The sequence below is a fragment of the Acetomicrobium thermoterrenum DSM 13490 genome (genome assembly GCF_900107215.1).
GTDB classification, from domain to species: domain Bacteria; phylum Synergistota; class Synergistia; order Synergistales; family Acetomicrobiaceae; genus Acetomicrobium; species Acetomicrobium thermoterrenum.
Genome location: NZ_FNPD01000001.1, coordinates 230,687 through 288,357, shown reverse-complemented (window position 1 = coordinate 288,357; position 57,671 = coordinate 230,687). Strand labels below are relative to the sequence as shown.

The window sequence follows — 57,671 nt, the reverse complement described above, 5'->3', positions numbered from 1 at the left end:
AACCACACCTTATCTATCCCGCTTCTACATAGCTTTTCCGATAAAGATGCGCTAAAGCCGAACTTGGGCTCACCTTCATTTCCGCGAACTACCCAAGCATTTTTCAGCCCCAAATCCCATAAGCCCACGGTAAGAGCCTTAGAAAGAGCTTCTTTGGCGGCGAAACAGCCAGCCAAATGCTGTTCTGGGCGAGCCTTCGAGAGGGCATACTCTATCTCAACGTCGGTAAAAGCCCTTTTTAAAAAATGGCCCGACTTTATGCTTTCCTTTATTCTACCTATATCGCATACATCTACCCCGATACCCTTGATCAAGACAGAACCAAACCTCTTTTCCACCTTTGCTTATTCGATATATTCGTCATAACTATATTAAGGGCTATAAAAAAAGGAGTCCAGTACCTCGACCAGACTCCTTGCGAAAACCTTTGGTGGGTGGTGCAGGACTCGAACCTGCGACCTCTTCCGCGTCAAGGAAGCGTTCTCCCTCTGAACTAACCACCCAACAAAACCTTCTTGATGTATGTATAACACGCATCGAAAACGGCTAGACACACATCGCATTCCCTTCTCTCGCTGCAGTAAACTTTATCAAACCTAAAGGCTGTTGTCAACAGAAATTGGGCTCTATAATCTTTAGTGTGGAATTTAGCTTTGAAAATACAATGGTGGTAAGAACCAACCAAACCAATTAAAATAAGGAGGCTCTTACCACCATGGCCAAGGCGAAGATCATTTACTTAACTGAGAAGCCAACCTAAAGACAAACGCCTTAGTGCACCCTCCATAGGATTGCCATTGCTTGGATCCCATTGAGCTACTTTGTAAAACATTTCGAGCGCACTTTTAAATTCCTCCCTGTCTAAATGCACTCCATCGCTGGGTCCGCCTGAGAGGGGGATAAAAACCTTTTCAGGCAAAGTGTCGTTATCCTTTGTAAAACCTTCACGAGAATTGAAAAAGCGCATCATATTGACCTGTCGTTCACCGATGAGCATTAGTTCATACACAGAAGTATCCCAACCAATTCCGCTTTGGCAAAGTTCTACGACTTCGCTGGGTCCGATGATTTGCCAGCCAGGCCCGGCAATAAACTGACACAAACATAGAGTGTTCATCAAATAGTAAAAACAATGAGTATTGAAAGCAAATCTTACTTTTTCCTCGTCAAGAGATCTAAATTCTTTAGACCCCTTCCAAACGCCAATCTTGGCTAACCTATTTCGCTCACTAGATGTGGGATCAGCGGCTAGAATATGATCGTGTTCGCTCGATTGGTGATCTGCGCTATAAGAATTAATCGCGTAAACCAATCCTAGGGCAGCTTTCCATTGAGGCATATGGGCCGGAAATTCCTGTCCCTTCACCGTTACCAAAAGCTTTTCCGATCCTCTGCCTATTACCTTTGCGGCTCTCGCGCTTCCTTCGGCAAGTATGCCGCCAAATCCTTCTTTCTTAGCTATTTTTTCTACCATTTTCACTAGCGCACTGCCATTTCCGAAGTTCAATTCTATGCCATCTGTGTCAACGGTATCTATGATTCCACTTTCAAAGCATTCCATGGCAAAGGCTATTGTTGCGCCACAGCTTATTGTATCCATACCATACATATTGCATAACTGGTTAGCGTATGCTACTGCCTCGAGATCAGTAACGCCACAGTACGATCCCAAAGCAGCACATGACTCATACTCGGGGCCTCCGTATATGCTGTCAATCTTGCCCGGGACTTCCACTACTCTTTTGCATTTGACCACACACCCAAAGCATGTGTCCTCTCTTTTCAGTATGGTTTTTGTCATAGCCTGCCCTGATATATTGAAACCATCGTGAAGGTATCCACTTGTCCAATTCTTTGATGGAAGGTATCCCGCATTGTTAAAACTAGCAAGTACACCGGCTGTGCCGTATTTATGTAGCGATCGATGAGCTTCGCTGTCTTGCAAGGCATCGGTGACCCTTTTTACCAACGACTTAAAACCATCGCCATCGAAGGGCCTTTGAGAAGCCTTGCGCTTAACCACAATGGCTTTTAAATTCTTCGAGCCCATTACAGCACCTGTTCCGTTTCTGCCATTAGCCCTATTGGCCATGTTTATAACACAGGCAAACCGCACCTTTTTCTCACCCGCAGGCCCAATTTGGGCTATTTCAACGTGATTATCGCGAAGTTCATCTTTGATTGCCCGCTCAACCTCAGCCGTAACCTTCCCCCATAATGAAGTGGCATCTTTCAACTCAACGTGATCTCCATCAACATAAAGATAAACCGGCTTTGGCGAACACCCCTTCACAACTATTGAGTCCCAGCCGTTGCTTTTTAAATGGGCAGCAAAGAAACCACCAGATTGACTATCCGCTATTCCTCCCGTCAAGGGGCTTTTGGTGTTAATGGAAAGCCTGTTTGCACCGCTTATCGGCAAACCAACCAGAGGCGACACAGAAAAGGTGATGACATTATCTTCGGATAAGGGATCTACCTTGCTTTTCATTGTTCTAAGCAACAGATAGGTTCCTAAAGCAGAACCACCCGGATATAGCCTATAGATCTCGCCCGGCAAAACTTGCGATTTAATCGTCCCTTTTGAGAGATCAACCTCCAGCACCTTAGCATCGGGAAACCATTTTTGCTCCATCCCCAAATCTCCCCCTTTTTAAAAATTACCATAGATCTCTTTTATTATACTATTACATTAGATGTTATCTTGTACCCGGTTTACACCGCTTGCTAAAAGACCTGGCAAAGGTACTCCCAAGAAAATGCAGGGCGAAAGACAATATTAATACTTTGTCACTTCGCCCTGCATTTTCCATTTGTCATTACGTGTATTCCAGCTAAATTTTAGAGGAGGCATTAAAGTAAGCGTTGCTAATCCCTAACAAACAGCCTCCTCCATTTCGGTTTGATATTCACATGGTTACAAATTCTCTTCCAAGCTCTTTAATCCCCTTAGAACGGTATCGTCAATAGCCTTTAACAAGGATTCAACCTCGGATTTTAATTGATTGGCGAAGCCCTCGTCTTTAATGCTTTTCAAGTTAATTAATACGTTGTAGGAGGCGGCTTTGGCAGAACTTGAAGCAAGAAGCAACGCTGTTCCTGCATCCGTTACGGCATTGACATTACCCCTTTCGACGGCTATTTCCGCCTTTTTTGCAAGATCAAGGCACCTCCTGAGCGTTTCCATTGGAACCAAGGCTGCTTTTTTAAGGGCCTCCTGCATGGCAAAAGTCCTTTCCTTTTTTTCTTCTTCAGTGTTTTTGGGAAGGCGCATGGCCTTCATAAAATCGTTAAATGCATTTGAATCTTTGTCCATTAGATCCAAAAACTCGTCTCGCATTTTATCGCAATCTTTCATCAGTTCTTCCATTATGGCCTGATGTTCCTTGTATTTTTCTTTACCAACAGTCAATCTGGCCACCATGGACACCAAAGAAGCTCCCATGGCACCGTCAAAAGCGGCCACGCTCCCCCCTCCAGGCGCTGGAGAATCCGAGGCAAGTTCCACCAAAAAAGATCTCAGAGACATTTCCTTCATTGACATCTTCTACACCTCCGATGAAAATCTTTGGCCCATTTTGTATACCTCTTTTATGTTTCGCCATCCCAAATGGTAGGCCATGATACCTGGCGTTTCTCCGTCTAGAACGACAAAATCGGCCTTTTTCCCCCTTTCCAAACTGCCTACATGACTTGCCATGCCTATGGCATAGGCAGCGTTAAGCGTCGAAGCCACAAGCGATTCTTCCATCGATAAGCCCATGCCCAACAGGGCAAGTCTAAATACCATCTCCATCGATTCGCAATAGCAGGAACCGGGATTGCAGTCCGTTGCCAATGCAACAGGAACTCCCATTTCTATCATCTTCCTTGCGGGGGCATAGGATTTCCTGAGGCTGAAGGCCGTCGCCGGCAGCAACACAGCGAGCACACCACTTTCAGCCATTGCTTTTAAGCCTTCCTCGCTTGCCGCAAGTAGGTGTTCAGCTGAATCAACCTTAAGCTCGGCGGCTAATTTTGCTCCGCCTAAATCATACACTTCGTCAGCGTGAATTTTTAAGCCCAGACCGCATTTCCTTGCCGCCAACAAGATCCTCTTGGCATCGTCAACGGAAAAGACGCCTTCTTCGCAAAATACGTCACAATATCTGGCCAATCCCTTAGCAGCAATGTGGGGTATCATTTCCTCCACTACGAGATCAACATAGGCTTTCGGATTGTCTTTGTACTCCCGCGGCACCGCATGGGCACCCATAAAAGTTGCGACTATATCGACAGGTTTGCCCTTTAACGCATCTATGACCTCGAGCATTTTGACTTCGTGCTCTAAGGAAAGGCCGTACCCGCTTTTTATTTCCATGGCAGTGGTGCCATTCTTCAAAGCTCTATTTATTACTTCTTCAGTGCTTGCATAAAGCTCATCGCGACTTGCCGACCTGACTCTATCGACGGTGGAAAGAATGCCTCCGCCCATTTTGAGTATTTCAAGATATGAGGCTCCTTGGAGGCGCATTATAAATTCCCTTTCCCTGGTTCCGACAAAACACGCATGTGTATGGGGATCTACGAAGCCGGGAATAACGCATCGACCGCCCAGGTCGATCTCCAAGGCATCTTCCGTGACAGATTTTAGTACTTCTAATTCTTGACCAATTGATTCGATATAGCCATCCCTTACGAGGATTGCTCCCTTTTCCTCAGAATAAATTTGATTCATTTCGCTCCCCTTCAAGGGCCTTCCCTTATCCAAGGGGGTGTATATTCTGGCGTTTCTGAAAAGCTTTAAGGTCATCTTCAATCCCTGCCCAAAAGATCAAGAAGCCTTAGCTCAATTACTTGGTTGGGGTCGAAATGGGAGATCTGCATGTAGTAAGAAGTGCTTTGAAGCAATGCCTCAGCAGGAACCATGCCATAGACTTCGGTCTCCGCTACTGAAACCCCCCAACGTTTCGCCTCGCATTTTATCAGCTCCAAGACGCGATATAGAGCGTTCTTTTCGTAATCCACGATGTTCATGCTCACCTGAGCCATGTTCTTCTCCTTAAGCTCCAATCCAATGGCCTTTACGGCCGAAAAGCCGCCGCTTGAGGACCTTATGGCCCTGGCGATCGCTTTGGCTATATTGACATCATTTGTATGTAAATTAACGTTGAAGGCGACTAAAAACTTTCTGGCCCCAATAACGGTAGCCCCTGCTGTGGGGTGCATCTCGGGCGAACCGATATCGGGATGTCTCTCCGGCTTGGAGATTTCTTCTTTCAACACTTCAAATTGGCCCTTCCTTATGACTTCCAAATTTCGCCTTTCCGGCCTCAAAGCCGATTCTTCGTAGAAATATACCGGCACGGAAGTTCTGCGATGAAAATCTTCTGCAAACTTTCTCGAGAATTCCACGCATTCCTCCATAGTGATGTTTCTTAAGGGGACAAAGGGAATGACGTCGACGGCACCTATCCTCGGATGAGCACCCTCATGTTTGTTAAGATCTATATGCTTTATGGCAACCTCTGCCGACTCTACCAGCGCCTTTCCCAGTGCATCTGGTTCTCCGACGAGGCTTACCACCAAGCGATTGTGATCTTTATCCGCCCTATAGTCCAATAGATAGCAATCTTTGGTTTCTTTGAAGGGTTTTACTATAGCTTCTATGACATCTTCTCGTCTGCCCTCGCTGTAATTTGGGACACATTCGATTAATTTGACCACAATTTACACCTCCAGTACTTTATCCGTTATCCAGCTCCAAATTATTTATACTCAACAGTCAATCGGCAATTTAGCTTCGGTCAATCGAGTTCTCCTACTTCTTCTTCAACCTCTCTAACTATTTCGCCGCTTTTGACGAGGCTCAACACCTCTTCGATCAAAGGGGCCATAAGGATATCTTCGTCTAAAAAGGGAGTCCTCTCTCTGATGGCTTGAAATGCCCTGTAAACCCCTTTGCCAGGTTTAAGGGGAGCGCTGAACTCCAAGGCCTGTGCTGCAGCCAACATCTCTATGGCAATTACCTTCTGGGCATTGGACAATATGGTTTGAGCCTTTCTGGCGGCATAGGCTCCCATGGAGACGTGATCTTCCTGATTTGCAGAAGTGGGTATGGAATCCACAGAAGATGGATGGGCAAGCACTTTATTCTCGGAGACCAGTGCGGCGCAGACGTATTGAGGTATCATGAAGCCGCTGTTGACTCCGCTATTTTTCATCAAAAAGGCCGGCAGGCCGGAAAGTTTGCTGTCGACCAGCCTTGCAACGCGCCTTTCCGAGATGTTTGTAAATTCCGCCACGGCTATTCCCAAGAAGTCCATGGCCAAAGCTATGGGTTGGGCGTGGAAGTTGCCCCCGCTTAGAGCTTCGCCGTCGGCGGGAAAGATCAAGGGATTATCGGTGACGGAGTTGATTTCTATGTCTATCTTTTGACGAACGAAGTCCAGCGCATCCCTGCTTGCTCCGTGAACTTGCGGGATGCATCTGAGCGAATAGGCATCTTGAACTCTTGCGCCCTTGAATGCTTCGATTATTTCGCTCCCCTCTATCAATCGTCTTACGTTCGAAGCAACCGTCCTCTGTCCGAAGTGAGGTCTAAGTTCGTGAGTTCTGGAGTCAAAGGCATAGGGAACTCCGTGCAGGGCTTCCAATGACATCGCTCCCGCTATATCGGCTGCTTTTGCTAAATTTAAAGCATCATAGATGACCAGCGAAGCAATGCCTGTCGTCGCCGCGGTGCCGTTATTTAAAGCAAGCCCCTCTTTGGGCTTTAATTTTATGGGCTTCAACCCTGCTTTTTCCAAAGCCAATGTTGCCTGCATTCTTTCGCCCTTATAAAAAACATCGCCCAATCCCAAAAGGGCGATGGCCAGATGAGACAGCGGACACAGATCTCCGCTGGCCCCCACCGAACCTTGGGAGGGTATTAGGGGATGAATTCCTTTGTTCAAAAGGTCAACCAAAAGTGAAAGCGTCTCAAGGCTAATTCCCGAAAAACCCCGTATCAACGTGTTGATTCGAAGCAACATAATAGCCCTTACTATGTCTTCCGGGAGAGGTTCCCCAACTCCCGATGCATGGCTCTTGAGCAGATTCTCCTGCAAAATTTCGCTTTGTTCTGAGGGAATGGTAACTGAAGCAAGATCTCCGAAGCCTGTTGTTATCCCATATACGACTCTTTCTTCCTGAACCCACTTTTCAACAATTGCAGCACCCCGCTTGACAAAGGCCTTTGCAGCGGGATCCAAGTTTACCTTGCAGCCACATCGGGCAACCTTGACGACGTCTTCTAACGTCAAAGAATGACCATTAAGGTGAATCGTATCCATGCATGCCCCTCCCTGAAGTCTAAAGTTTTGAATTCGCTATTTAAAGTATGCCATAAATTTACAAAAGTACAATACCCAAATCGAAACCGCAGGCAGAACATCTTCCGTCGCTAGTTACCGACAAAAGCTGAAGTTTATAGCCTCTTCTCTTAATGACCAACTTCCCGCAGCTGGGGCAGAAGGTATCAGAAAATTTTGATACATTTCCTAAATAGGCGAATTCTAAATATCTCCTGGCAATTTCTAGCGCCCTTTCTAACAATGAAATGTCGGTAGGGGGTTTCGTCCATTTATGCGAAGGAAAATATCTGGAAATATGAAGGGGCAATCTATCTCCCAATTCTCCTGCAATCCAGGAACAGAGGGCCTCGAATTCACCGAGATCATCGTTTATTCCCGTAACCAGAAGATGGGTTATCTCTACATGGACATTGAAGCTCTTTAAAATTTGAAGCGTCTTCAATACAGTCTCAAGATCGCCGCCCAATTTTTTATATGTTTCCTCATTGAAAGTTTTTAAATCTACATTGGCCGCATCTATGCGGTGCGCTATTTCTTTCAAAGGAAGGGGGTTTATGAGACCATTTGTCACTAAGACGACTTTCACGTTTTCCTTTTTTAAAAGGGGTATCACTTCCAAAAGATACTCGTAGGAAATCAAAGGTTCATTATAGGTGAAGGCTACAGCCGTTACGCTATATTTCTTAACCAGGGATAGCAACTCCGGAGGATCAATCCTTGACAGTTTAATTTGGGGACTCCAGGTGGATATATGCCAGTTTTGGCAAAAGGGACACCTCATATTGCAACCGACAGAACCCAGGGATAGAACGTCCCTTCCGGGCAGGAAATGATAAAGAGGTTTTTTCTCCATGGGATCAAGGGCAATGCTAGAAAAAAGCCCGTATGTGCTTGCTATTAATCCCTCCCCGGGGACGTTTTCGCGAACAAGACAAAGCCCCTTTTTCCCCTCGGGAACGAGACAAGCATGGGGGCAAAGCTCGCATCTTACATTTCCGTTTTCCCAATGCCAATAGAGAGCCTTCATTTATCTTCTATCACTTCCTCGTATCTATCCACGGTAAATTTATATATGACACAACCGTCTAAAGAAAGTATACCAGCCTTCCTGGCGGCTATTTCTAACTGCTCGGCGACGGTGTTCACGCCATCGAGATTGGGAAGCAAAACCCCCTTCCTGAAACCCTTCTCCACCACCACGCCATATATCTTGGGGTCCAATTTTTCTGTCGAATCGACTATATCCAACTCGCTTAAGACATCCACCGAAAATTTGACCTTTTCAAGTTCCTCTTCCCTTAGCGGCATAAATCTTGGATCTTCAAAGGCAGCTGCGAGGGCATTGTAAACGATCTCTGAAGATAAATCTTCCCTCACGGGACGAATGGTTCCTATACATCCCCTCAAGCTTCCGTCTAAATTTTTAATTGAAACGAAGCATCCACGCCTTTTGTTCCACATCTCCGGGTTGGGACATATAGTCACGGCCTCGCCAGGATTTAATATCTTTTTTGTCTGGAAATAATATTTAACTGCACGCCGTGCCAGTTCCACGTAGGGATGCGAATTGCCACTTTTCAATTAATATCACCCCTTCCTTTGGCAGGCTTCCAAATGGCAGTGCAATATCCAACCCCAAAGGGCCCTTCATAGGAAAACAGGCGAAGGGGCTCTCCTTCAGCAATGCCCAAAAAGGCCAAAGCTGATCGCAACCCACACTCTCCCGCCGATTCTATCTGATCTTCCGATAGCGATAAAAGTTCATCGGCACTGGAGGTCTCGAACGCTTTTACCACCAATGCATCGAATTCCTTCGCTCGCGGATGATAACCTGCAGGCGCCCCGGGAATGAGCCTGTGGGACAAGTCACCGCTAAAGACAATGCCCGCCTTTTTATCCTTTAGTTCTAAACGTCTTAACGCCCTTCCCAGAAAGTAACTTTGCTCATAACTCAACCCCAGGGGATTTGCCAAAACAAGCTTTGGCAGCGACTTCCAGGCTTTACTCAAATAATAAAGGGGGACAAAGGAAGCGTGGTCCATCTCGACCCTCTTTCCCGTCGACATCGTTACGGGCAAACCTTCTTTTTTGACATGTCCCGCTAATTCTGTGGCAAGTTCGAAGTCGCCTTCAGACTGCAATTTGCATTCCTTGGCGCGAAACATCCCCATATCACCGGCAATGCTTTCCCCACAGATGATACTTAACCCCTTACCCATGACATGGTGGGGCGTAAGCACAACCAACGATTCCGGCCTTTCGTCTTCCAGCTCGCTGCAGATCCTCTGCATTCCTTCCAATGTCTTTGCAGCGGCCTTCTCTTCTCCCCTGCCAACTTCGGGTATTATTATAGGAGGATGGGGTACGAATACTGCCCAACTCCACATAGAGATCCCCTCCAAAGATTAAATTATTAACATAGCATCGCCAAAGGAATAAAAACGATATCTTCTTTCTATAGCCACTTTGTAGGCTTCCATTACAAAATCATATCCGGCAAAGGCAGATACCAGCATCAATAAAGTGCTTTTGGGAAGATGAAAGTTTGTGACCATGCCATCGACAACCTTGAACTTATAGCCTGGGAATATAAAAAGATCGGTATTCCCTTTACCGAAAAGGACGAAACCCTCCTCATCGCTCGATGACTCTAAACACCTGACCACCGTAGTCCCTACGGCTATAATTCTCCTGCCTTCCTTTTTTGCTTTGTTTATCCTTTCTGCTGTATCGGACGAAATGTGGTAATCCTCGCAATGCATCTCATGTTTTCTAACGTCGTCTACCTTTACGGGACGAAAGGTTCCCGGACCGACGTGTAGCGTTACATAGGCTAATTCAATCCCGCAGGAACGAAGTTTATCCAACAGCTCTTCGGTAAAGTGAAAACCTGCCGTGGGCGCAGCAACAGAACCGTCGACACGAGCGTACACCGTTTGATAATGTTTGGAGGCTCTGCCGTTGCCCCTTATATATGGGGGCAGGGGGACTTTCCCCTTTTTTTCGATTATATTGTAAGGGGTATCCTCTCCTTTAATCCTGACCAAACGCATGCCCCCAGAAAGCCTGTCAAGCACCGATATAGACGTCTCATCGTCAATTACCACTTCGTCGCCCGATTTAAACCGCTTACCGGGACGCACCATCGCTTCCCAATACTCCCATGCGGAATCCTTGGGTTTTACGAGCAATACCTCCACCTTTGCTCCAGTAGGCTTTTGGCCCAAAAACCTGGCGGGGATGACCTTGGTATCGTTGAATACCAAGACATCCCCTCTTTTTAAATATTTAATTACCTCATGAAAACAGGCATGCTCCAGACTTCTTTCGCGCCTATTTAAGACCATAAGCTTTGAGTGATCCCTCGGTTTCACGGGAGTTTGGGCGATGAGTTCCTGCGGTAACTCGTAGTCATATGCTGAAACATCGTAAAGCTCTATCGTGACAGATCACCTCTTGCCATCGAATATGTATTTATACTAATAAATCCTTCGCAACTCCGTTCCGGGATAGTAATACTTAACTATCTTCTCCGCAGTCCAACCCTTTTCGGCCATAGCCTTAGCTCCCCATTGAGACATTCCAACGCCGTGTCCCCAACCTCTTCCCTGAAAGACGAAGACAGAACCTCTTGCACCTCCTGGTTTTGCGCTATCTTCCGCCGGAGAATCCCATTGAGGCCATAGCAACTTCGGATCCTTCTTCTGCTGAGGTCTCGGCGAAGCTGCACTTTTACCCTTGCGAGCCAGTGCTTTTTGGAGATATTCCTCTTTTTTTTCCGGATGAAGAAGCATGTCGAGAAGCTCATCGGTGGTAAATGCACCCTCTTGAGTCAAGGTTATAAGTGTGGACCCCGCAGATTCTTCATTTTTGGGTTGGCTTTCTGCGATATTTCTTGCCGACAAAGCCGATGTACCGTCAGCCGATACGGTAAATATTGTGCTCTTCAGCTCCTTAGCACCTAAGGCCATCCTGAGATCATGAGATTTTATAGTCTTCCTGCCGTTGGAACCTACGACTTCTATTAATTCAACCCTGTCGCCGGGCCCTAACTTGACAGTGTTTATCTCGTAAACAGTCCCCACGTTTATACCTGCCCTCGAAAGCCTTTTGCCGATTTCTTCACCGCTTATCTCGAAAGACCACGACGTATATGGCGACTGGTAACTGAAAGGCTCTTGGACGGGCTTGAGATAGGGTATATCTGACCCCCATACGGACTGAACGTCCGAAGTATAACCGCCGCTATCGGAATGAAAAAAGGTAAGAGCCAACTTACCCTGATAATAAAGCACCATTCCTTTCGTGCTTTCCACCGCCTTGGTCAATATGGGATCCTCTGCACTAACTCCTCTGTAGGGGATACAATGATCGGTATTGCAGAGGTCAAACCCGGCATTGCCATGTCTTCCCCTTTCGGCCAAAGCATAGGTCCTTGCTGTAATAGCCTGCGCTCTCAAGACTTCTGTCGGCCAATTTGGATTGACTTCCATCTTCAATATTCCCTTAACATAATCATCAATAGATAATTTGTTGACCGCAGTAAACGAATTGTTGCTATGTATCAACATTAAAATTCCCCTGTAAGGCCTGTCATTGAAATAGAGTAACCCCTTGTTAGATTTAACCGTTACGGGCAAAGACAGCGTCTTTCCTCCAACGATGACCTTTGATCCGCCGCCCGATTTTACCGTTATAGGACCCTTTGCGTTTACATGCTTTCCCGATGCATCGTAAAGGGTCAAACTGCTTGCCTTAATGGTGCACGAAGAAACATTTTGGGCCAATGCCACGGATATTTGAGGTTCGGCCGCATACCCGGCTCCCCACACTGCAAACACCAAAAAGACCGACAGGACGAATATTCTGAAAAAAGATTTCATGATCGACTCTCCCTTCCTATCTTATCTGAACCACCTGCCCAATAGATTAAGAACAACGGTCAGGATTATGCTCAAAATTAACATACTGACTATGGGGAAAAAGAACACCATGTTTTTCTTGCGGATGACTATGTCTCCAGGCATATGCCCAAGGGGAAGCCCCTCCTTTCCAACGAAATAGAGCACTATACCAATGACGAGCATTATTACTCCCGAAAAGATCAATAATTTCCCCGCATCCTGCACGCCAACATCACCACCGCTCGAATTGGTTAAAAGAGAGTTAAATTATCCCCATCCATCGATCCATTTCTTAAATATGGTATCCCCAACCTTTCGTAGGCCTTCCTGGTGGCCATTCTTCCGCCTCTTGTCCTTTCGATCAGGCCATTTCTCAACAAATAAGGCTCATAAATCTCCTCTACCGTCCTTTCTTCCTCGCTCATGGCGGCAGCCAACGTCGATAGCCCCACAGGTCCTCCGTCGAAAAGATTTACAATCACGTCCAACAGCTTTCTTTCCTGGTCATCGATGCCGTCGTCGTCTATTCCGAGCAAATCCAAGGCCTTTTGGGCAATAGCTACCGTCACCTTTCTCTCTTTTTTTGCCTCTGCAATATCACGCACTCTCTTTAACAAACGAAGAGCTATACGAGGGGTGCCCCTCGACCTTTTGGCTATCTCCATAGCTGCCTCTTCGTCGAGGTTCACCTCCAACACCGATGCTCCCCTTACGAGTATCTCTGCTAGCTCATCTGTTGAATAATACTCCAATTGCTCTATGATGCCGAAACGCCCCCTGAGGGGTGCAGAAAGCAAGGTCGGCTTCGTCGTCGCTCCAATCAGCGTAAATTTGGGCAAGGTGAGCTTAATGCTTCTTGCCATGGGACCCTTTCCTATAATTATGTTCAGAAAGAAATCCTCCATTGCGGAATAAAGCACTTCCTCGACCTGTGGGGAAAGCCTGTGTATTTCATCGATGAAGAGCACGTCTTTGGCTTTCAATGAGGACAATATAGCAGCCAAATCTCCCGTTCGCGAGATAGCTGGCCCCGTTGTTGTCTTAAGTTCTCCCCCCATCTCGCGAGCGACCACACCGGCTAAAGTGGTCTTGCCAAGACCTGGCGGACCACAAAAAAGGGTATGATCCAGCGGTTCATCCCTCGATTTAGCCGCCTTAATGAACATGCTCAGCTTACCAATTACCTTGGCCTGGCCAATAAACTCACATAACCTCTGTGGTCTGATAAATACATCCTCTTCCAAGGCGAGAGGCTGCTCGCTCATCAACCTGGCCATGTTTTTCTTCATGATGCATCACTCCGAACTGCTATCCGCTCAAGACCTTGAGGGCCTTCTGCAATAACATTTCCTCCGATTCCTCATAGATTTTGGCGTTTGTTTGCAGGCTCCCGATAGCTCTGTCTATTTCCCCTTCGCTGAAATTAAGCTCCTCTAGGGCCAATCTTACTAGCATAAGTTTATCGCCTCTTTCATATGTGCCCTTTTTACCGGTGAAGAGCTTTTTTGCCTTATCTTTTAGCTCGAAACAGATCCTTTCGGCAGTCTTACGGCCTACGCCGGGAACCTTTTCGAGCTTTTCCAGGTTTTTTTCTGCTACGATCTCTATCAGTTCTCGAGCCGAGAGCCACCTCAGTATCGAAATTGCCGTCCTGACCCCCATGCCTTTGACGTTTTTCAACATCAGGAAAAATTCCCTTTCAAAATCATCACCAAAGCCGAAAAGAGATGGACCGCTTTCGCTCACAGCCAAATAGGTGGGCAATGTCACCTTTTTGCCCAGCTCGCACAAAGAAAGGGCCTCTCTGGAACAAATGATCTCCATGCCAAATCCGGATACATCTAAAACAACTATATTTTCCTCCACGCTTACGACCGCTCCGGAGACGAACTTTATCATTCCCCCACACTATCCTTCATTTCGACATTTCCCGCAAACGCTCGATCCTCCAAAGAGACAATCCCGCAATGGCTATTGCCAGGGCATCGGCAGCATCGTCAGGTTTTGGTACGGACTCCAAGGACAAGATACATTTGACCATCTCTTGCACCTGAGATTTACTGGCTTTTCCATACCCGCAGACTGCCATCTTGACCTGCGATGGAGCGGGCTCAACGATGGGAAGCCTTTCTTGGGCAGCTAACAACAAGATGACACCCCTGGCTTGCCAAACGTTTTCCGCAGTGGTCAGGTTTTGCCCGAAGAAAAGCCTCTCCATTGCTAAAACATCGGGCCTAATCGTATTGATATGATTTTTAATTTCGTCATATATCATGTTTAGCCTATCCTGCACGGAAAGGTCAGGGTCAGTATCGATGCATCCAAATGCCAAACCCGACAACGCGCTGCCTTCTTCGTTAACATACCCGAAACCCACTCGACCAATTCCGGGATCTATGCCCAGGCACAACATAAATTTAAGCGCTCTCTAGTTGTTCGAAGATCTCGTCCGGAATATCAAAATTGGCATAGACATTTTGAACGTCGTCGTGATCCTCCAAGGCGTCCAAAAGCTTCAGGAGCTTTGATGCCTCCCCCGTATCGGACACCTGAACCGTAGTTTTAGGTATCATGGCCATTTCGCAGCGATCTATGGGATATCCTTGTTTAGCGAGAAATTCGCTGACTTCGTTCAGAGCCGACGGTTCTGTATATACAATGAAAGACGAGTCTTCCTTGACAACGTCCATGGCACCTGCCTCTGCTGCCGTCAGAAGCAGTTCGTCTTCGTCAACTTGAGAGGGAATATAAATAGCCCCTCTCTTTTCGAAGATCCAGGAGACGCAACCCGCCTCTCCCAAGGAACCTCCATGACGGGTAAAGATAAAACGCATCTCCGATGCTGTGCGGTTTCTGTTGTCGGTAGTAGCCTCGACTAGAATGGCCACTCCGCCTGGACCGTATCCCTCGTACATAACATATTCGTAGGAAGCTCCCTCCAACTCGCCAGTACCACGTTTTATGGCCTTTTGTATGTTTTCCATGGGAACGTTGGCCTCTTTTGCCTTTTCAATGGCATTTTTAAGGGCAATGTTAGCAGAGGGATCTCCTCCACCCTCTCTAGCGGCAGTAATGATGGCCCTCACCAATTTTTGAAACAATTTACCGCGCTTTGAATCCTGCGCAGCCTTTCTGTACTTTATATTTGCCCATTTAGAATGACCGGACATTCACTATCACCCCTAGTCAATGTAACTCGCTTTTACGAGTCCTCAAGGAAATTCAAATTTTACAAATAGGAGGCATTCTCCGCTTGTGTTCGCTGCTCCTTCTTGCTCGCTCGACGATATCTCTGACTCTCTCATCCCCCTCCCCAGTAGTCAAATATCTGTCTACTGCATCGTAAGATGCTCCTATTTCATCTTCATCCCTTTGTCCAGGCCACAAGCCTGCAGAGGGAGCTCTCTCAATAATAGGAGCAGGTACTCCGAGATGATCCGCAAGGAGTCTGACTTCGCCCTTCAGTAGATCGCCCATGGGAAGGAGATCTACACCGCTGTCGCCGTATTTGGTGAAATAGCCCAACTCCAACTCGTCCTTATTGCCCGCGCCACACACAAGAAAGCTGCAATTTTGGGCGAAAAAATAAAGAGTTGTCATTCTAAGCCTCGGCTTTACGTTTGCTATGGCCAAAGGCTTCATCCTTTCTTTCTCAAAGGGGAGGACACCAATAAACGAATAAAACGTCGCAGTCAAGTCGACCTTTTGAACGGGCACTCCGCAACGTTCGGCCAATAAAAGAGCATACTCCTCATCCTCCGGTTGGCTCTCGCATGGCATTACTATTCCCAAGATATTATCATACCCTAAGGCATCCTTCGCCAGCAAGGCAAGAACGGAGGAATCCAGGCCGCCGCTCAACCCAAAGACTACTCCCCTGACTCCTGCTTCTTCAACTTTATCCCTTATCCAGGTCGTTATCCTTTCCCTCAAAAATTGAGGGTCTCTATAGATATTCTTCACGTTGGCACCCCCCGAAAATTTTACTATACTTAATTTTATCTGCGATGTTGATATAAATTTTAGCACAATATGGAAAAACCGCCTGATGATGGGCAAACAAAGCAGAAGAACTGAGGTGTTTGCATGCCCCTAGGATTGATATTTGATGGATACGTGGACGAACCGGCTTGCTTTGGAGTGCCTCCATATATATCGCCTTACGTCCGCTATTCCGCCGGCGTTTTAAAACTTTTTGATTACGAAATAGCCTATTATACCTGCGATCAATGGAGAGAAGATCCGAAGCCTGTGGAAGAGATGTTGAGAAGAGCAGATGTAATTGTAATCGTGGCCGGACTTTCCGTGCCCGGCCGCTACAGAGGCGGCACACCCTTGCTCTTAAGTGAACTTCAAAAAAATTCCTCTTTGAAGAGGCGGGGCTCCCTTTTTCTGGGAGGCCCGATAACTTCCGGGTATGCTTTGCGGGGCGGGAAAGAAGCCTTGGCCATTTCCGCTGACAACATCGATTTTGTCGTAACAGGCGACCCTGAAGAAGCACTATATCAATTTTTAACAAAAAATGACGTAGACCTTCGCGCCAGGAGGACGTACGAAAAGATTAGGCTTTGGAGCGTCTTGGGAAGTGAAGTTGTTAAACTGCACCCCTGGTACCCCTGGGTGATGGCGGAACTTGAGTTATCCAGGGGATGCGACAAAGGTGGTGTCCCTTGCAGCTTCTGTACCGAAGGAACTTCGATGAAAATTGAGGAAAGGCCTATCTCCGATGTATTGGACGAGATGAGGGCACTTTACAATTTTGGCATCAGAGCCTTCAGGTTTGGCAGATGTTCCAATATACTGACATATCAAGGCACAACTCATGATAACAAAAGAAAACCAAATACCTATGCCTTGAGAGATCTTTACAGTCAGGCACGAGAAGCGTGCCCCCAACTGATGACGCTTCATACCGACAACGCAAACCCTAGAACGATAGTCGATTTTCCCGATGCGGCAGCAGAAGCTATTGAAATAATATCAAAATACAACACCGAGGGCGATGTTCTTTCCTTCGGCATCGAAAATTTACACCCCTTCGTAAGGAATATCAACAATTTAAAGGTAAACTTCGATGAGGCCCTCTTTGCCGTAAAAGTGGTGAACGAAATCGGAGGATGGAGACCTACCCCAAGAAGCCTGCCCAAACTTTTACCGGGGTTGAACTTCCTGGTAGGGCTTGCAGGAGACAGCAACGAATCCTTAAAGCTTCACGCCGAATTTTTGGCCCGCATCCTTGAAGAAGGACTAATGTTACGAAGGATAAACATCAGAAAACCAATGCTATTTGAAAACACCCCTCTTAAAGTTCTCATCGACAAATATCCCAGCAGAATAAAAGAAAACCATTACAAAAAATGGAAAGAATGGGTAAGAAGCCAAATCGACCAACCCCTTTTGAAACGCCTGGCTCCATTGGGCTGTATAATAAAGAATCTGCGGATCGAGGAAAAGGTAGGCAATCTTTCCTTCGGCAGGCAACTTGCTACATATCCGCTTTTGGTTGGAGTTGTCGATGATACCTTACCTCTGGGGACCGTAATTGACGCAGCTGTCACAGACTACGGAAGACGTTCCCTTACGGCCGTCCCCTTCCCGCTGGATTTAAACAGCTGCCCGCCCGGCTCCCTCACCGCCATACCTGGAATAGGAAGAGCCCGAGCATCTCGCATAATAAGCCAAAGGCCTTTTGCCTCCTTTGAAAAGCTTAAGGAAGCAATTGACGACGAAGAGGTTGCGGAAGGTTTGAAAATATTTACAGCTTTATAAAAGTCAATTCTACAACAGAAATTTAAACCCTCCAGACTGCAAATGCGGAATCTTGAAAACGAACTTCCTCTCCCTTTGCTGAAAAGGCTACAAATCGCCGCTTTCCCTTCGGAAGGGAAAAAGCGCAGGCTATATTAACTTTCCAATCTCCCGCCAAAGCTTTAAGCTTAAGCCTCAATTCCGCAATTTCTTCAGCGATCGTAATGCTTGAAAGAAGCAACAAATCAGGGGCCATATTATATATCTTCCACCTCGATGGGATTTGCAATGCATCGTAGGAAAGGAGCAAGACTTTGTTGCCAAACAAAAAAAATGGATAAACGTCGAAGCTGTCTTTTTCCAAAATGCCGGCATCATTATATAGAAATTGCCTCAATAGCCCGTCTTGACCGACGGTAGAACCGGCAATCCAGCATATCTTTTTTGAGGCAAGGTTGGATATATTCCGCCCTTCCCCTTCGACGCTTAGCGGGCATATAAAAACCAAATTTGTACTGCTTAAATCTTCTTTGGCGAATTCTTCGACAGATAAAGCGGTTAATGCTACACTTAAATTGTTTCTCATCTTTCCAGATCACCTTTTTTTCGAGGGAGGCAAACCTACATGGAAGAGCTCGTTAGGTTTAGCATATCCATACCTAAATCATTGTTGGACGAATTTGAAAGATGGCTTCATAGCCATGGCATGGTCAACCGTTCCGAGGCCCTGAGACAGATGATGCGATCTTTCATAGCCCAATCTAAATGGGAATCCCAGGAAGGTATAGTGAGCGGTACTGTAACGGTAATATACGACCATCACAGACACGACGCCGTTTCTGAAATTACATCCATTCAACACAAATACGGTCATATAATAGTTTGCACTACCCACGTTCATATAGATCATTCCAACTGTCTTGAGGCAATCATATTATTAGGAGAAATCGACGAGATCAAAAGATTCCTGATCGACTTAAATTCATTAAAGGGGATAAAGGAAATAAGAACTTCAATGGTAAACATATAAGTACCTCAAGTGCAACCCTTTGAAAAAAGCGAGCAGGATACCTGCTCGCTTTTTTTGTCCTTTATTGTTTATAGATTGCCTATCGTTGCTACAATTACAGCCTTTATAGTATGAAGCCTGTTTTCGGCTTCGTCGAATACCTTCGATTGCGCAGATTCAAAAACTTCTTCAGTAACCTCGTTGCCCTTGACCGCCGGCAGGCAGTGCAAAAATATGGCGTCTTTGTCAGCAAGACTCATTAAATCGCTATTTACCTGATAGGGCCTCAACAACTTGATACGTTCGGCAAGTTTTTCCTCCTCTCCCATAGATGCCCAAACGTCAGTATAGACCGCATGAGCCCCCTTTACGGCTTCACGAGGATCTTCAAAGACTTCTATAACAGCGCCGTGCTTTTCTCCTTCCGACCTGCACTCTTTAAGCAGCGCTTCGTTAGGATAGAGCTCTTTGGGAGCAGCTATAACGAAATGCATCCCCAACTTGGAGGAAATTATCATCAAAGAATTGGCGACGTTGTTCCTTCCGTCTCCAACGTACACAAGTTTCAATCCCTTTACGTCACCGAAATTTTCCTGGATTGTCATCACATCGGCCAAAGCCTGCGTTGGATGGTAACTATCGGTAAGCCCGTTCCAGACGGGAACACCGGCAAATCTGGCCAGTTCTTCCACTGTAGACTGCTTAAAACCTCTAAACTGTATTCCGTCAAACATCCTGCCCAATACCCTGGCAGTGTCTCTGACATCCTCCTTGTGGCCAAGTTGGATGTCATTCTTGCCCAGATATTCGGCATGCCCTCCTTCGTCGAGGCAGGCCACGGTAAAGGCGCATCTGGTCCTCGTCGATGGCTTTTCGAAAATCAATGCCACGTTTTTTCCGGCTAACAAATTACCCTTGACACCCGATCTTTTTTTTGCCTTCAGCGAAACGGCTAAATCCAAAAGAAACCTTATCTCCTCAGGCTGATAATCTTTCAACCACAGCAAATGACGTCCACGTAAATTAACAGGCATAGCTCACAACCCCCTTCTCAAATTAATCTCTAAGCAAAGGCATGGACATGCATCTAGGTCCGCCTCGCCCGCGCCCAAGCTCTGCCCCTTTAATCTCATACACCTTTATCCCATTGGCTCTAAGCTCTTGGTTTGTGACCGTATTTCGCCTGTATGTCACTACCACTCCCGGCGCTATGGCAAAGGTGTTTGTGCCATCGTTCCATTGTTCTCTTGCAGCAGCAATGGGATCACCGCCACCGGTTTGAACGAAGTTGATCGTATCCAGTTGCAGGTTGCGTTTCATGGTCTCTAAAAGATCTTCAGATTCAGTCAAATCTACTACCCTTCCATTTTCGTCATAGGATATTTCCCAGACTCGCACGCTGTCCCTAATGCCCGGATATATCACAAAACAGTTTCTATCTACCATTGTGAACACTGTATCCAAATGCATATAGACTCGAACCTTGGGAATGTCAACAGCCAAGACTTTCTTTATGCCCAACTCCTTTGCAAGCTTACGCCCCACTACCTGTATTGCTCCGGGGGTTGTTCTCTGGCTTATCCCAATGGCTATGACCTCGTCAGATAAAACCAATATGTCTCCGCCTTCTATGAAATAGGGGTGTACATTGGTCGTTTCCTCTCCATAAATTATCTTCAAACCCGAAAAATAGGGATGGTGATTGAATATGTACTTTGCATATAAAGGCTCTTTCCTTCTAGCTTCGAAACGCATGACGCTTATAACGACCCCGTCTTTTATAAACGAGAAGGGGTCGCGCTGAAAAAGGACATTCGGAAGGGGTTTGATCAGAAAATCAGTCTCTTCCGCCGTCAATAAGCAGAGGCTTTTTACGTTGCCTACGAGATCTTTGGCCTCTGAAACAGTCAAGCCGGCAATGAGTACTTCGGAAAGTTCGGCTGGAGGCATCTCAAACAAAGCCTTGATAAGGGATTCCTTCAAATGATGATCCAGCGCCTCCAAAGCTAGCACCTCATCGAGCAGACACTTACGAGTTTCGTCTTCCTTCAATATATGAGCTAAGCAATTACGAAAATAAACTACCTCAATGCCGTTATCCCGTAGCAGATCAGCGAAGGCATCGTGCTCCTTCTGAGCTTCTTCCACCCAAAGGATATCGTCAAAGAGCAATTCGTCCTTGTTATCGATGGTCAAACGGGACAACTCCAAACCGGGCCTGTGAAGAAGCACCCTTCTAAGCTTTCCGATTTCCGAGCCTACATACAATTTTCTGCCGCTGTCATCCACTTCTCTCACCACCGTCGGATGAAATATAATAAACAAACTTACCTCAAAAGTTTATCATATTTATTCAGAGCTTAAAAGGGCGCTTCCGTTAAATCAAAAGGACAAAGCGCTCACCGTCTATGTCCTTCTTATCCAAACTGTTATTTTACTTGCCGCTGAAGGCCTCTTTTGCTGAATCAATCGATACGCAATTTTTATTATCAGAGGCTATGAGATTACCTCTCCTTATCTCCATTGTCGTTATCTTCTTCGGTTTAAAATGATTGGACAAATATTCGAACGCTTTCCAGGGATCCGCTTTATCACCGCAAGTGAAGAGGTCGATAGCAGCGTAACCAAATTCCGGCCAGGTATGAATGGCCAGGTGCGATTCCGAAATCACCACAACACCGCTAACACCGTAAGGTTCGAATTTCCTGAATGCCACATCCACTACAGTGGCACCGGTACGTTCTGCTGCTTCGATCATGGCATTTTGAATTCCCCTCATATCGTCGAGCACATCGTACTCGCAATCGTAAGCTTCCATCAAAATATGTCTTCCAAGCGCTTGATTATTGGTCAACGCTGTCACCTCCCAACGTGATTAAAACCTCGCGTACAATTTTTGCCCCCAATAAAGACGTTATATTATTCACGTCATTTGGGGGAGAAATCTCTACCAGGTCAAAGCCTACTACGTTCAATCCCTTCATATACCTAAGGACGTCGAAAAGGTCTGAAACGCCTATGCCGTTCGGTTCAGGAGTGCCGGTTCCGGGAGCTACAGAAGGGTCCAGTACATCTATGTCCAGGCTTACATATACGGGGCTATCGCCAATTTCGTCTATCACCTTTCTCAAAGGCTCAGATAGCTGCATCAAATGAAGATCGGTGTTTCTTTTCCCCCATTCGATTTCCTCCTTAGAACCAGAACGTATCGCAAATTGGTGCAACCTTTTTGACTTGGCCAAACATTCGGCTACCCTTCGCATGACAGTAGCATGGCTGTATCTGCTTCCTAAATAAAAATCGCGCAGATCGGCATGGGCATCGAAATGAAGTACGTGCAGATCGGAATACTTTGAAATCACGCCTCTAACCCCGGCAAGACTTACCAGGTGATCTCCTCCGATCATCAAAATCCTCTTTCCTTTGCCTGCAAAGGAAGTGACCACCTTCTCAACTTTCGTCAAATAGCTTTGCACATCGCCGGGCGATAGAAAGACATTTCCCAGATCGACAAAGGATACGTCCTTAAGATCTCCACCGAGGGATGGAGAATAGCTCTCGATGTGATGGGATTCACATCTGATGACATCAGGAGCATATTGAGCTCCCCCTCTTCTCGATACCGTAGCATCGGAGGGAGCGCCAAACATCACCCATTCGGCACTAGCGAAACCAGACCCGCTCTCCAAAAATCGAGTCAATCCGCTTTTGCCCCCTTCAAGTTGTCCCCATCTATAATTTCCCGAACAAAGGGAGGCAACTTAAAGGCTAAAGGATGCATATCATCACTATAATATTTTGTACCTTTTGGTGCCGATCTTCTTTGAATTCTGGGATCAATACTTTTGCTTCCCACTGAATAGGTCCAAAAACCGGTGGGATAGGTTGGTACAACACCCCAAGCCAAATAGACGTTTTCGAAGACGCTTCTTAAGCCCTTAAAGGCCTCGCTGAGCAACTTAGGCTCAGCAAAGGGGGATTCCGTCTGAGCTATCATTAACCCATCGTCCTTTAACGCCTTGTGAACATCCTTATAAAATTCTGGTTCGAAAAGGCCGCTGGCAAAATCTACGGGATCGGTGCTGTCGATTATTACGATATCGAACTCGTTGAAATGCTCTTTTACGTATAAAAGGGCATCCATGGGCTTGATTTCGACTCTCTCGTCCTCTAAAGCGCAAGAAACGTTTGGGAAAAAGGTCCGCGATGTATTAATGACGTCTTCGTCAATGTCCACTAATGTTACTTTTTTCACGGCCTCATGCTTTATTGCCTCGCGCACAACTCCTCCGTCCCCACCTCCAATGACCAATACCCGCTCAGGACAGGGGTGTGCACATAGCACCAAGTGAGCCATCATTTCGTGGTAGCAGAATTCATCGGTTTCGGTGAGCTGAATAGCTCCGTCCAAAACCAAGACCTTGCCGTATTGATCAGTATCAACTACCAATATGTGCTGATAGGGCGATTGTTTATTCAAAAGCACATCTTTAATCCTCAGACCAAGCCTTAGATTCGGCGTTTGATATTCCGTAAACCACAGATCTGCTACCCTGCGTTCCATCGCGCCCATCGTTTAATATCCTCCACCTGTAGTTTCATAAAAGAGAGGGCATGCCGCGATTACAGAACCGCATCGTTCTACTTTATGCTCTATTGACTTGACCTTTACCTCTTTCAAGGCCAAACTACGCATTGCAAATGCTTCACGGACCATTTCCTCCACCTTAAGCGCCGCTTCATCCTTGGTGCAAAAGCCGGAAAATTCCATGATCATTCCAAAAGAAGAGGGATCTTCCGGAATCCCAACGCCAATCGCCGCCGAGATGATTTCACCGGGAACATCGCTCGTCAAAGATCCATACGCTATAGGAAGCAACGAACCGGCAGGTAGTTTGAAAACATTTTCAAAGGCACATTTCGGAGGCAGTACACTGCTAACCCGCAGTAGGTTCATATTTCCTATGCCAGCATCCAGAAGAGCGGCGTCGAAGGCGGTCAACTTCTTATCGCCTTCTCCATGGCCAACCACCAGGGTAAATTTCGTTGGAATTGGTAGCATTGGGCATACCCTCCTTGCTTGAATTTTTAGTTTCCTTCCTTTAATTAAGAGCGGATTACATTATAACCTCCAAGGGGGGTGTGTCAATCGAAAAAAAGCATTTTTTTACAAAAATTCATTCAGCTTTATTCCCGTCAAATATGCCTCGCGGACCTTCCCGTTAACCCCATAATATCAAACATGTTATAATCACTTCTGTTATGAGGAAGAGGTGCTCAGGAGGTTTGATTAAATGAAAAAAACCGGCAAGGATGCGAGAAAGGGTCGATTTGCCCTCATCGTAATATACGGTCTGCTATTTCTGTTTTCCATCCTCTTTATTGTCGGCGCCGGGTGGGCTTTGAAGCTGTCCTTCGATTTACCTTCATCAGAAGAGCTTATCGCCTTCGATCCGAGCCTGTCCACAGTGATATATGACAGAAACGGAAAGGAGATTGCCAGGTTATTTAAGGAAAACAGGACCTGGGTGTCGTTGGAGAAGATATCTCCCTGGTTGATAAAGGCCGTTCTAGCTGCAGAAGACGATAATTTCTACGATCACAGAGGAATAGATATAAAAGGAATTATTAGGGCTGCGTGGGTAAATTTGACAAAAAGAGGGACATTTCAGGGAGGTAGTACCATCACCCAACAACTTGCAAGGAATTTATTTCTTTCCAGAGAGAAGACATTGGAGCGAAAAATGAAGGAAGTCATATTGGCCTACAGAATGGAAAGGCTTTACTCTAAGGACCAGATCCTTGAGATGTACCTCAATACTGTATATTGGGGACACGGAACCTACGGCATATACGCCGCTTCCTATAACTACTTCGGAAAGGACCCTTTGACTTTGACGTTACCCGAGGCAGCCATGTTAGCCGGTTTGCTTCCTGGACCGGAATACTACACCCCTTTAAGGCACCCCGATAGAGCAAAAGTAAGACAGTCTTACGTACTTAGGAGAATGGAAGAATTGGGATTAATTGCCTCGGAGGATGTCGAGAGGGCTCTTGAAACGGAACTGTCTTTCACCAAAAAAAGGCAACCTACGTTAAACGAAAATCCAGCTCCATATTTCGTTTCTTATGTACTATTCAATCATCTGCTCCCAAAATATGGACCGGAAATTGTATATCAAGGCGGTTTGAAAATTTACACAACACTCGACCTAGAGCTTCAAAAGGCTGCTCAAAGCGCCGTATCTAAACTCAAAAGCGAAGGGGCCCTTGTGGCAATTGATCCAAATACCGGCGAGATTCTCGCTATGGTTGGAGGCAAGGACTTCGACAAAAGTAAATTCAACAGGGCCGTCCAAGCTTACAGAGAGCCGGGGTCGGCGTTTAAACCCATCGTATATACAGCTGCCCTCAGCAAGGGCATCCGACCTGTAGATCGAGCTCTTGACGCCCCCTTATCCTTTCCAAATGGTTGGCAACCAACTAATTATGGAGACAAATATAGCGGAGAGTGTACCTTGCTTGACGCGCTGACCTATTCTTACAACACGGTAGCCGTTCGCGTTGCCCAATTGATAGGTATAAACGAAATTATCGAAACGGCAAGAAAGATGGGCATAGGAAGCCCCTATCTGCCTTATGACCTGTCGATAGCTCTTGGGTCAGCCAGCGTGACGCCAATGGAACTAGCAACGGCATACAGTGTTTTCGCTAATGGCGGATATCGAATAGAACCCTTCTCGATCAAAAGAGTGGTCGATTTCAGGGGAAAAACCCTGGAGTCAAATGGCCCAAACCTAGTAAGTGCCATAGACCCCTCAATAGCTGTTTCCCTTCGATCCCTTTTGATAGACGTGGTAAACAACGGAACCGGAAGATCAGCCAAAATTCCCGACTACGAAGTTTTTGGAAAGACGGGAACTACTAATGAGTGGCATGACGCATGGTTTGCAGGAGGCGTCCCCGGTCTGGTATGCGTCGTATATGCCGGACATGACGACCATAAAACTCTTGGTTACGGTAATACCGGAGGTCGCGTAGCTGCCCCCGTATGGAAGGATTTTATGTCCCAAGCCGTAAAGATTGCCGATCTGCAAAGACATTTCTCCCTTGCGGGGATAATAGGCGAAAAGGTTTTACAGGTGGAAATATGTCGTGACACTGGATATCCTGTAAGTCCGGGCTGCCCAAAGGGAGCAACGATTTTGCTTCCCGTCGATCAAATACCTACAAGAAACTGTCCTTATCACGGAGATTATAGCAGTATGTTTCTAGAAGCCTACGATCCTAACGAACCAAAGCTTTATCTTATATCCGGAGATGACCTGTTGCTTGCGGAATATGGGATGAAATCGCCTGTCTACGCATCTTTCCCGAGAACTGATGAGCCAGCTTCGAAAAGGGAGTCCTTCCCGTTCCCTTCGGAGATTCCCAAGCCTCAAATAGTGGAACCAAAGGGCGAACCTCCCTCTGAGGTAACCAAGAAGGTACCCCACGAACCTACTCCGGAAGATATCGAAAAACGATATCAGGAATTGCTCAAGGAGTATGGGTTGGTAGATTAATATCGAGAGGCCAAGGCGTGGGCACCGCTATAGCTTCAAAGAAAGCCAGGGCATATCTGTCGGTCATGCCTGAAATGAAATCCATGACACGTGTTGTTTTGTTTGCCTCCACGTCGGTAAACTCCATGGAATCCAAAATTTGAATATTCGACATAATATAGTCAAATATAGTGCTTAAAACGTACCTTACCTTGGGCCTTTCCTTCTCGGCTTGAGGCCCGGAATATACCCGATTGAAGAGAAACGTCCTGAGCAATTCCATTGCTTCCAGGGCAGTGTCGCTAAAATAAACGCCCCTTTCGCCGCTATTTTGAATAACGTCGGTGACCAAGGTTCCAATCCGTTGGCTATGGCCAACGCCTAATATACGGATCACGTCCCTTGGAACTTCTTCCAGGGCAATCAAGCGAGCCCTTAGAGCATCATCCAGATCGTGATTCAAATAAGCGATAGAATCGCTCACTCTGACAACCCAGGCTTCCAGAGTCGACGGGGTTGACAGCTCCAAACCCTTATGTACATCTATTTGCCCCTTGCTATGCTGCAATATCCCTTCCCTGACTTCCCAAGTGAGATTTAGCCCCCTGCCCTCTCTCTCCAAAATTTCAACAATCCTCAGGCTTTGCCTGGCATGGTGAAATCCCTTTAACCCATTTTCCCGCGCCAACACGTCCAACGCCTCTTCTCCCATATGACCAAATGGCGTATGCCCGAGGTCATGACCCAGAGCTACTGCTTCCGTTAAGTCCTCGTTTAATCGCAAAGCCCTGGAAATCGTCCTAGCGATCTGAGCAACCTCCAGGGTATGGGTCAATCGAGTCCTGTAATGATCACCTTCAGGAAGCAGCAGGACTTGTGTTTTATATTTCAACCTCCTGAAGGCCTTACAATGGATGATTCGATCTCTGTCCCTTTGATAGCACGTCCTTATTGGACAGGGCGATTCCGGAACGCTTCTCCCTCTGGATTCGGAACTTTTGGAAGCGTAGGGGGCTAATATCTGCCTTTCCGTCGCTTCCCAAACTTCTCTTGGAGTCAAATCTCTAACACCTCATAGATTTAGATAATCCATAATTTCTTGAGCCGTTTCCTCGACAGCCTTGTTGGTTACATCGAAGGTCTTCGCCTTTAACTCTTCCATTATTTTCTTTGCGTAACCGAGCTCTTCTTCTATTCGTTCCTGTCTGGCGTACATAGACACGCCGGGATCCAACCCAAGAACTCTCAACCTCTCTACTCTAATTCTCCTTAACTTTGCAGGATCGATGGTCAACCCTATTATTTTCTCCCCTTCAACCTCGTAGAGCTCGCCGGGGGGAGGGCTTTCGGGAACCAAGGGCATGTTGGCGACCATTAAGCCCTTATGGGCCAAATACATTGCCAAGGGCGTTTTCCCGCTTCTTGAAACCCCGACAAGGACTATATCTGCATCCTTAAGGAGCTCGGGGCTTTTGCCATCGTCGCATTTAATGGCAAACTCGATGGCCTTCACTCTTCTGAAATATTCTTCGTCCATCCTCCTCATTAGACCGGGAGTTTCCCTTGGCGGCGTCCCTATTTTCTTTTCCAATGTCCCAAGAATGGGGCCAAGGACGTCTATAAAATCTATATGGTGGATTTTCGCCTCCTTTGCCAGCAGATTTCGCAACTGATGATCGACTAATGTGGCTATGATCAGGGCATTCTCCCCTTGAGCCCTTCTTATTATTTCCATAAGGCGATCCTGATTGTTCACATATCTGAAACGCACCATCTCGCTATCTTTTCCGTTGAACTGACTCGTTGCCGCCTTAGCCACATGCTCAGCTGTCTCGCCGGTAAAATCAGACACTATGAAAATTTTTACACTCATATTAGTCTCACCCGATTTATTCTCTTATAGTCCCGAGATCGCCGATCAAGCGGAATAAAGCGTCGCATTCCGCAAGCAAAGAAAGTCTGTTCATTCTGATAAGGGGGTCATCGGCCATCACCAGCACTTCCTCGAAAAACCTCGATATAATAGGCTCTAACTCCAAGAGCGAGCTAATGATCCTATCCCAATCAAAGCTTTTCAAAGCATCCCGCAAAACCGGAGTTATCGCGCTGATTTTATGATATAACTCCTTCTCGACCTCGCTTTGAAAATAACTTTCATCAATATTGCCCTTGCCGGTGTCAAGACCGGAGGCCTTTGCCAAAATATTTCTTACCCTAACGGCAGCGGTAGCAAGACGTTGGAACCACTCCTCATTTCTTACCGATTCCAGCTTTTCGGCAAGCTTCAAGGCCTGCAAGGGTCTCTGTCCTATTACAGCAAGGGAAAGCGTTGCCACGTCGTGGGAAAAACCTTTTTCTCTAAGCTGCACATATAGCCTTTGCTTTAAAAAATCCATAACCTTTTGCCTAATATTCTCCTCGCATTTCAGTATAACGGCAGCTTTCTCGACAAGGCTTCCTAAGTCTACGTCCATTTCTAGGCCAATTATCAATTCGTTTAAACACCTAGCGGTCCTTCTCAAGGCATATGGATCTTGAGATCCTGTTGGAAGCAAGTCCATTTTGCCGCAAGATACAATGTTGTCGATCCTGTCGGCTATGCCGACGATCGCACCAATTACATCCTTTGGCAAGGCATCTCCCACGAAGGCAGGGAGGTATTGCTCGTGCAGGGCACGGGCCACTCTTTCGTGTTCACCGTTTGCTTTGGCATACTCCCTGCCGATCACACCCCTAAGTTCGGGGAATTCGTAGACCATATTTGTCACCAAATCCGCCTTAGAAAGGAAAGCAGCTCTCTCCACCAAATCGGCCACTTCCTTACCATAGCCTAACTCCTTGCATAAATGAAGCGCTATATCCTTAACCCTAACGACCTTATCCAACAATGTACCAAGAGATTCATGGTAAACTATGTTTTGCAGTTCGTTAACCCTTGCCGCCAACGGTTTTTTCAGGTCCTCGTTATAGAAAAAGACAGCATCGGAAAGCCTTGCCCGGAGAACCCTTTCGTTTCCTTCCTTTACAACGTCCATGTCGGTAGCCATATTATTGCTCACTCCGACGAAGGCGGGTTGTAATTTCCCCGAGTCGTCTTTTAGAGGAAAATATTTTTGGTGATGAATCATAACAGTAATAAGGACTTCCTCGGGAAGCGACAAAAATCTTTCTTCAAATGTTCCCATAAAGGGGAAGGGATACTCAACGAGGAATACGTTCTCATCTACCAAATCGGGAGGGAGCATAGCTTTGACATGGTTTTCCCTTTCTATGGCTCTTATTCCGGAGAGGATCTTCTCCTTCCTCTTAGCATGATCTACGATTACGTAATTATCGTAAAGCTTCTCAAGATACTCGTCGGCGGAGTTTATCTCGACGTTGCTCGAGCCTAAAAACCTGTGACCACGGCTTAAATTTTTGCCAACTAAATTACCCAACTTAACAGGAACTGTCTCTTCTCCGTAAAGACACAAAAGCCAGCGTATAGGTCTTACAAATTTGAACCCCGGATCCATCCAATACATGTTTTTGGGAAATACCAACCTCCTGACCAATCTTTCAAGCAGCGAAGGTAAGATCGAAAGGGTTTCCCTGCCTTCCTGTCTTATAACTGCAAAAGCGTAAAACTGGCCGTTAATCTCTTGCCTCTTTAGGGATTCAACGGGTACCCCTCTGCTTTTGGCAAAACCTATAGCTGCCCTTGTGGGGTTGTTGTAATCATCAAAGGCTTGACTCCACAGAGGACCTTTGATTTCTTCGATCAGGTCTTCCTGCTTCTCCGCAAGTCCTCTTAAGAGTAAAGTAATCCTCCGCGGAGTTCCGAAGCTTTCCATAACATCATAGCTCAAACGTTCCTTTTGAAACTCATCGTCAGCTATCTTTTTGATCTCCTCTAGTGCCCAGGGCATAAATCGGGCCGGAATTTCTTCTGTGCCAATCTCAAAGAGTAAATTTCTCGCATTCATCTCCCGATCCTCCCGACTAATTAAGAATTAACGCGCGCAAACTTCTTCATAAGCGGATAACCTGCAGCTTTGCGTTGTTCGAAATACCCCTGGCAACACAAAGAAGCGATAGCCCTTACTCTGCTGATAAAGCCGGTTCTCTGAGTGATGCTTATTGCATTTCTTGCATCCAACAGATTAAATGTATGAGAACATTTTAAAACGTAGTCGTAAGCCGGAAGTACCAATCCTTTTTCTATTAGACGTTTCGCTTCGGCTTCATACATATTGAATAACTTAAAAAGCATATCTACATCGGCTTCGTCGAAGTTGTATATTGAATGCTCGACTTCCCCTCTATGATGTATGTCTCCATAGGTAATTTCGTCAACCCAGCGCAAATCGAACAAGCTGTCGACTTTTTGAACGAACATGGCTATACGCTCAATTCCGTAAGTGATCTCAGCGGGAACGATGTCCATATCTATTCCGCCAACTTGTTGAAAATATGTAAATTGCGTGATCTCCATACCATCGAGCCAAACTTCCCAACCTAATCCCCATGCTCCAATGGTGGGGGATTCCCAATCATCCTCGACAAATCTAATATCGTGTTCCGCGGGGTCGATACCAAGCGCCTCCAAGCTATTAAGATATATCTCCTGTATGTCTTCAGGGGCAGGTTGAATTATTACTTGATACTGGTAATAGTGCTGCAACCTGTTTGGGTTTTCGCCGTAACGACCATCAGTAGGCCTTCTGCAGGGTTCCACGTAGGCAACTCTCCAGGGCTCGGGACCCAAAACTCTCAAAGTAGTTGCGGGGTTCATCGTGCCGGCCCCAACTTCGATATCATAGGGTTGCTGAATAATGCAACCTTGTGAAGCCCAAAATCGCTCCAATCTAAAGATGACCTCTTGGAGGTTCACATCAGATTCCTCCCATCCCTATTAAAAATTGAAAGTTCTAAAGATAACTTTATGCCAAACTCAACCTCAATATATCCCTGAGCTTCCTATTATAAACCACGTAATTGGCCCTTAGCTCTACCCGTTGAATCCATCTGACCAGACTTTCGCGAGGAAGGGTGAAGGCAAAAACCATTTCACGCAACTCCTCTTTGGGAATGATCAACTCGTCAGTATTAGAGCGACATTCCTCACAGAAAACGACATCTCCGTCCCAATAGGCAGTCGTGACTTCTTTTCCACAAGAAGCGCACCTGATGAGCTCCGGTGCCAATCCCCATCTTTTCATCCATCTATAAAGGAAACGCCATTCTATCATACTCTCGTCAATATCCCTTTCCAAGAGACAGAGAGAATCGTAAAAAATAGCCATTACTTCATTGCAAGGTTGTAGTGGCAGCAAGTACTTTGTCAGAAGATTGGTCCAAACCATGGCCCTCTCCAGCTTATCGGGATTTGACCTGATCTTCCAATGATCTTCCTTGACCTCTATGTCCCGCAAATAGAGCTGTTTAGGGCTTTTGTAACAACCGAAATGACCCCAAATCAAAGGTTCTGTAGCTCCACCAAAACGTCTCCTACCCCGAGCAGCTCCGGGAGCTAAGATCCACTGGGGGCCATAATCTCTAAAAAGGTTGTATAACCTAATGTCACCCTCGTTCGTCTCATGTCTTTTCAGGACGACTCCCGTCAACTTATAGAAACCCTGTCTCATGATTGCCAATCAAACGATGCCCACTCGATAAAATTTAAGCATCTCTATCTTCTTGGTATTCATCCCTCTCCGACTCATTGGAGGGGATATGAACTTTACTGAACCTGAGTCTTTTAACCCTATGTTGGTCGACCTCCATAACCTCGATGTTCCATTCTCCGTAAATAAAGGACTCCCTTGGGACAGGAAACCTTCCGAAGTGACTTAACACAAAACCGGCCACGCTGTCGGCGTCTTCGCATTCGAAGGGGTAGTCCAGATATTCGCTCAGGTCCTCCAAATTCACCAACCCATCCACAATATATATGCCCTCGGATTCTTTATAAATGGGAGGAACCTCTGTATCATATTCGTCCTGTATCTCACCTACGATTTCTTCCAACAAGTCCTCCATGGTTATCAGCCCGGCAGTGCCGCCGTACTCGTCGACCAGTATGGCCATATGAACTCTCTTGCTCCTCATGATGTCGAAGAGATCGCTAATCTTGATGCTCTCGGGAACAAAAAGAGCTTCTCGAATATAATTGATCACGGCATCGTCGTAGTTTCCGTTATATAAGGGCATGATGATATCCTTTACATACAGTATGCCCTTTATATGATCGATATCTCCTTCGTATACTGGGACTCGGGAATGTCCGTACTGGCGAAAGGTCTCGATAGAACCTCCTACCGTAGTCGTATCGGGTATGGCAACCATGTCCATCCTGGGGACCATGACCTGATATGCCCTCGTATCCTCAAAGGATATGATGCCCTTTATCATTCTCCTTTCGTCGTCCTCAATAGCCCCCGATTCCTCGCCTATCTTGAGCATTTCTTCAATGTCTTCTCTGGTTATAAACGCTCGTTGCAAAGACAGATCGAGATGAACCATCTTCCCAAGAATTTTAGTTATGAATGTTACTAGCCAGACTAAAGGGGAAAGTATCAACCAAACAAACCTGAGAAAGGGCAGGAAAAAAACGACAGCCTTTTCCGCATGGGTAATGGCGAGAGTCTTCGGCAATATTTCGCCGAATATCAGAATAATGAATGTCATTAGAAGAATGGCAATGGGCAAGCCCTTATCGCCGAAAAAATATACGGCGATCGAGGTGGCAACGGCGCTAGCAGCAATATTCACCAAATTGTTGCCTATCAGCGTAACCGTTAGAGCGCGATGAATATCTTCGATTAACCAAGATATTGCCCTGGCTCTTCCGGCAGGCCTCTTTTCCCTTATGGCAAGCAGCTTACCTCTGCCTGTCGCGGTAATCGACGTCTCCGAAGCCGAAAAAATTCCCGACAGCACTAAACAAAAGACCAACAAATAGATACTACTAGGCAGGTCGGTATCCACCTTAAATATCGCCCTCCCCTTTTGTTATTAAATATTCCTCTTGTTTTCTCCACATTATAGCCTCTTCTTCCGGCTTAGCATGATCATACCCCAACAGATGCAGCAACCCGTGCACATAGATCAACTTAAGTTCTTCCTCGGGGTTTTTTCCCAAAACACGGGCATTTTCCGCAACTACACAGGGACATACGATGATATCCCCCAAGGACACCTCGCCTGCGATTTCTTCCGGCATGCAAAAGGTTCCCTCTTCTTCCCACAAAGGGAAAGACAGGACATCCGTCGGTTCGTCTATACCTCGATGCCTTTTGTTCAATTCTTGCATCCTTTCCGGCCCAAGAAGAGTCAAAGATATCTCTATTGATACATGAGGGTCAAGACTTGAGGTCCTCAGTTCTTGGCTTATAATTTTATCAGACAGCCCCTTGAATTCTTCTAGCATTTTATCGGTAATTTCAAAGTCTCGCAAATCTTCATCGTTGACGTCTAAATTGATGTTCAACCCTGCCCCTCCTCCACTATTTTCTTTCTTTAATTTGTCTAGTATGATACATTGACATCAACGTCTTGACAAAGGCCTGCTGTATGTCGTTAAGATCTCTCATCGTCAAGTTCACCTCGTCAAGCTGCCCTTCCCTTTTTTTGACCTCTATTACCTGTCGTATAGCATCGTTCAAAGCAGGAACGTTCAGAACCGAGGAACCCAAAGCACGGACTGCCGCTTCAGTCGAGTCTGCCAGCATAAGCAAGGCAGTTTCCTTCGAGCGTGGCTTAGGACCTGGATAACAGTACTGATCTCTCTCAACATATTCCTCTCTTTCCTTTGCCCTATTATAAAAATAGGACAAACAGGTCGTGCCGTGATGTTCGGTGATAAAGTCTATCATTGCGCTGGGCAACCCATACTCCTTGGCGAGATTAACCCCATCTTGAACATGAGAGAGTATAACCAAGGCAGAAATAGAAGGAGACAAGGTGTCGTGGACATTTTCTCCCTCTATTTGATTTTCTATGAAGTACTGAGGTCTTTTAAGCTTCCCTATATCGTGATAGTATGCCCCGCCTCTGACCAGGAGAGCGTTTGCCCCTATCCTCTCAGCTGCCGCTTCCGCCAATGTACTCACCGTCATGACATGATGATACGTACCCGGAGCCTCAATTTGCAATCTTTTGAGCAAGGGGTTGCTGGGATGGGTCAATTCCATCAACCTAATGGGAGATACGACATCAAATATGCCTTCGAAAAGGGGCAACAACAATAGGAAGGCTCCGCTCAAAAGAAAAATCGCTATCAGTATAATCAAGGCTTCTTTGGCCGTGGGGACATTGTAGAAGACTCCCATGAACACAAACCATAAGGCCATGGCTCCAAGGCCAACCATGAGAATCCTTAAAAGGGCCTTTCCCCGCGTTGTCGGCTTATCTTTGAACAAGGCATGCGCTAACACGGTGATCAGCACTACGGGTAACATGGCATACAAGTAAGTAAAACTGTTAGAAGAACTCAGCATTACGCCCAGTAATCCACCGCTTAAACCCAGATACATCGCACTTATAAAAGGCATTGTCATGTAGCTTAACCCTACGATAGGCAAAATGCCAAGCCCGCTGCAAAAGTGATTTACTCTTGCCATACCAAACTGCAATATCCAAGCGAAAAGCAGGAGGGAGACGAAATAAGTCATCTTTCTGGCCGAGGTCTCCCTCCATTCCCGAAGCTCCGTATACCTGTGCAAGAAAGTCCAAAGAAAGACGATAAAAAGCGACAGGAGAAACTGCATCCAGGGGAAATGCTCCTCCAAATACCCTTGAGATTTTAGAATCTCGGCAATTTCTGGAGTTATGACATCTCCTTTTCTGACTAACAACGCTCCGGGTTGAAGCAACCTCTCTATCGGATCGATGCCTGACCGATAAAACTCCCGAACTAGAGAAGTCGCCTCTGCGTCTACCTTCACCGCCAGTTCAAGGAGATAGCTAAGTATTTGATAGACTATGTTCTGATCTGCTATGGATAAATCGGTATCCGATAAATACCTCCAAAGATCTAGCTTGAGATCATTACCGTCATTGATATTGTCATTAAAGACGATGAGACGAAGTCCCAGATCACGGGTAATGCTTAAGATCCCCTCTCGCTTCTGAGCAGGCATGGTGCTCAATATATCTGCCAGCCCCTTCGGAAAATAAAGCAACGTAGAGGACTTGTCTATCTCTTCAAGTACGGTCTTTACAATGGGAAGAAGAGAGACGTCATGGACGATTACCCCCAGAACCCTTGAAGCCTGGTCTTCCCTTAACTGCTCGGTGACAGCTTCGTCCACATAAACGACATCAGATAGGACATAATAATCCCTTGGGGATGGAGAGCCTACCTTGAAGCCCTTGCTGGCCACATCCAGCTTCCATCCCCAAAAGAGCAATATCCCAGCAACAGTAATTACGATTAGGCGTAAAAACCATTCTAAACGTGACGAATCTCGAGTTAACGCAACAGCTACCTTTTTAGGATAACTGTTGATCGTTCCCTCTTTTCTTCTCGTAAACTTCATATGCCTCAACTATCCTTTGCACCATATCGTGACGTACGACATCGTAATTTGTAAGCCAAACGAACTCTATCCCGGCAACTTTCTCCAAGACATTTTGCACCACCTTGAGACCCGACTCTTTCCCAGGAGGTAAGTCGATTTGCGTTATATCTCCAGTTACTACGACCTTCGAGCCAAAGCCCATTCTCGTGAGAAACATTTTCATCTGCTCAGGTGTAGTATTTTGCGCTTCATCCAAAATTATGAAGCTGTCGTTTAGAGTTCTACCGCGCATGTACGCCAATGGTGCCAATTCTATCACATTTTTTTCCAGATATTTCATAAATCGCTCCGGAGAGAGCAAGTCGAAAAAGGCATCGTAAAGCGGACGCAAATAGGGCTCGACTTTTTCTTTTACGTCTCCCGGCAAAAAACCCAACCTTTCTCCCGCCTCCACCACAGGCCTCACCAAGACTATCCTGCTTATGGCAGAAGCCTTAAGGGCAGCTACCGCCATAGCCACCGCAAGATATGTTTTTCCCGTACCAGCGGGGCCTATAACGAAAACCACATCGTTACGCTTGATCGCTTCTATGTATTTTTTTTGCCCGGCTGTGCGAGGTCTCACTGGTTTTCCTCGCGAAGTTAAATATATTATCTCCTCGTAAATGGAAAGGAGGTCAACTTTTCCCCCTTCGGTCATGACGTTCATCCCATACTTGACCTCGGCAGGAGTAAGCCTGTAACCCTTTTCTGCGACCTCCACCAGCTGTTCGAGGAACTTTACGACCTGCTTGACGACTTCGATATCCGGACCGTGAACTTGAATTTCGTCTCCCCTCACCGTTATGCGAACAGGAAACCTCTCCTCCACGGCCCTTATATTCTCGTCTCTTTGGCCCAAAATTTTCTCCAGAACCTTTTCGTCCGCCACCACGAGGATTTCGGGCCTGGATCCTTCACGATTGATAGCCTCATCTTTAGAACTCAAAGAACTCATCAACGATGATTGAATTCCCTCCCTATATCTTATTGAACGTTTTCTACGGACGCCACGATGTCCGGAAGGCGATCTTTCAAGACGTTCTCAACCTGAAATCTCAAAGTCTCTCTGGCAAAGGGGCATCCTCCACAAGCCCCCGTGAGCCGTACCATGACCTTCTTTTCGGTTTCATTGTAGCCTACGAATTCTATGTCCCCTCCGTGAGACACCAGAGCCGGTCTAATATCTTTCTCTAAAACATCTGTTATGTTCTTTTGCACTTGAGTCATGATCGATATTCCCTCCTTCTTACGCATCAAATATAACCCTATACAGGGTAGGCTACTCCTTCGACAATTTCCTCAAACCCTACATCCCTTTTTAAGGTCCTAGCGAATTTTCTAATCAGAAAATCCTTGGCCACGTTTGGAAATAAGGCATAGCTCAAAACGTCTTCCGGTTGCAGTATCCATGATTCTACGGCCTTGCGGGCTTCCTCCAAACCGGGCGGCAAAATCTCGCCAGGTCTGCATGTTATGGGCTTTTCTTCGCCAATGACCTTCTTCGCCACTTCAGGGTCAACCGATGCAGGGGGCTTGCCATAGTAGCCCAGGAAGTACATTTTAACTTCATTTGGAACCATATGCCACCTTTTTCCTACCAACACGTTCAGCGTGGCTTGAGTTCCGACGATCTGACTTGTAGGGGTAACCAGAGGAGGATATCCCATTTCCCGACGAACCTTTGGAACTTCCTTCAGAACTGAATCGAGTTTATCCAAAGCATTCTGTTCCTTGAGCTGGCTTACCAGGTTCGAATACATACCCCCTGGAATTTGGTAGATCAGGACATTAATGTCCACTCCGGTCAAGCCTACGATTAAGTCTTCGTTTTTCTTTCTTACCTCTTTGAAGTGATTGGCTATAGGCACGAGATCCTGAAGTTCTATTCCGGTATCGTAGATGGAATCCTTCAAAGAAGCCACAAGGGATTCGGTCGGAGGCTGGCTTGTGCCCATGGAAAAAGGCGAAATAGCACAATCGACTACGTCAGCCCCTGCCAAAATCGCAGCAAGATACGCCATGGATCCCATTCCGCTGGTGTAATGAGTATGGACTTGTACAGGCAGATCGCACTTTTCTTTTATGGCTTTCACCAGGCGATAGGCAGCAACTGGCGACAACAGCCCAGCCATGTCCTTTATACATATGGAATCCGCACCCATCGCTTTCATTTCTTGTGCAAGCTGTGCAAAGGACTCCAATGTATGGACCGGCGAAATAGTATAGCAAATAGAAAGCTGCAAATGAGCGCCCTCTTTCTTCACCTGATCTGCTGCAACTTCCATGTTTCTAAGATCATTCAAGGCATCGAAAACTCTTATGATATCCAGCCCATTACCGACAGCCCTCTTCACAAATTCTCGCACCACATCGTCAGGATAGTGTTTATATCCCACTATATTTTGGCCACGCAACAACATTTGAAGTTTAGTTTTTTTAACTACCCGTCTGAGCGCCCTCAAGCGCTCCCAGGGGTCTTCGTTCAAGAAACGCATGGCCGCATCAAAAGTGGCCCCTCCCCACATTTCGAAGGAGTAATATCCAATCTCATCCATCTTGGCAGCCACGGATAGCATATCTTCCGTCCGCATCCTGGTTGCCATTAAGGACTGATGGGCATCTCTTAAAACGGTCTCGGTAACTAATACCTTCTTTTTTTCGCCCTTTTGTCCCTTTATGGACTCCCCAAATATGTCAATGCCGCTCAGGTTAACATCATTATTGTCCATCAAAAATTAGCCTCCCCTTGGTCCTTTGTGCTTTTTTCGCAGACTGCCAAAGCGTTTCCAGTTCGTCCAGCGAATATTCATCAAAACTTCTTCCCTTTCCCTCCACAGATTTCTCGATAAACCTAAACCTGGCGGAAAATTTTTCATTTGCCCCTTGAAGGGCCTCTTCGGGATTCACTCCAATGTGTCTTGATAAATTAACCACGGCAAAGAGCAAATCTCCAATCTCTTCCTTCACCTCTCCCGCATCGCCCTCGTCTAAAGCCTTTCGAAGCTCACGAATCTCTTCGTCTAATTTAGCCCAAATGGGATCCAAATTACCCTTCTCCCAGTCAAAACCCACCTTCGCAGCTCGCTCTTGAATAGCATATGCTCTTAGAAGCGCTGGCATTGATCTGGGAATACCCGTAAGTCGAGAGGGCTCCTCTTTTTTCGACTCCCGCTCCTGCAATTTTATCATATCCCAATTCCGTCTCACCTCTTCGCTATCTCGAACCTTGAGATCTCCGAATACATGAGGGTGTCTTCGTTTTAATTTGTCGCAGAGCGATTCTATTATTTCCTGAACGTCGAACCAGTCGTTTTCAGCAGCTATCTGAGCGATGAAAACAATCTGTAGGAGAAGATCTCCGCATTCCTCACAGATGTTTTTTACGTCTCTCGAGTCGATGGCATCGATCAATTCGTAGCTTTCTTCGATAACGTACTCCTTCAACATCTCAAGAGTCTGCTTTCTATCCCAAGGACAACCTCCCGGCGCCCGCAATTTTTTCATAATCTCGACAAGCTCCTCGAAACTTCCGCCTATATGGCGCTTCGGTCCCATTCTTCAACCGCCCCCTCGCATCGTTTCAAGGCATCCATCATATATCGGACCAATTCCTTTATTCCCTTTGGCCCACCGGGGCCCTTGGCAACAGAGTCGGTGATTATCCAACCCGGCCTTCCTCCGACCAGTGCGGAAAGACCCTCTCTTGCGCCCTTCAAATATATCTCCTTCGCATCCGCCGCAATCTCACGAACCATAAGACCGGGCAATCCCGCTCTCAGTCTTGTTATATTCAACAGCAACTCAATTTCTTCAGGAAAAGATCCGAATCTATCGACAATTTCCCGATTAATTTCCTCAATATCTTCAAAATTCAAATCCCTGAGCAACCTTCTGTACAAAGCTAATCTCAAGCTTGCCTGGGGAATGTAGTGCTCTGGAATGCCTATGGGAATCTTTATATCCATAGAAAGAGCCTCGGTTCCTTCTCCCTTCAAATTCTTCATAGCATCTTCGATCAATTTATAGTAGAGTTGAAAACCAACTTTTTCAACGTGCCCATGTTGTTCTATGCCCAAGAGGTTACCTCCGCCCCTAATTTCCAGATCCCTCAAGGCCAACATATATCCTCCGCCCAACTGATTGCATTCCGAAATGGCCTCAAGTCTCTGCATCGCCTCTTGTGTTAACACTTTATCACTAGGATACAACATATATGCAAAAGCTTGTCTGCTCCTTCTGCCTACCCTTCCGCGTAGCTGATGAAGTTGAGAAAGCCCAAACATGTGCGCATTATCCACAATAAGAGTGTTAGCCCTAGCTATATCGAGGCCGCTTTCGACAATAGTGGTGCAGACGAGGACGTTGATGTCTCCCCTTAAAAATTTAATCATCGTCCTTTCGAGAGCGTTTTTGGGGAGCTGGCCATGAATAATTCCTACTTTTGCCTCGGGAACGAGCTTCTTTAAGCTCTGCGCCCTTTTCTCTATCCCTTTAATTCGATCATATACAAAAAATACTTGACCGCCTCGAGATATCTCCCTTACGATGGCTTCTCTCACAAGGCTATCCCTCCACGGCCCGACTACAGTTATAACGGGCTGTCTTTCCTTGGGAGGGGTGTTCAGAAGAGATATGTCCCTAATCCCGGACAGTGCCATATAAAGTGTTCTGGGTATCGGCGTAGCCGATATGGAAAGTACATCTACCTCGGCTCTCATCTTTTTTAAAAGTTCCTTTTGTTTCACCCCAAACCGGTGCTCCTCGTCTATAATGACCAGACCCAAATCTTTAAATTGAACATCCCTCTGCAATATTCGATGGGTACCTATCAGTATATCCACAAGTCCCTTTTTCGTATCCTCCAATATAAGGCGCTGTTTTGCCTGCCCTTCGAAGCGCGAAAGCTGTTCCACCCTGATCGGCATGTCACCTATTCTGGCAATGAAATTTTCGTAATGTTGTTCTGCAAGAAGAGTAGTGGGAACCAATACCGCAACCTGTTTTCCTCCCTCTACGGCCTTTATTGCAGCGCGTAATGCCACTTCCGTCTTGCCGAAACCGACATCTCCCACCAGGACTCTGTCCATGGGAACCGGCTTTTCCATATCCCTCTTGATCTCTTCAATCGCCTTCAACTGGTCAGAGGTCTCTTTATAGGGGAAGGTCTTTTCAAAATGACGCGACATATCTCCGTCTTTGGGAAAGGGAAATCCCTTTTTCAATTCCCTCAATGCATAGAGCGATAACAGATCCGCTGCAACCTCTTGAGCCTTTTCTTTCGCTTTTTGGAGGTTCTTTTTCCACGACTTCCTGTCAAGACGATCAAGCTGAGGTTCAACTCCGTATATTCCTTCGTAAGGGGCAATTTTGTACAGCTGATATATCGGCACTAATAGTCTTTTTTTATCGCCGTACTCTAAAATCAGATATTCCCTTTCGCCTTCTCCAGTATCCGTAGAGGTAACTCCTTTGAAAATGGCTATCCCGTAATCCTCGTGTACCACGTGCTGGCCGACCTCTAAAGTTTCCTCCCAATCCGACGGAGGGCGATAGGAGAAATCCAAAACATTTGACCTGTCGATCCCCATAATCGAAGATTGGGACAGTGCGACCTTTTTGCCCTTTATATCCAGAAAACCACTGCTAATGGGCCTAGGTATGAATTCGATATCCCGACTCCGCGCCCAATCGGCCAAATGCTCCATATCAGCGTAGAGGCTAACTCTGTAACCCTCTTCTTTCCACTTGAGCAGATAAGCATTGGCCTCTTCTAATTTTCCTTTAAAATAAGGCTCGTTCAATATATCGAACCTATATGCTGCACCTTCCGGCGATGAATCGATTCTTATCTTGGGCAACCTTCCGAGGATTTTATAAATCTCTCTCCAACTCTGTATGGAAGGCAAAGACTTATCATCGTCGCATAACTTATCCCAAAGCCAACTATATATGTCTCCCTGCGACTCGAGCTCCTTTGGGTCGAAAAGTATTACGCGGCAACCCTCAGGGATCGTCTCGAAAGGAAAGGACAATTTACTGCCGTAAATTCTATGAATTTCTATCTCATCATGATGGGCGATGCTTTTTTGAGTCTCGCCGTCAAAAGCTCTGATGCTCTCCACTTCGTCGTCAAAGAATTCCACCCTGATGGGATATCTGTAAAGCGGGTCAAAGAGGTCCAATAAATTTCCTCTAAGGGCAAAATGGCCAGGCGCCCACACCAGATCGACCTGTTCATAGCCGCTGTTTTGAAGCCATCGGCATAGATTGTCTCTGCCGATGGCTTCTCCAACAGCTATGTTGAAGCTGTCGTCGGCAAAAGAAAGGGGCGTCATAAGGGCTCCCGGTGTCGATATTAAAAGCTTATTACCCTCGCCATGACGCCACTTTCTATAAAGCTCTCCTCTGCTAACCCACAATGCGGATTGCCCCACCTGATCTGCCGTCAAGGGCAACTCCGGCAAATAGACTATTTCCCTTTCTCCGAACAATGCCTTCCAATCAAAATAAAAGTCCAGTGCCTGCGAATTGTCGGGAAATATAGCTATGCTTTTAAATTTACAATCTCTCAAAACCCAGGGCCTTGCGGCTCCCTTCGTTTGGAGACAAAGGGTGTCTCCCCTTATCCAATTTTCGAGGTCGACATCCCAAACCTTTTCAATGTATATCTGCAATTCATGCATCACGTCCTATAGGCTGCTGTTTACGTAGGATATGGCATGTTCTATATCCATTGTAACCCAGGCCAAAATTGCCTTTGCTGCTCTCTCTAGCACATCGGGCAAAGCCTTCATTTCCTCTTCGTAAAAGGGAGATAAGACGAAACCTATTAAATCCTCTATGGGTTCCTCTCCCCCCGTCCCTATTCTAAGCCTAGGTATTTCCAATGTGCCAAGCGCGCCTATAACGGAAGCCATTCCATTATGACCGCCTGCACTGCCCTTGGCGCGCAGCCTTAATTTGCCAAAGGGCAACCATATATCATCATAAACTATCAATATATTATTATTATCTAAATTTAACTCTCTTTTTGCCTGAACTACAGAACGGCCACTTAAATTCATAAAGGTGAGCGGCTTTAACAGGTAGACCCTTTCTCCCTCTACCTCGAAGGGTCCCCACATCATGCCATTACACCGATACTCGAAGCTGGCAAATTTATTTAATTTTTCCAACAAGGCATCCACGGCCAGCCATCCAACGTTGTGCCTTGTCATGCCATATTTTGCTCCAGGATTGCCAAGGCCGACGCAGAGTCGTACGCCCACTCTAAAATTATTCCTCCTCTTCTTCTGCGGTGGGCTTTTTGCCTATTACTTCGACTTCCCTTTCAACTTCCTCAGCTGCTTCTACTTCTTCTTCGACTGCTTCAACGATTTGAACGACAGTGTCTTCAAGATCGACCGATACTAAAGCGCTTTCCGGCAAGTTGATATCGGATATTCGAAGGCTGTCTCCTATATCGAGTCCAGCTATGTCTACATGTATCTCATCGGGCATTTCCGTAGGAAGAACTTCCATCTCTAATTCGTGAAGAGATTGAATCAAAACTCCACCCTTCTTGACGCCCAGACAGGATTCCCTGTTTATAAGGACTATAGGAACAGCTACCAATACTCTGTGTCCTTTTACAAGTTGATAGAAGTCGATGTGAAGGACCTGCCTGCTTATAGGATCTCTTTGGTAGTCCCTTATCATCGCCATCTCTTTCTTGCCGTCGGGGAAAATTACGTTAAACATTAAGGTCTTCCAATGGGAAGACTGTATGTGTGGCAAAATCTCATCGACGGACACCTTGACCGGAACTGCTTCTTTATAATCCGGACCATAAAAGACTGCAGGCAAATACCCTTCATTTCGTAGCTGTTTTGATTTGTTCTTTCCCATATTTTCCCTATATTCCAACCTTATATCAATGTTTTCAACCGCCATATCGAATTCCTCCCTCGAAACAGAACTAAAATTATGATGTTAAATGCCCTAAGCGAAAGCAACCCTATGTAAAATGAAACGCAACGATTGCCAATATTTCCCGTATTTTAAAACATTATAGCCTATCGAAAGAGTATGCTCACCGAATCATTTGAATGTATCCTACTTATAGCCTCAGCAAAAAGTGGAGCAATGGACAACACAGTGATTTTATCCAATGTCTTTTCTTTGGACAACGGGATGGTATCGGTTAAAACCACTTCTTCTATTGGCGAATCCTTGAGCCTCTCTATGGCCGGGCCGGACAAAACGGCATGGGTTGCAGCCGCATAGACCTTTTTAGCTCCCCTTTCCATCAATGCCTCGGCTGCTTTTACAATAGTGCCGCCGGTGTCTATCATATCGTCCACCAAGATGGCCACTTTGCCGTCGACGTGTCCTATTATCTCCATTACTTCGCAATGATTGGCTATGTCATAGGATCTCCTCTTGTCAACAATGGCAAGATCAGTATGCAAGGGCTCTGTGAAACGCCGCGCTCTCACCACTCCGCCTATGTCGGGAGATACGACAACTACTTTCCCCGCTTCTATTTCATCCTTCAGCTTCTCCTGGAAATAGGATGCCAACAACGGAACGGCCGTGAGATGATCTACGGGAATGTCGAAAAAGCCCTGAATTTGTCCGGCATGAAGATCTGCCGATACTACCCTGTCGGCTCCGGCTTTCTCCAGCAAATTCGCTATCAACTTTGCTGTGATCGGCTCCCTGCCTCGTGTCTTTCTATCTTGCCTTGCATAACCAAAGTAAGGAACCACTACGTTGATCTGATAAGCAGATGCCCTTCTCAAGGCATCCAAAAATATCAACAACTCCATCAAGTTTTCGTTCGAGGGGTAGCATGTCGATTGTATAACATACACATCGGCGCCTCGAACGCTTTCCTCTATAGATATGCCTATTTCGCCGTCGGAAAACCTATAAATCTTGGAAGCCGCCAAAGATATATGGAGGTTTTCGCACACCTTCCTGGCAAAGTCCGGATGAGATTGCCCCGCAAAAATTTTGAGCTCCCTATCCTTAAAGACCATAAAGACCGACCCCCACCTTTATTATTAGTAGTTGATGCCTTATTTTTTCCGTTTCCACCCCAATATGTTCCGCTGCCGCGCTCTTGCCAAGGCTAAGGCTCCTTTGGGGACATTATCGGTAATTACGGAACCGGCTCCTGTAGTGACATCGTCATCGAGCTCGACTGGCGCGACCAACATCGTATCACTGCCGACGAAACAGCGATCGCCTATTATCGTCGGATGTTTTCTAATTCCGTCGTAATTACATGTTATAGTGCCGGCACCGATGTTGGTGTCCTCTCCAATAATAGCATCTCCTATGTACGATAAATGAGGAACTTTGCTCCTCGCCCCTATTTTTGACTTCTTTATTTCGACGAATTTCCCTGCAAAGGCTTGTGCCATCAATTCCGCTCCGTCCCTTAAATAGGCAAAGGGACCTACGACGGCTTCACGTCCGATTGAAGAATTTTCAATTATCACGTGGGAGTTTATGTGAACCTGACTTTCAAGCCTGCAATCCCTTATTATCGAGAAACTGCCTATGTTGCAACGATCTCCAACGACGGTCCTGCCATATATCTGGACATTTGGAGAAATAAAAGCTTCTCCTTCAAATAGTACGTTAGGACCAATCCAAACAGTTGAGGGATCAACGCATTTGACACCCCTTTCCATCCACCGAGCAAGTATCGATTCCCTTAGCAAAGCGGTTGTTCGTGCCAATTGAAAGGGATCGTTGACTCCCAAAAACTCTTCTTCTCTCTCTCCGAGCACCACTTCAACACGTTCCCCAGCACTCTGAAAGATTTCCACCAGATCAGTTAAATAGTACTCTCCCTGTGCATTTTTACATTCCAAACTTTTAATATGACGTTTAAGGGCATCTGTTGAAAAGGCATAGACGCCGCTGTTGACCTCAGAGATCTTCAATTCTTCTTTGGTTGCATCTTTTTCTTCGACGATTCGAACAACGCCGCCGGCTCTAACGACCCTACCGTATCCAACCGCATTGGACGCCTGAAAACTGATAAAGCTCAACGCCGAACCTTTCTCCAAATGCCGTCTCATCAACAAGTCGATGGTATCGCTGGTAATAAGGGGAACATCGCCGGGCAGGACCAATAAATTGTCGTAATTTTCCCAGAAAGAAGAACTAACCTTAACCGCATCTCCTGTACCTTTTTGCTGCTTTTGCTCGATCGTAGCGATATGGGGCCAATCTCTTTTGAGATAAGCTATTACTCCTTCTTTTCCATATCCTACTACTACTGCAGTAGCAACTTGCTGACACCCCTTTAAAGCATTTAGAGGATATAAAAGCATGGGCTCGTTCAAAATGGGTTGCATCACTTTCGCGGTAACGCTTTTCATTCTTGTGCCCTTGCCGGCGGCAAGAATTAAAGCTCCCCAAGTAAAATTCATATCTTCTAGCCTCCCAATGCAACAAAGTGGGGGGAGTCTTTCTCCCCCCATTTATATACCATATTTATGGCTGGGGTGGCAGGATTCGAACCTGCGAATGGCGGATCCAAAGTCCGCTGCCTTGCCGGCTTGGCTACACCCCATTGTAAAGCAAAATGAATTATACATGAAACGTTGCCTCCTTGTCCAGATCAATCGGGCAAAGGAAATCCTATTTTTTAAACTTTTTGAACGGTCCCTCTTGAAAATTTACCTTTAAATAGTTATAAATTAAATTACAGATTGGAGGGGTATCAAAACATGTGGAATGTCGATGAAATTTTGGATAAGTTAAAAACAAGGGGGTATAAATTGACAGGTCAGAGAAAGGCAATCGTGGAAAGGCTGTGCGGGCGCAAGGATCATCCAACGGCAGAACAGCTTTACAAAGAACTTAAAAAAGACTATCCGACCATATCCTTTGCTACCATATACAGTACCGTGCAGCTCTTGGAAGAAATGGGCTACCTGCAAATACTTACCATCGACGAGAAAAAAACCCATTTTGACCCAACGTGGGCAGCTCACGCTCACTTCTTCTGCCAAAAATGCGGCCGACTGGAAGACATCGAGATGGAACAGGAGGAAGTGGACAAACTCAAAAATTTGAGCGAATACAGAACCCAAAGCTTACAGGTCTATCTATATGGATTATGTCCAGAATGCAATAACAGGTAATCTAAAAATTTTGTGCTTCCTAATAATTGCGCTGGTAGTTTTGTCTTCGGTCTTGGGTATATTGAACCAACGCAGAGAATCCTCTTTACTGCAAGGCCTCTTTTGGTCGAGTTTTGCCATGATAATGGTGTTAAGCTTCTTGGTATTGCTGGCTATTGCGCCATTTTATATAGCTATAGCCCCTCTGATACCTTTAGCGATGTATATCTACATACTGACTAAACGATCGAACCGCTCGGGTTAACAGTCCACCGAACAGCGGGCTACTTGCTCTTATCGCGATCATTTTACAAGAAGCCCGCTACAGTTATAATTCAAATTCATTTTTCAAATTCATTTAATGATATTTTCATCTCTTAATATTTCTAAGGCAACGTCTTTCAGTTCGGGATCTTGAAGTCCCCTTCTTATGGTCGATCTGAACCAGGAAACCTTGGTCCCGCAATCGAGACGCTCTCCTTCGTAAACAACTCCCCAGATTGGCTCCTCCTGTGCCAAGCTTTTCAAGGCATCGGTGAGTTGATATTCGCCGCCTTCGCCCATACTTATATTCCTTATATGGGAAAAAATAGACGGAGACAGAACATACCTTCCCATTATGGCAAAATCGCTGGGCGCCTTTTCTTTCTTTGGCTTTTCAACCAAGTCATTTATCCGATAAACGTTGTCCGAATAGGGGGTAGCATCTACAATGCCGTACCTTTCCGTTTCTTCGTGAGGCACTCTTTCAAGTGCGATCACCGAGCCTCCAAATTTCTCCCGCACATCGATGAGCTGTTTAAGGACCGGTTTATCGGAGATCATGACATCATCAGTCAAAATAACCCCGAAGGGTTCGTTGCAAAAGGGTTCGGCACAGAGTATAGCATGCCCCAATCCAAGGGGTTCAGGCTGTCTTACATAGGCAAAGTCCGCAAGGGTGCTTATAGACGTGATTAAACGGTACAAATCTTCCTTGTTACGTTCCTTCAAAAGTTGTTCCAATTCGTAGGATCTGTCGAAATAATCCTCTAGTGCCCTCTTGCCTCTTCCGGTTATAAATATAATTTGACTACATCCCGATGCTACAGCCTCATCCACACCGTAATGAATAATGGGTCTATCGATTAAAGGCAACATTTCTTTCGGTATTTCCTTGGTAACAGGCAAAAAACGAGTTCCGAGACCGGCCACGGGGAAGATGCACTTTCGAACGCCAGACATTGACATACCTCCTTTATACTTAAGTAAAATGTCAAATAACCTCATCAAGCTCTTTATCTATCTTGTGAATTTGCGAAACCAGCTCTTTAGCTAAAGAACCCAAATCGAGACCCTTCCCCTCCAATAAAATTCGCACCATGGGCTCAGTCCCGGAAAGCCTGACAAACAGCCTTCCCCGGCCCTCTATTTTTCTTTCGTACTCTCTGAGAAGTTCCAAAAAAGCCGGATGAGATAATATTTTGTCTTTACTGCTCACCCTGACGTTTTGTAAAAGCTGAGGGTATGGAGAAAATTCATCGTTCAACTCGCTGATGGGAAGTCCGAGTTCATCGCAGGCTCGAAGGAACATCAAGGAGGTGCACAACCCATCGCCCGTTTGGACATAATCTTTAATAATTATATGACCCGATTGCTCCCCTCCGAGCAAGGAATTGGTCTTTTGCATAGTTTCATAGACGTAGCGGTCGCCTACGGGACATCGAAATAGAGGAATGCCTTCTTTGTTTAAATGCTCTTCCAATGCCATGTTGCTCATCACTGTAGCAACCACACCGCTACCCAGCGCTCCTTTTTTCTTAAGCCACCTGGCCAGCACCCATAGAATCAAATCTCCGTTTATCAGGCGACCTTTTTTGTCGACGAACAAGACCCTGTCGCCATCACCGTCGAAGGCAACTCCAAAATCCGCCCCCTCTTTCAAAACAGCCTCTTGGCATGTCTCGATAAACATCACGCCGACGCCCTCGTTGATGTTGAGACCATCCGGTTTATCGCCCAAAAAAACCGCTTTTTTTGGCTTTAGAGCTTCAAATACATCTTTTGCCGATTTTATCATTGCTCCATTCGCACAATCGATCACCATTTTGTATTCGGACAGAGAAAAACTGTCGACCTTTGCCAACATGTATTTTACGTAATCACCTATAGAGTCCTCGGCCTCAATGGAGACACCAATCGATGCCCCCGTTGGCCTCCACTCGTCCAACATGGAGTCGCCAAGGTACTCCTCTATGGCCGCTTCGTCGTCATCGCTCAGCTTTACGCCCCTTTTATCGAAGAATTTAACCCCGTTGTACTCGGCAGGATTATGCGAAGCGCTGATTACAGCGCCGCCCGCCAACTCGTATTGCCTAACTGCAAAACTGACCCCGGCCGTGGGGATAACGCCTAAAAGCATCACATCAGCTCCTGCAGACATGAACCCTGCCTCCAGTGCGGACTGCAGCATTTGACATGATAATCTGGTATCGGTTCCTATGGCAATTGTGGGTTTGGGTATTCCCCTTTCGGCCAAAAAAAGGGCATAGGCTCTGGCCAAACGCAGCACCATTTCGGGGATCATGACCCCCTTATTCGCTACGTCTCTTACCCCATCTGTTCCGAATAAGCATCGTATTTTCTTGCCCATTGGACGTTCACTCCTATATTTATCATAAATTGCAATGCCTTACAGTTATCAGTCTAATCCAGAACCGTAAAGGTAACCCTGTCAGGATCGACCTTCTTGACGCTGATCCCTTTAACCTTTACTTCAACGTTTACGGGTATGGACAATCTCCTGGACACTATATTCGTAATATCTACATACGCCACTATTGCGGGCTCCTTACCTTCAAGGGAAGAAACAATGGACGGGGGCCCCTCAATGATCACATCCACTTTAGTGGGATCTATTTTCCAATTTCTATATATACCTCTGCCCCTTATCTCTATCTCCAAATTTTCGTATTTCATAGTAGCAATCCTTTGCTTTAATGTTACCTTCACGGTTACGCTTTTATCTCCCAATACATTGATCCCTTTCGGGACTGAAATGGGAAGTTGCGCTTCCATGTCTTCATTTATTCCGCTTATATTCAGAGACTTTGTAGTGATGGAACTGATCCCGTTAAGTGTCACTTTTGACCCTTCCAATATCACGTTCCCTGGAGTAGTCAGAATGGACGTAACGATATAATCGGGATGAGGCTCCCCTTCAATGGGAACAAAGATGGGAACTTCTTTTTTTATCTTTACGATATCGACCTCAGCCTGAAAATCAACCTTGTCAGGGATCACTGTTACGTTCGACCATTCCTGCGATTGAGGTTTAAGCATCACCTTAAGACTTATCTTTTCGTTGGCAAGCAGATCGGCAAGAGAGGGAACGACGACTGCGCCCGTTATCCTTTTCACATCGCTTTCTGTACCCCGTACGATCACTTGGGAGGGAGACACGATAACGCTTCGTAAAGCATATCCGTCGGGCAGCTGAGGCAATTCCGGCGTAACGGGGATCGCCCTTTCCGCGCTCTTTTCCAATCTGAGATCCACCGTTGAGGGGTTTATTGTTATCAACTGCAATCCCGTTGACAAAGATGTCCTTACTGGGAGGGTATGCCGCCCCGGCTCCAATCCCTGAAGGTCGACATAACAAACTATGTCCTTTTCGGGGATAATGTTCGATGCCAAAAACCTGTTGGCAGCCACTTGAACCTCGACCTCCCTGCTGGGAAGTTGGATCGTAACCCCGCTAGGGACATTTCGAAGCTGTAAAGCCAGTCTGTAAGATCTTACCACATCGGTATTGCTGTCTCCCGTGACATAAAACCACAGAAAAAAGGCGAGTACCAAGGAAAATACCTTCAAAAATGTCCTGGAGGAGAACAGATTATCGATCCATTTCATCATCTTTTACACCTCCAGAACGAAATGAAGCAAAGGCCTCACGGATCTTTTCCCACAGCGATGTGGGTTCGCTTTCCGAAAGAAAGTAGTGAAGGAGCAACTGACGCAATTGGTTTTCTTTAAGACCTCTGGAGAGGTGACCGCGTATTGCAAAGGAAACCTCTCCCCGCTCTTCCGAAACCACCAAAGATATGGCATCCGATACCTCCGTTATTCCTAAGGCTGCCCTATGCCTCGTACCAAGCCATCTTGAAATATCCGGATTATCGCTCAGGGGTAAAAAACATGAAGCCGCAATCACCCGTTCCCTATCCAGTATGGCAGCACCGTCATGGAGGGGATTGCCCGGCCAAAAAATGGATACCAACACTTCTTGAGAAATTTCAGAGTCCAATTTTACAGCAGATTGCCACACGTCTTTAAGTCCAGTGCTCCTTTGAAGAACTATCAAAGCCCCTATTTTTTGAGATTGGAGATACAGTAGGGCCCTTAAAACCTCATCCGCCAAAGACTGCGCCTTCTCCCTGGATATGGCCCGTCTCCACAGGCTTCCTTTGCCTATTTCCTCGAGCATCCGTCGCAGTTCAGGTTGAAATACAATGGGAATGGCTATAAACATAACGCCTAAAAACTTTCCCAATATCCACGATAAAGCTTCAAAGCGCAAAGTCCTGGCAAATACACTGACTAAGGCCAAAAGCAACAGCCCCTTTACAAGCTGCATGGCCCTTGTATCCATCAGCAATAAGAGGATGCGATATATGAGAAAGGCAATAATGAGTATATCTAGAATATCGCGCAAGGACAGAAATTTGATCATTCTGCTTCCGCCACCACTTCCACATAAGGCGACGTAGCAGCTGCCAGCATCGCCCCATAATCTACCCTGAAAGCCAGAACGCTCCCCGGGGAAATGTTTTCGTCACAATTTTCTACATCTAGAATCATATGGTCGCTCGACGCACCGAGGATGCGGATGCCTTTTTGAAGAGGTTTGATTCCTTCAAGCCTGACATCTTGCTTGCCCAAGGCTAATACAGCCCTAAGACGCACCCCCCTGTCCTCAAAAAACGGCACATTGCCGAAGGCATCTGCTCCTATTTCGCCTACAGGCACGCTCGGCTTTCGCCTGACCTCTATTACTTCCGCTTCTAAAAACATGGTATCCTGGTTCAAATAGGGAATTTTCCTCCCGCCCGTTACGTCAGTGCCAAGCAAAATAGCTTCCCCTATTCTCAGTTGATTTATTTCCCGAGGCATCTCTCCCTTTTCTATCAACGCCAAGGAAGAGCTGCTTCCCCCCGAGTAGACCGCCAACTTGTAGCCAAGCAGGTCCTCGAGTTTACGGCCAACCTCGACCAACCTGCCCATATTTTCGCGGGAGGGTAAAACGCCGCCATAACATCCGACATTAGTTCCAACTCCAAGGCAGTGAACCCTTTTACACTTCTTCAAAGCACTAGCCATCGTTTCTATTTCGACATCAGATGGCCATATACCCTCGCGCAGATCACCTACGTCAACCATGACTATTACTTCATGAAACTTATTTTGAATTTTACAGGCTTCATCTAAGAGTAAGATCGTCTCAGCCATGGAAACCAAGCTTACATCGGCCCAAGTCACCACAGCATCTGTTTCGCTTGGCATCGGCAAGCGCAAAAGCATAAAAGGAGAATTCACGCCTTCTCTTTTGAGATTTGCGATATTTTTTACGCGACTGTCGGCCAAAAAGAAACATCCTCCGTCGACCATCGCCTCGGCTACCTTTAGGTTTCCACAAAGCCCCTTTGTAACGCCACCCGCCCTGATGCCGGTTTTTTTGCAAAGCTCCACCACTTTCGAAGCGTTATCCCGGATTTTTTCGAGCCCTACCCTAAGTTTGGGATTACTTCCCATGATCGTCTTCCTTTCGATAATCAATGTCCCCTCAGTTTTCTCAATAAAGCCAAATTACCCTCGTCGCCGCGGCCTTCCTTAGGGGTCTCTAAAAGACATGGTACCCTCTCCCAACGCCGATCGGTAAGTATATTTGCGAAAGCATCAATGCCGATATTGCCATCTCCTATATGAGCATGCCTGTCTTTTCTGCTTCCTCTCTCAAAGCGACTGTCGTTTAAATGCCAACATCCAACCCTTTCAAGACCGACGTACTTGCCAACCATTAGAATTAGGCGTTCATAACCCTCCAGAGAGGAAAGCTCGTAACCGCTGGCAAATAGATGACACGTATCGAGACAAAGACCTATTCTAAAGTGGCCATCCAGCAACTCCATGATTTCGCCAAAATGAGCCAAATCACCACCAAGGGAGAAACCTTCGCCTGCAGTGGTCTCAAGAAGCACTCTTGTCTTAAGCTCCTCGGTCCTTTCTAATACCTCCTTAAGAGCCTGTGCCACCCTTTTGATTCCCACGTCAACACCTGCGCCCCCATGAGAACCGGGATGCAATACTAAAGAGGATATCCCCAGTTCATTACACCTTTTTAACTCCTCTACGGTAGCGCATATGCTCTTAACTCTCAAATCTCCCTCCGAAGCCAAGTTAATCAAATAAGACCCGTGGGCTACTATTTCTTTGATGTCGCTCTCTTGCCACTTTTTGTAAAAGGCCATACTTTCTTCCAATTTTATGGGAGAAGATTTCCACTGTAATTGATTTTTCGTGAATATCTGTATTGCCTCGCATGAGAGGCTTTTTCCTCTGTCTATGGCCTTTGAGAGGCCACCGCGAACGGATATATGAGCTCCTATCAAAGACATCTACGCTCCAATGCTCCTCTAAAATATACGCCTGAATTGACCATTATCTTAAGCAAAATACGTGCCGTCGCACCCCATATCCTTACTCCGCTTTTGAGACGGTAAATAGGATATAGAAGGGAAAATCCCTCGCTCAGAGAAAAGGTCTCTAACTCAAACTTACCACCATTCGGGTCATCCAAAAAGAAGATAATGATCCTTTTGATTTCGTTGGAATCTACTTTAACCTTTTTTAAATTATCAATATTTTTCAAAAAACCTACGACGGGAACTATCACAAAACCCGTCGTGTGAGTAAGCTCGGGATCTAACATGTCAACTACGCTAATTTCGCTAGAGGGCAAACCTGTCTCTTCCTCAAATTCACGTAGTGCTGTCTCGACGGGCCCTTTATCGTAGGGCTCCATCTTACCGCCGGGAAAGGCAATTTGCCCTCCGTGTTTGGGAAGGTCATCTTTTTTTTCGACCAGTAAAAGAGACGGCCTTCCCGCTACAGTCAACATAGGCACCAGCACGGCGCTTTTAACCAAAGAGGAGATCTTTACTCTGTCTCCATAATGTCTTGCTATCTCCCTTTCCATGCTCCTCCAATCGGAGGAAAGTACCTTTTTGCGAAAGCCAAAGCGCCGCCATGGGCAAAATTCATTGTAATCTCTTCTATCATCAAACCCTACATCCACATCGCTACTCCTATCTGCTACTGTAATACCCTATTAATGAAGTTTTACATTCCCCTGATATACTACACCTCGTGAGCCATCTACCGTTATAACCATGCCATTTTCTAAAATGTCGGTCACACCCGCGGCACTGACAATGCATGGAATGCCCAATTCTAGAGCAACTATTGCTGCATGGCTGGTGAGGCCGCCCTCCTCCGCGATGATAGCCTGAGCCTTTTTCATGGCCGGTACATATGCCTTGTCAGTCTGCCGCACTACTAAAATATAACCGTCCTTCATCGTTGCAATGGCCGTATCGGGATCAAGGGCTTTGCAAACGACTCCCGAAACTACCTTTTTGATCAAAGACAAGCCCTTGACCAAAATTTTGCTGACAGGACGAACTTCTATCATGTTCGTCGTTCCGGGAATGCCCATGGGAACGCCTGCCGTCACTACGGCTAATTCCCCTTCTTTCAGAAGATTTTTTTCCTTGGCCGAGGCCAAAGCCCTTTCTACTGCTTCATCCGTGGTAGATATCTGGGGCTGAATCATCGGAATTACCCCCCATACAAGGGAGAGCTCGCGACAGGTCTTGACCTTTGGCGTGGCTGCGATAATGGGAGGAAGAGGCCTGTACTTGCTCACCATTCTTGCCGTGCTCCCGCTGCTGGTAAGAGAGAGTATAGCCCCTACGTTCATCTCCTCGGCAATTGAAACTGCTGCATGACTCACGGCATCGGGCACGCCCTTGGCCTTTATGGGGATCGTCGCGGGCCTTTGCCACATACGATACTCCTTCTCCACCCTCTCTACAATATTTTTCATCGTCCGCACCGCCAGAACGGGATATTTCCCCTTTGCTGTTTCACCAGACAACATAACCGCATCTGCGCCATCGAGAACTGCGTTCGCCACGTCGCTGGCTTCCGCCCTCGTAGGCCTCGGATTCCTTATCATAGAATCAAGCATTTGGGTAGCTACTATTACAGGTTTGCCGTGATATCTGCAAAGGTCAATAATCCTTTTCTGAACCAGGGGGACCTCCTCAGTTGGCATTTCAACCCCCAAATCCCCTCGGGCAACCATCATACCGTCAACCACGGAAATGATATCGTCCAGATTAACTACAGCTTGTTTTGTTTCGATCTTGGCGATGATCTTGATGTCGCCGTCCAGCTCTTCTACCACGCGCCTTACGCTAATGATCTCATCTCTCGTGCGAACAAAGGAGACGGCTATGTATTCCATGTCATGTTCAAGACCCCACTTTATGTCTTCAATGTCCTTTTCCGTCAATGCCGGCACCGAGAGATTGGCATCGGGGACATTAATCCCCTTATGTTCGCCCAACTCTCCGCCAACAACCACGCGACAGACGATATCATGATCTCTAATGTCTTCCACTACTAAAGTAATAGTGCCATCGTCTATAAAAATATTCATCCCCGGTTTAACGTCCTTGAAAAGCTTTGCATGACTTATGGATACCCTGGATTCATCTCCTTCGACGGGTTCGGACGTCAACACAAAGACATTTCCTTCATGAAGGATGACCGTCCCGTGGTTAGCAAGAGAGCCTGTCCTGATTTCCGGACCTTTAGTATCGAGCATTGTCGCTATTGGGCGTCCCAGCTCTTTTTCTATACTCCTTATATTTTCCAAACTTTTAGCATGTTGTTCGTACGTGCCGTGACTGAAGTTAAATCTCGCCACATCCATGCCCTCTTGGGCGAGCAGCTTGAGGACTTCGCGATCTCCACAGGCAGGACCTAAAGTACATACAATTTTAACCTTTCTCATACTCATCACTCCATAAGTGCAAATTTATAAGGTGCAAACATATGCTTGCAAATAAAATACAATCTCTTGATCAACAAAATCAAATCCCTGTAGGGGTTAAACGGCGATCTCCAAGAAACTTCCCATCATATCCTCTATTTTTCCTTTAAGCTCTTCGCTTACAGTTACGCGGGTATCGTTCAATAAGATGAAGGCCGAAAATCGGTCATTATAGACCTCCACAAGAACTTGGTCTTTTCCGGGATAGCTCTTGCAAGTTCTGATCAAATTCCTTAGGACCGTCTCGTCGCAAAGGTGGAAGGGAATGCGAAGCCTAAAAATTTGACCTTTTTCTCTCTCGGCAACTTCTAAAGGAACAACGTCCTCGGCGATCATGGTCAACCCCCCTCCTCTTTCCTCGAGACGCCCCGACACCAAAATTACGGTGCCCGCCTGACAAAAGGCCTTTACTTTACCCCACATTCTTGGAAAGCACACCACTTCCAGCTTGGCATCCAGGTCTTCTACTCCCACAATCCCCATGAGATCGCCCTTTTTGGTATATTTCTCGGCTACATCTGTTACGATGCCTCCGACCAAGGGTTTCGCCTGAGGAGAACACCAATGGATGAGTTCGGAAGGGGTACAATATGCATATTTTCGTACCCTTTCTTCGTAGGCCTCGAAGGGATGCCCCGAAATATAGAGTCCCACAGCATCTTTCTCAAGCTCGAGCTTCTCGTGAAACTCGAAGTCCTCGATATCCACCAACGCCGGCTCTACATCTAAAGAATCGTTCCCATCGAGACTGAAGAGGCGCTGCTGAAACTTATCCTCGTCTAAGCGGGCACGCGCCTCCAGTAACACGGGAAGGGATTCCAGTATCTGGCGGCGATTGCTGTGCAATCCATCGAAGGCACCCACACCTATAAGGCTCTCTATAACTGATTTGTTCACCGCCCTCAGATCTATCCTCGAAACGAAATCCCACAAAGATTTATAGGGGCCTCCTTCCTTTCTCGCCTTCAGTATGGCCTCCACGGCCCCGGAGCCGGCCTTGGCGACGGCGGTCAACCCAAATCTTACAACATCGCCCACGGCCGTAAAACCGGCTTCGGATTCGTTCACATCGGGAGGAAGGACTTCAATGCCGTCACTCCTTACTTCCCTAACGTAACGAGCAAGGATTTCTTTTTTTGCGCCTATGTGACTTGAAAGAAAGGCGGCCAAAAATTCAACGGGGTAGTGAGCTTTAAGGTACGCCGTTTGATAGCTTATCATCGCATAGGCAGCGCTGTGAGACTTATTGAAACCATACCCGGCAAAATATTGTATCAAATCAAATATTTCGTTGGCCTGTTCTG

At 46.3% G+C, this 57,671-nt stretch carries 54 protein-coding genes and 2 tRNA genes (2 of these 56 running past the window's edge); 4 read left to right on the top strand and 52 right to left on the bottom strand.

The genetic code is table 11. The annotated features are described in order from the left end of the window. The 18 genes from acpS to nadE all read right to left on the bottom strand — a co-directional run. A protein-coding gene (gene acpS, locus BLU12_RS01520; RefSeq protein ID WP_057940910.1) for a holo-ACP synthase crosses the window boundary here: on the bottom strand, positions 1-314 show its 5' portion. Its footprint begins 61 nt before the window's first position; the window shows 314 of its 375 coding nt (coding positions 1-314); its start codon is at positions 312-314; its stop codon lies beyond the left edge, outside the window. A gap of 114 nt (positions 315-428) precedes the next feature. Next, positions 429-503 (bottom strand) — tRNA-Val (locus BLU12_RS01515). A gap of 236 nt (positions 504-739) precedes the next feature. Next, positions 740-2,635 carry an aldehyde ferredoxin oxidoreductase family protein gene (locus BLU12_RS01510; protein ID WP_091460046.1) on the bottom strand — a complete coding sequence of 632 codons (1,896 nt, stop codon included), beginning with the start codon at positions 2,633-2,635 and terminating at the stop codon, positions 740-742. 282 nt (positions 2,636-2,917) lie between these two features. Continuing rightward, entirely contained in the window at positions 2,918-3,544 is a 627-nt protein-coding gene (locus tag BLU12_RS01505; RefSeq protein WP_234945358.1) for a cyclodeaminase/cyclohydrolase family protein, read from the bottom strand. A 3-nt stretch (positions 3,545-3,547) separates the two neighbouring features. Next, positions 3,548-4,792 carry an imidazolonepropionase gene (hutI, locus tag BLU12_RS01500; protein ID WP_091460044.1) on the bottom strand — a complete coding sequence of 415 codons (1,245 nt, stop codon included), beginning with the start codon at positions 4,790-4,792 and terminating at the stop codon, positions 3,548-3,550. Positions 4,793-4,794: 2 nt separating this feature from the next. Continuing rightward, positions 4,795-5,706, bottom strand: coding sequence for a glutamate formimidoyltransferase (ftcD, locus tag BLU12_RS01495; RefSeq protein WP_091460043.1), 912 nt, complete (start codon positions 5,704-5,706; stop codon positions 4,795-4,797). Between the two features lie 80 nt (positions 5,707-5,786). Further along, positions 5,787-7,313 carry a histidine ammonia-lyase gene (hutH, locus tag BLU12_RS01490; protein WP_091460041.1) on the bottom strand — a complete coding sequence of 509 codons (1,527 nt, stop codon included), beginning with the start codon at positions 7,311-7,313 and terminating at the stop codon, positions 5,787-5,789. 58 nt (positions 7,314-7,371) lie between these two features. Then, positions 7,372-8,361, bottom strand: a complete 990-nt coding sequence (gene amrS / locus BLU12_RS01485) for an AmmeMemoRadiSam system radical SAM enzyme (RefSeq protein ID WP_091460039.1) — start codon at positions 8,359-8,361, stop codon at positions 7,372-7,374. Beyond that, entirely contained in the window at positions 8,358-8,915 is a 558-nt protein-coding gene (amrA, locus tag BLU12_RS01480; protein ID WP_091460037.1) for an AmmeMemoRadiSam system protein A, read from the bottom strand. Before amrA ends, amrS begins: the two co-directional genes overlap by 4 nt. Then, positions 8,912-9,721 carry a class III extradiol dioxygenase subunit B-like domain-containing protein gene (locus tag BLU12_RS01475; RefSeq protein WP_091460036.1) on the bottom strand — a complete coding sequence of 270 codons (810 nt, stop codon included), beginning with the start codon at positions 9,719-9,721 and terminating at the stop codon, positions 8,912-8,914. Before BLU12_RS01475 ends, amrA begins: the two co-directional genes overlap by 4 nt. An 18-nt stretch (positions 9,722-9,739) precedes the next feature. Then, entirely contained in the window at positions 9,740-10,774 is a 1,035-nt protein-coding gene (gene queA / locus BLU12_RS01470) for a tRNA preQ1(34) S-adenosylmethionine ribosyltransferase-isomerase QueA (RefSeq protein WP_091460034.1), read from the bottom strand. A 39-nt stretch (positions 10,775-10,813) separates the two neighbouring features. Next, entirely contained in the window at positions 10,814-12,217 is a 1,404-nt protein-coding gene (locus BLU12_RS01465) for a SpoIID/LytB domain-containing protein (protein ID WP_091460032.1), read from the bottom strand. A gap of 21 nt (positions 12,218-12,238) precedes the next feature. Next, the gene (locus tag BLU12_RS01460) at positions 12,239-12,463 is read right to left on the bottom strand and encodes a DUF2905 domain-containing protein (protein WP_091460030.1); all 225 of its coding nucleotides are present in this window, start codon (positions 12,461-12,463) and stop codon (positions 12,239-12,241) included. Positions 12,464-12,489: 26 nt separating this feature from the next. After that, positions 12,490-13,527: a Holliday junction branch migration DNA helicase RuvB gene (gene ruvB, locus BLU12_RS01455; RefSeq protein ID WP_091460029.1), complete on the bottom strand. Its 1,038-nt coding sequence runs from the start codon at positions 13,525-13,527 to the stop codon at positions 12,490-12,492. A gap of 19 nt (positions 13,528-13,546) precedes the next feature. Next, positions 13,547-14,137 (bottom strand): Holliday junction branch migration protein RuvA, encoded by a 591-nt coding sequence (ruvA, locus tag BLU12_RS01450; RefSeq protein WP_091460027.1) that lies wholly within the window; start codon positions 14,135-14,137, stop codon positions 13,547-13,549. A gap of 16 nt (positions 14,138-14,153) precedes the next feature. Beyond that, a complete protein-coding gene (ruvC, locus tag BLU12_RS01445) occupies positions 14,154-14,651 on the bottom strand; it encodes a crossover junction endodeoxyribonuclease RuvC (protein ID WP_091460026.1) in 498 nt (165 codons plus the stop codon). 4 nt (positions 14,652-14,655) lie between these two features. After that, entirely contained in the window at positions 14,656-15,408 is a 753-nt protein-coding gene (locus BLU12_RS01440) for a YebC/PmpR family DNA-binding transcriptional regulator (RefSeq protein WP_091460024.1), read from the bottom strand. Between the two features lie 52 nt (positions 15,409-15,460). Then, positions 15,461-16,201, bottom strand: a complete 741-nt coding sequence (gene nadE / locus BLU12_RS01435) for an NAD(+) synthase (protein ID WP_234945357.1) — start codon at positions 16,199-16,201, stop codon at positions 15,461-15,463. Between the two features lie 123 nt (positions 16,202-16,324). On the opposite strand from nadE, the gene BLU12_RS01430 reads away from it, so the two are divergent. Next, positions 16,325-18,007, top strand: a complete 1,683-nt coding sequence (locus tag BLU12_RS01430; protein WP_091460022.1) for a radical SAM protein — start codon at positions 16,325-16,327, stop codon at positions 18,005-18,007. A 22-nt stretch (positions 18,008-18,029) separates the two neighbouring features. Here BLU12_RS01430 and BLU12_RS01425 read toward each other — a convergent pair whose 3' ends face one another. Then, positions 18,030-18,572, bottom strand: coding sequence for a hypothetical protein (locus BLU12_RS01425; RefSeq protein ID WP_091460020.1), 543 nt, complete (start codon positions 18,570-18,572; stop codon positions 18,030-18,032). Positions 18,573-18,611: 39 nt separating this feature from the next. On the opposite strand from BLU12_RS01425, the gene nikR reads away from it, so the two are divergent. Then, positions 18,612-19,016, top strand: a complete 405-nt coding sequence (nikR, locus tag BLU12_RS01420) for a nickel-responsive transcriptional regulator NikR (protein ID WP_091460019.1) — start codon at positions 18,612-18,614, stop codon at positions 19,014-19,016. 68 nt (positions 19,017-19,084) lie between these two features. On the opposite strand, the gene argF is transcribed toward nikR, so the two are convergent. The 6 genes from argF to BLU12_RS01390 all read right to left on the bottom strand — a co-directional run bounded on the left by argF (position 19,085) and on the right by BLU12_RS01390 (position 24,057). Then, positions 19,085-20,029, bottom strand: coding sequence for an ornithine carbamoyltransferase (argF, locus tag BLU12_RS01415; protein ID WP_091460017.1), 945 nt, complete (start codon positions 20,027-20,029; stop codon positions 19,085-19,087). A gap of 22 nt (positions 20,030-20,051) precedes the next feature. Then, complete coding sequence (locus BLU12_RS01410) at positions 20,052-21,284, bottom strand: arginine deiminase (RefSeq protein WP_234945356.1); 1,233 nt, start codon at positions 21,282-21,284, stop codon at positions 20,052-20,054. A 145-nt stretch (positions 21,285-21,429) separates the two neighbouring features. Further along, positions 21,430-21,858, bottom strand: a complete 429-nt coding sequence (gene speD, locus BLU12_RS01405; protein ID WP_234945355.1) for an adenosylmethionine decarboxylase — start codon at positions 21,856-21,858, stop codon at positions 21,430-21,432. Continuing rightward, positions 21,839-22,696: an agmatinase gene (gene speB, locus BLU12_RS01400; RefSeq protein ID WP_091460014.1), complete on the bottom strand. Its 858-nt coding sequence runs from the start codon at positions 22,694-22,696 to the stop codon at positions 21,839-21,841. Before speB ends, speD begins: the two co-directional genes overlap by 20 nt. Further along, entirely contained in the window at positions 22,693-23,568 is an 876-nt protein-coding gene (speE, locus tag BLU12_RS01395; RefSeq protein WP_091460012.1) for a polyamine aminopropyltransferase, read from the bottom strand. The genes speB and speE overlap by 4 nt, the downstream gene beginning before the upstream one ends. A 3-nt stretch (positions 23,569-23,571) precedes the next feature. After that, on the bottom strand, positions 23,572-24,057 hold the full coding sequence (locus BLU12_RS01390; protein ID WP_009201280.1) for a pyruvoyl-dependent arginine decarboxylase: 486 nt from the start codon (positions 24,055-24,057) through the stop codon (positions 23,572-23,574). Between the two features lie 232 nt (positions 24,058-24,289). Here BLU12_RS01390 and BLU12_RS01385 point away from each other — a divergent pair, with 232 nt between their 5' ends. Beyond that, positions 24,290-26,560 (top strand): transglycosylase domain-containing protein, encoded by a 2,271-nt coding sequence (locus tag BLU12_RS01385; protein WP_091460010.1) that lies wholly within the window; start codon positions 24,290-24,292, stop codon positions 26,558-26,560. Here BLU12_RS01385 and BLU12_RS01380 read toward each other — a convergent pair. From BLU12_RS01380 to BLU12_RS01295, 18 genes are all read right to left on the bottom strand, one after another. Continuing rightward, complete coding sequence (locus BLU12_RS01380) at positions 26,535-27,599, bottom strand: deoxyguanosinetriphosphate triphosphohydrolase (RefSeq protein WP_091460009.1); 1,065 nt, start codon at positions 27,597-27,599, stop codon at positions 26,535-26,537. The two genes, BLU12_RS01385 and BLU12_RS01380, sit on opposite strands and share 26 nt — an antisense overlap. Positions 27,600-27,611: 12 nt before the next feature. After that, complete coding sequence (locus tag BLU12_RS01375; RefSeq protein ID WP_091460007.1) at positions 27,612-28,412, bottom strand: pyruvate, water dikinase regulatory protein; 801 nt, start codon at positions 28,410-28,412, stop codon at positions 27,612-27,614. A 16-nt stretch (positions 28,413-28,428) separates the two neighbouring features. Continuing rightward, entirely contained in the window at positions 28,429-30,504 is a 2,076-nt protein-coding gene (gene glyS, locus BLU12_RS01370) for a glycine--tRNA ligase subunit beta (RefSeq protein WP_091460006.1), read from the bottom strand. A gap of 20 nt (positions 30,505-30,524) precedes the next feature. After that, complete coding sequence (glyQ, locus tag BLU12_RS01365) at positions 30,525-31,412, bottom strand: glycine--tRNA ligase subunit alpha (protein ID WP_091460004.1); 888 nt, start codon at positions 31,410-31,412, stop codon at positions 30,525-30,527. Between the two features lie 49 nt (positions 31,413-31,461). Beyond that, positions 31,462-32,166, bottom strand: coding sequence for a DNA repair protein RecO (gene recO / locus BLU12_RS01360; protein ID WP_091460081.1), 705 nt, complete (start codon positions 32,164-32,166; stop codon positions 31,462-31,464). 34 nt (positions 32,167-32,200) lie between these two features. Further along, positions 32,201-33,508: a hemolysin family protein gene (locus BLU12_RS01355; RefSeq protein ID WP_091460003.1), complete on the bottom strand. Its 1,308-nt coding sequence runs from the start codon at positions 33,506-33,508 to the stop codon at positions 32,201-32,203. Position 33,509: 1 nt separating this feature from the next. Then, positions 33,510-34,010 (bottom strand): rRNA maturation RNase YbeY, encoded by a 501-nt coding sequence (gene ybeY / locus BLU12_RS01350; RefSeq protein ID WP_091460001.1) that lies wholly within the window; start codon positions 34,008-34,010, stop codon positions 33,510-33,512. 16 nt (positions 34,011-34,026) lie between these two features. Then, on the bottom strand, positions 34,027-36,060 hold the full coding sequence (locus tag BLU12_RS01345) for an HD family phosphohydrolase (RefSeq protein ID WP_091459999.1): 2,034 nt from the start codon (positions 36,058-36,060) through the stop codon (positions 34,027-34,029). Next, a complete protein-coding gene (locus BLU12_RS01340) occupies positions 36,014-37,039 on the bottom strand; it encodes a PhoH family protein (protein ID WP_091459998.1) in 1,026 nt (341 codons plus the stop codon). Before BLU12_RS01340 ends, BLU12_RS01345 begins: the two co-directional genes overlap by 47 nt. A 29-nt stretch (positions 37,040-37,068) precedes the next feature. Continuing rightward, positions 37,069-37,311 carry a NifU family protein gene (locus BLU12_RS01335; RefSeq protein WP_234945354.1) on the bottom strand — a complete coding sequence of 81 codons (243 nt, stop codon included), beginning with the start codon at positions 37,309-37,311 and terminating at the stop codon, positions 37,069-37,071. A gap of 38 nt (positions 37,312-37,349) precedes the next feature. Further along, the gene (locus BLU12_RS01330; RefSeq protein WP_091459995.1) at positions 37,350-38,813 is read right to left on the bottom strand and encodes a pyruvate carboxylase subunit B; all 1,464 of its coding nucleotides are present in this window, start codon (positions 38,811-38,813) and stop codon (positions 37,350-37,352) included. After that, positions 38,803-39,639 (bottom strand): nucleoside triphosphate pyrophosphohydrolase, encoded by an 837-nt coding sequence (gene mazG, locus BLU12_RS01325; RefSeq protein WP_091459993.1) that lies wholly within the window; start codon positions 39,637-39,639, stop codon positions 38,803-38,805. Before mazG ends, BLU12_RS01330 begins: the two co-directional genes overlap by 11 nt. Beyond that, entirely contained in the window at positions 39,618-42,767 is a 3,150-nt protein-coding gene (gene mfd / locus BLU12_RS01320; protein WP_091459991.1) for a transcription-repair coupling factor, read from the bottom strand. Before mfd ends, mazG begins: the two co-directional genes overlap by 22 nt. Before the next feature lie 6 nt (positions 42,768-42,773). Further along, the gene (pth, locus tag BLU12_RS01315; protein WP_091459990.1) at positions 42,774-43,352 is read right to left on the bottom strand and encodes an aminoacyl-tRNA hydrolase; all 579 of its coding nucleotides are present in this window, start codon (positions 43,350-43,352) and stop codon (positions 42,774-42,776) included. 7 nt (positions 43,353-43,359) lie between these two features. Next, positions 43,360-44,016, bottom strand: a complete 657-nt coding sequence (locus BLU12_RS01310; protein ID WP_091459988.1) for a 50S ribosomal protein L25 — start codon at positions 44,014-44,016, stop codon at positions 43,360-43,362. Between the two features lie 122 nt (positions 44,017-44,138). Further along, positions 44,139-45,107: a ribose-phosphate diphosphokinase gene (locus tag BLU12_RS01305; RefSeq protein ID WP_091459986.1), complete on the bottom strand. Its 969-nt coding sequence runs from the start codon at positions 45,105-45,107 to the stop codon at positions 44,139-44,141. A gap of 39 nt (positions 45,108-45,146) precedes the next feature. Then, entirely contained in the window at positions 45,147-46,514 is a 1,368-nt protein-coding gene (gene glmU / locus BLU12_RS01300) for a bifunctional UDP-N-acetylglucosamine diphosphorylase/glucosamine-1-phosphate N-acetyltransferase GlmU (protein ID WP_091459985.1), read from the bottom strand. Between the two features lie 67 nt (positions 46,515-46,581). Continuing rightward, a tRNA-Gln gene (locus BLU12_RS01295) sits at positions 46,582-46,657 on the bottom strand. Positions 46,658-46,814: 157 nt separating this feature from the next. Here BLU12_RS01295 and BLU12_RS01290 point away from each other — a divergent pair. Continuing rightward, the gene (locus tag BLU12_RS01290) at positions 46,815-47,231 is read left to right on the top strand and encodes a Fur family transcriptional regulator (RefSeq protein ID WP_009201299.1); all 417 of its coding nucleotides are present in this window, start codon (positions 46,815-46,817) and stop codon (positions 47,229-47,231) included. Positions 47,232-47,564: 333 nt separating this feature from the next. Here BLU12_RS01290 and galU read toward each other — a convergent pair whose 3' ends face one another. The 9 genes from galU to BLU12_RS01245 all read right to left on the bottom strand — a co-directional run. Then, on the bottom strand, positions 47,565-48,434 hold the full coding sequence (galU, locus tag BLU12_RS01285) for a UTP--glucose-1-phosphate uridylyltransferase GalU (protein ID WP_057940892.1): 870 nt from the start codon (positions 48,432-48,434) through the stop codon (positions 47,565-47,567). Between the two features lie 31 nt (positions 48,435-48,465). Next, positions 48,466-49,842, bottom strand: a complete 1,377-nt coding sequence (gene glmM, locus BLU12_RS01280) for a phosphoglucosamine mutase (RefSeq protein ID WP_091459983.1) — start codon at positions 49,840-49,842, stop codon at positions 48,466-48,468. A gap of 53 nt (positions 49,843-49,895) precedes the next feature. Next, on the bottom strand, positions 49,896-51,104 hold the full coding sequence (locus BLU12_RS01275; RefSeq protein ID WP_091459981.1) for a CdaR family protein: 1,209 nt from the start codon (positions 51,102-51,104) through the stop codon (positions 49,896-49,898). Then, positions 51,085-51,921 carry a diadenylate cyclase CdaA gene (gene cdaA, locus BLU12_RS01270; protein WP_091459980.1) on the bottom strand — a complete coding sequence of 279 codons (837 nt, stop codon included), beginning with the start codon at positions 51,919-51,921 and terminating at the stop codon, positions 51,085-51,087. The genes BLU12_RS01275 and cdaA overlap by 20 nt, the downstream gene beginning before the upstream one ends. Next, positions 51,918-53,024, bottom strand: coding sequence for an alanine/ornithine racemase family PLP-dependent enzyme (locus BLU12_RS01265; protein ID WP_091459978.1), 1,107 nt, complete (start codon positions 53,022-53,024; stop codon positions 51,918-51,920). Before BLU12_RS01265 ends, cdaA begins: the two co-directional genes overlap by 4 nt. Beyond that, complete coding sequence (locus BLU12_RS01260) at positions 53,021-53,863, bottom strand: deoxyribonuclease IV (protein ID WP_091459976.1); 843 nt, start codon at positions 53,861-53,863, stop codon at positions 53,021-53,023. The genes BLU12_RS01265 and BLU12_RS01260 overlap by 4 nt, the downstream gene beginning before the upstream one ends. Beyond that, positions 53,854-54,543 (bottom strand): NUDIX hydrolase, encoded by a 690-nt coding sequence (locus tag BLU12_RS01255; protein ID WP_234945353.1) that lies wholly within the window; start codon positions 54,541-54,543, stop codon positions 53,854-53,856. The genes BLU12_RS01260 and BLU12_RS01255 overlap by 10 nt, the downstream gene beginning before the upstream one ends. Before the next feature lie 33 nt (positions 54,544-54,576). Next, entirely contained in the window at positions 54,577-56,328 is a 1,752-nt protein-coding gene (gene pyk, locus BLU12_RS01250; RefSeq protein WP_091459975.1) for a pyruvate kinase, read from the bottom strand. Between the two features lie 96 nt (positions 56,329-56,424). Continuing rightward, on the bottom strand, positions 56,425-57,671 hold the 3' end of the coding sequence (locus tag BLU12_RS01245; RefSeq protein ID WP_091459973.1) for a DNA polymerase III subunit alpha. It continues 2,188 nt past the right edge of the window; the window shows 1,247 of its 3,435 coding nt (coding positions 2,189-3,435); its start codon lies off the right edge, out of view — the gene reads right to left on this strand; it ends in the stop codon at positions 56,425-56,427.

Bases quoted from the DNA above. Each gene is read 5' to 3' on its own strand.
- BLU12_RS01290 (WP_009201299.1), top strand. From the start codon at position 46,815: ATGTGGAATGTCGATGAAATTTTGGATAAGTTAAAAACAAGGGGGTAT.
- BLU12_RS01430 (WP_091460022.1), top strand. From the start codon at position 16,325: ATGCCCCTAGGATTGATATTTGATGGATACGTGGACGAACCGGCTTGC.
- BLU12_RS01375 (WP_091460007.1), bottom strand. From the start codon at position 28,412: ATGAGTGTAAAAATTTTCATAGTGTCTGATTTTACCGGCGAGACAGCT.
- ruvB (WP_091460029.1), bottom strand. From the start codon at position 13,527: ATGAAGAAAAACATGGCCAGGTTGATGAGCGAGCAGCCTCTCGCCTTG.
- mfd (WP_091459991.1), bottom strand. From the start codon at position 42,767: ATGCATGAATTGCAGATATACATTGAAAAGGTTTGGGATGTCGACCTC.
- glmU (WP_091459985.1), bottom strand. From the start codon at position 46,514: ATGAATTTTACTTGGGGAGCTTTAATTCTTGCCGCCGGCAAGGGCACA.
- nikR (WP_091460019.1), top strand. From the start codon at position 18,612: ATGGAAGAGCTCGTTAGGTTTAGCATATCCATACCTAAATCATTGTTG.
- glyS (WP_091460006.1), bottom strand. From the start codon at position 30,504: ATGAATGCGAGAAATTTACTCTTTGAGATTGGCACAGAAGAAATTCCG.
- recO (WP_091460081.1), bottom strand. From the start codon at position 32,166: ATGAGACAGGGTTTCTATAAGTTGACGGGAGTCGTCCTGAAAAGACAT.
- galU (WP_057940892.1), bottom strand. From the start codon at position 48,434: ATGTCTGGCGTTCGAAAGTGCATCTTCCCCGTGGCCGGTCTCGGAACT.
- hutI (WP_091460044.1), bottom strand. From the start codon at position 4,792: ATGACCTTAAAGCTTTTCAGAAACGCCAGAATATACACCCCCTTGGAT.
- ruvA (WP_091460027.1), bottom strand. From the start codon at position 14,137: ATGATAAAGTTCGTCTCCGGAGCGGTCGTAAGCGTGGAGGAAAATATA.
- BLU12_RS01505 (WP_234945358.1), bottom strand. From the start codon at position 3,544: ATGTCAATGAAGGAAATGTCTCTGAGATCTTTTTTGGTGGAACTTGCC.
- glmM (WP_091459983.1), bottom strand. From the start codon at position 49,842: ATGGGCAAGAAAATACGATGCTTATTCGGAACAGATGGGGTAAGAGAC.
- BLU12_RS01275 (WP_091459981.1), bottom strand. From the start codon at position 51,104: ATGATGAAATGGATCGATAATCTGTTCTCCTCCAGGACATTTTTGAAG.
- mazG (WP_091459993.1), bottom strand. From the start codon at position 39,639: ATGGGACCGAAGCGCCATATAGGCGGAAGTTTCGAGGAGCTTGTCGAG.
- BLU12_RS01390 (WP_009201280.1), bottom strand. From the start codon at position 24,057: ATGCTACCAATTCCAACGAAATTTACCCTGGTGGTTGGCCATGGAGAA.
- BLU12_RS01510 (WP_091460046.1), bottom strand. From the start codon at position 2,635: ATGGAGCAAAAATGGTTTCCCGATGCTAAGGTGCTGGAGGTTGATCTC.
- speE (WP_091460012.1), bottom strand. From the start codon at position 23,568: ATGGGCGCGATGGAACGCAGGGTAGCAGATCTGTGGTTTACGGAATAT.
- BLU12_RS01310 (WP_091459988.1), bottom strand. From the start codon at position 44,016: ATGGCGGTTGAAAACATTGATATAAGGTTGGAATATAGGGAAAATATG.
- BLU12_RS01465 (WP_091460032.1), bottom strand. From the start codon at position 12,217: ATGAAATCTTTTTTCAGAATATTCGTCCTGTCGGTCTTTTTGGTGTTT.
- BLU12_RS01305 (WP_091459986.1), bottom strand. From the start codon at position 45,107: ATGGTCTTTAAGGATAGGGAGCTCAAAATTTTTGCGGGGCAATCTCAT.
- BLU12_RS01345 (WP_091459999.1), bottom strand. From the start codon at position 36,060: ATGAAGTTTACGAGAAGAAAAGAGGGAACGATCAACAGTTATCCTAAA.
- BLU12_RS01475 (WP_091460036.1), bottom strand. From the start codon at position 9,721: ATGTGGAGTTGGGCAGTATTCGTACCCCATCCTCCTATAATAATACCC.
- argF (WP_091460017.1), bottom strand. From the start codon at position 20,029: ATGCCTGTTAATTTACGTGGACGTCATTTGCTGTGGTTGAAAGATTAT.
- BLU12_RS01260 (WP_091459976.1), bottom strand. From the start codon at position 53,863: ATGTCTTTGATAGGAGCTCATATATCCGTTCGCGGTGGCCTCTCAAAG.
- amrS (WP_091460039.1), bottom strand. From the start codon at position 8,361: ATGAAGGCTCTCTATTGGCATTGGGAAAACGGAAATGTAAGATGCGAG.
- BLU12_RS01340 (WP_091459998.1), bottom strand. From the start codon at position 37,039: ATGAGTTCTTTGAGTTCTAAAGATGAGGCTATCAATCGTGAAGGATCC.
- BLU12_RS01385 (WP_091460010.1), top strand. From the start codon at position 24,290: ATGAAAAAAACCGGCAAGGATGCGAGAAAGGGTCGATTTGCCCTCATC.
- BLU12_RS01330 (WP_091459995.1), bottom strand. From the start codon at position 38,813: ATGGACAATAATGATGTTAACCTGAGCGGCATTGACATATTTGGGGAG.
- BLU12_RS01425 (WP_091460020.1), bottom strand. From the start codon at position 18,572: ATGAGAAACAATTTAAGTGTAGCATTAACCGCTTTATCTGTCGAAGAA.
- ruvC (WP_091460026.1), bottom strand. From the start codon at position 14,651: ATGTTGTGCCTGGGCATAGATCCCGGAATTGGTCGAGTGGGTTTCGGG.
- hutH (WP_091460041.1), bottom strand. From the start codon at position 7,313: ATGGATACGATTCACCTTAATGGTCATTCTTTGACGTTAGAAGACGTC.
- BLU12_RS01335 (WP_234945354.1), bottom strand. From the start codon at position 37,311: ATGACTCAAGTGCAAAAGAACATAACAGATGTTTTAGAGAAAGATATT.
- pyk (WP_091459975.1), bottom strand. From the start codon at position 56,328: ATGAGAAAGGTTAAAATTGTATGTACTTTAGGTCCTGCCTGTGGAGAT.
- cdaA (WP_091459980.1), bottom strand. From the start codon at position 51,921: ATGATCAAATTTCTGTCCTTGCGCGATATTCTAGATATACTCATTATT.
- BLU12_RS01440 (WP_091460024.1), bottom strand. From the start codon at position 15,408: ATGTCCGGTCATTCTAAATGGGCAAATATAAAGTACAGAAAGGCTGCG.